This is a genomic window from Streptomyces sp. NPDC059009 (assembly GCF_042740175.1).
Lineage (GTDB): Bacteria > Actinomycetota > Actinomycetes > Streptomycetales > Streptomycetaceae > Streptomyces.
On record NZ_JBHYJB010000020.1, the window covers coordinates 57,672 to 115,342 of the forward strand.

The 57,671-nt window shown below is 71.9% G+C and carries 40 protein-coding genes, 1 other RNA gene and 1 pseudogene (2 of these 42 cut by a window edge); 26 read left to right on the forward strand and 16 right to left on the reverse strand.

Annotated features, from left to right (window positions below):
- Positions 1 to 411, reverse strand: the beginning of a protein-coding gene (galE, locus tag ACFWYM_RS20870) for a UDP-glucose 4-epimerase GalE (protein ID WP_384838972.1). Its footprint begins 582 nt before the window's first position; the window shows 411 of its 993 coding nt (coding positions 1-411); the start codon lies at positions 409 to 411; its stop codon lies beyond the left edge, outside the window.
- Between the two features lie 118 nt (positions 412 to 529).
- Positions 530 to 2,182 carry a glycosyltransferase family 2 protein gene (locus tag ACFWYM_RS20875; protein WP_384838975.1) on the reverse strand — a complete coding sequence of 551 codons (1,653 nt, stop codon included), beginning with the start codon at positions 2,180 to 2,182 and terminating at the stop codon, positions 530 to 532.
- A 109-nt stretch (positions 2,183 to 2,291) separates the two neighbouring features.
- Here ACFWYM_RS20875 and ACFWYM_RS20880 point away from each other — a divergent pair, with 109 nt between their 5' ends.
- The gene (locus ACFWYM_RS20880) at positions 2,292 to 3,809 is read left to right on the forward strand and encodes a glycosyltransferase family 39 protein (protein WP_384838978.1); all 1,518 of its coding nucleotides are present in this window, start codon (positions 2,292 to 2,294) and stop codon (positions 3,807 to 3,809) included.
- Between the two features lie 9 nt (positions 3,810 to 3,818).
- Here ACFWYM_RS20880 and ACFWYM_RS20885 read toward each other — a convergent pair whose 3' ends face one another.
- Both ACFWYM_RS20885 and ACFWYM_RS20890 read right to left on the reverse strand, forming a co-directional pair.
- Positions 3,819 to 5,390 (reverse strand): hypothetical protein, encoded by a 1,572-nt coding sequence (locus tag ACFWYM_RS20885; RefSeq protein ID WP_384838981.1) that lies wholly within the window; start codon positions 5,388 to 5,390, stop codon positions 3,819 to 3,821.
- Positions 5,387 to 8,941, reverse strand: coding sequence for a CDP-glycerol glycerophosphotransferase family protein (locus tag ACFWYM_RS20890; protein WP_384838984.1), 3,555 nt, complete (start codon positions 8,939 to 8,941; stop codon positions 5,387 to 5,389). The genes ACFWYM_RS20885 and ACFWYM_RS20890 overlap by 4 nt, the downstream gene beginning before the upstream one ends.
- 148 nt (positions 8,942 to 9,089) lie before the next feature.
- On the opposite strand from ACFWYM_RS20890, the gene ACFWYM_RS20895 reads away from it, so the two are divergent.
- Positions 9,090 to 11,204: a CDP-glycerol glycerophosphotransferase family protein gene (locus ACFWYM_RS20895; RefSeq protein WP_384838987.1), complete on the forward strand. Its 2,115-nt coding sequence runs from the start codon at positions 9,090 to 9,092 to the stop codon at positions 11,202 to 11,204.
- Positions 11,205 to 11,206: 2 nt separating this feature from the next.
- Here the strand turns inward: ACFWYM_RS20895 and ACFWYM_RS20900 are convergent, their stop codons facing one another.
- The 10 genes from ACFWYM_RS20900 to ACFWYM_RS20945 form a co-directional block, all read right to left on the reverse strand.
- Entirely contained in the window at positions 11,207 to 12,091 is an 885-nt protein-coding gene (locus ACFWYM_RS20900; RefSeq protein WP_384838990.1) for a class I SAM-dependent methyltransferase, read from the reverse strand.
- 45 nt (positions 12,092 to 12,136) lie between these two features.
- Positions 12,137 to 13,876, reverse strand: a complete 1,740-nt coding sequence (locus ACFWYM_RS20905; protein ID WP_384838993.1) for a hypothetical protein — start codon at positions 13,874 to 13,876, stop codon at positions 12,137 to 12,139.
- A complete protein-coding gene (locus ACFWYM_RS20910) occupies positions 13,873 to 16,113 on the reverse strand; it encodes a CDP-glycerol glycerophosphotransferase family protein (RefSeq protein WP_384838996.1) in 2,241 nt (746 codons plus the stop codon). Before ACFWYM_RS20910 ends, ACFWYM_RS20905 begins: the two co-directional genes overlap by 4 nt.
- A gap of 47 nt (positions 16,114 to 16,160) precedes the next feature.
- Positions 16,161 to 17,924, reverse strand: a complete 1,764-nt coding sequence (locus ACFWYM_RS20915) for a hypothetical protein (RefSeq protein WP_384838999.1) — start codon at positions 17,922 to 17,924, stop codon at positions 16,161 to 16,163.
- A 43-nt stretch (positions 17,925 to 17,967) separates the two neighbouring features.
- Entirely contained in the window at positions 17,968 to 20,217 is a 2,250-nt protein-coding gene (locus ACFWYM_RS20920; protein ID WP_384839002.1) for a CDP-glycerol glycerophosphotransferase family protein, read from the reverse strand.
- A 22-nt stretch (positions 20,218 to 20,239) separates the two neighbouring features.
- The gene (locus ACFWYM_RS20925; RefSeq protein ID WP_384839005.1) at positions 20,240 to 22,531 is read right to left on the reverse strand and encodes a CDP-glycerol glycerophosphotransferase family protein; all 2,292 of its coding nucleotides are present in this window, start codon (positions 22,529 to 22,531) and stop codon (positions 20,240 to 20,242) included.
- 163 nt (positions 22,532 to 22,694) lie between these two features.
- Positions 22,695 to 23,576, reverse strand: a complete 882-nt coding sequence (locus tag ACFWYM_RS20930; RefSeq protein WP_384839008.1) for a carbohydrate ABC transporter permease — start codon at positions 23,574 to 23,576, stop codon at positions 22,695 to 22,697.
- On the reverse strand, positions 23,573 to 24,943 hold the full coding sequence (locus ACFWYM_RS20935; protein ID WP_384839011.1) for a carbohydrate ABC transporter permease: 1,371 nt from the start codon (positions 24,941 to 24,943) through the stop codon (positions 23,573 to 23,575). The genes ACFWYM_RS20930 and ACFWYM_RS20935 overlap by 4 nt, the downstream gene beginning before the upstream one ends.
- Before the next feature lie 7 nt (positions 24,944 to 24,950).
- Positions 24,951 to 26,357: an ABC transporter substrate-binding protein gene (locus ACFWYM_RS20940; RefSeq protein WP_384839014.1), complete on the reverse strand. Its 1,407-nt coding sequence runs from the start codon at positions 26,355 to 26,357 to the stop codon at positions 24,951 to 24,953.
- 215 nt (positions 26,358 to 26,572) lie between these two features.
- On the reverse strand, positions 26,573 to 29,917 hold the full coding sequence (locus ACFWYM_RS20945) for an FHA domain-containing protein (protein ID WP_384839017.1): 3,345 nt from the start codon (positions 29,915 to 29,917) through the stop codon (positions 26,573 to 26,575).
- 459 nt (positions 29,918 to 30,376) lie between these two features.
- Here ACFWYM_RS20945 and ACFWYM_RS20950 point away from each other — a divergent pair, with 459 nt between their 5' ends.
- The 4 genes from ACFWYM_RS20950 (at position 30,377) to ACFWYM_RS20965 (ending at position 35,648) form a co-directional block, all read left to right on the forward strand.
- Positions 30,377 to 32,008, forward strand: a complete 1,632-nt coding sequence (locus ACFWYM_RS20950; RefSeq protein ID WP_384839020.1) for a serine/threonine-protein kinase — start codon at positions 30,377 to 30,379, stop codon at positions 32,006 to 32,008.
- Positions 32,009 to 32,208: 200 nt separating this feature from the next.
- On the forward strand, positions 32,209 to 33,483 hold the full coding sequence (locus ACFWYM_RS20955; RefSeq protein WP_384839023.1) for a serine/threonine-protein kinase: 1,275 nt from the start codon (positions 32,209 to 32,211) through the stop codon (positions 33,481 to 33,483).
- 59 nt (positions 33,484 to 33,542) lie between these two features.
- Positions 33,543 to 34,649 carry a peptide chain release factor 2 gene (gene prfB, locus ACFWYM_RS20960; RefSeq protein WP_384839026.1) on the forward strand — a complete coding sequence of 369 codons (1,107 nt, stop codon included), beginning with the start codon at positions 33,543 to 33,545 and terminating at the stop codon, positions 34,647 to 34,649.
- A gap of 312 nt (positions 34,650 to 34,961) precedes the next feature.
- Positions 34,962 to 35,648, forward strand: a complete 687-nt coding sequence (locus tag ACFWYM_RS20965; protein WP_384839029.1) for a hypothetical protein — start codon at positions 34,962 to 34,964, stop codon at positions 35,646 to 35,648.
- A gap of 152 nt (positions 35,649 to 35,800) precedes the next feature.
- Here the strand turns inward: ACFWYM_RS20965 and ACFWYM_RS20970 are convergent, their stop codons facing one another.
- Positions 35,801 to 35,992: a hypothetical protein gene (locus tag ACFWYM_RS20970; RefSeq protein ID WP_384839032.1), complete on the reverse strand. Its 192-nt coding sequence runs from the start codon at positions 35,990 to 35,992 to the stop codon at positions 35,801 to 35,803.
- A gap of 276 nt (positions 35,993 to 36,268) precedes the next feature.
- Here ACFWYM_RS20970 and ftsE point away from each other — a divergent pair, with 276 nt between their 5' ends.
- The 8 genes from ftsE to dacB all read left to right on the forward strand — a co-directional run bounded on the left by ftsE (position 36,269) and on the right by dacB (position 43,256).
- Positions 36,269 to 36,958, forward strand: coding sequence for a cell division ATP-binding protein FtsE (gene ftsE, locus ACFWYM_RS20975; protein WP_384839035.1), 690 nt, complete (start codon positions 36,269 to 36,271; stop codon positions 36,956 to 36,958).
- Positions 36,959 to 37,002: 44 nt separating this feature from the next.
- Positions 37,003 to 37,920, forward strand: coding sequence for a permease-like cell division protein FtsX (ftsX, locus tag ACFWYM_RS20980; RefSeq protein WP_384839038.1), 918 nt, complete (start codon positions 37,003 to 37,005; stop codon positions 37,918 to 37,920).
- 78 nt (positions 37,921 to 37,998) lie between these two features.
- Positions 37,999 to 39,186: a S41 family peptidase gene (locus tag ACFWYM_RS20985; RefSeq protein ID WP_384839041.1), complete on the forward strand. Its 1,188-nt coding sequence runs from the start codon at positions 37,999 to 38,001 to the stop codon at positions 39,184 to 39,186.
- Between the two features lie 18 nt (positions 39,187 to 39,204).
- Positions 39,205 to 39,726 carry an SsrA-binding protein SmpB gene (gene smpB / locus ACFWYM_RS20990; protein ID WP_384839044.1) on the forward strand — a complete coding sequence of 174 codons (522 nt, stop codon included), beginning with the start codon at positions 39,205 to 39,207 and terminating at the stop codon, positions 39,724 to 39,726.
- 106 nt (positions 39,727 to 39,832) lie between these two features.
- Positions 39,833 to 40,203: a transfer-messenger RNA gene (gene ssrA / locus ACFWYM_RS20995) on the forward strand.
- Between the two features lie 222 nt (positions 40,204 to 40,425).
- Entirely contained in the window at positions 40,426 to 40,698 is a 273-nt protein-coding gene (locus ACFWYM_RS21000; RefSeq protein ID WP_384839046.1) for a hypothetical protein, read from the forward strand.
- Positions 40,695 to 41,498 (forward strand): collagen-like protein, encoded by an 804-nt coding sequence (locus ACFWYM_RS21005; protein WP_384839049.1) that lies wholly within the window; start codon positions 40,695 to 40,697, stop codon positions 41,496 to 41,498. The genes ACFWYM_RS21000 and ACFWYM_RS21005 overlap by 4 nt, the downstream gene beginning before the upstream one ends.
- A gap of 162 nt (positions 41,499 to 41,660) precedes the next feature.
- Complete coding sequence (gene dacB / locus ACFWYM_RS21010; RefSeq protein ID WP_384839052.1) at positions 41,661 to 43,256, forward strand: D-alanyl-D-alanine carboxypeptidase/D-alanyl-D-alanine-endopeptidase; 1,596 nt, start codon at positions 41,661 to 41,663, stop codon at positions 43,254 to 43,256.
- Here the strand turns inward: dacB and ACFWYM_RS21015 are convergent.
- Positions 43,237 to 44,631 carry an MFS transporter gene (locus ACFWYM_RS21015; RefSeq protein ID WP_384839055.1) on the reverse strand — a complete coding sequence of 465 codons (1,395 nt, stop codon included), beginning with the start codon at positions 44,629 to 44,631 and terminating at the stop codon, positions 43,237 to 43,239. The genes dacB and ACFWYM_RS21015 overlap by 20 nt on opposite strands.
- A gap of 93 nt (positions 44,632 to 44,724) precedes the next feature.
- On the opposite strand from ACFWYM_RS21015, the pseudogene ACFWYM_RS21020 reads away from it, so the two are divergent.
- From ACFWYM_RS21020 to ACFWYM_RS21075, 12 genes and pseudogenes are all read left to right on the forward strand, one after another.
- Positions 44,725 to 45,720, forward strand: a pseudogene (locus ACFWYM_RS21020) (LysR family transcriptional regulator).
- 159 nt (positions 45,721 to 45,879) lie between these two features.
- A complete protein-coding gene (locus ACFWYM_RS21025; protein ID WP_384839058.1) occupies positions 45,880 to 46,656 on the forward strand; it encodes a hypothetical protein in 777 nt (258 codons plus the stop codon).
- A gap of 158 nt (positions 46,657 to 46,814) precedes the next feature.
- On the forward strand, positions 46,815 to 48,941 hold the full coding sequence (locus tag ACFWYM_RS21030; RefSeq protein ID WP_384839061.1) for a glycosyltransferase: 2,127 nt from the start codon (positions 46,815 to 46,817) through the stop codon (positions 48,939 to 48,941).
- Entirely contained in the window at positions 48,938 to 50,272 is a 1,335-nt protein-coding gene (locus ACFWYM_RS21035) for an acyltransferase (protein WP_384839064.1), read from the forward strand. The genes ACFWYM_RS21030 and ACFWYM_RS21035 overlap by 4 nt, the downstream gene beginning before the upstream one ends.
- A 216-nt stretch (positions 50,273 to 50,488) precedes the next feature.
- The gene (locus ACFWYM_RS21040) at positions 50,489 to 51,232 is read left to right on the forward strand and encodes a hypothetical protein (protein WP_384839217.1); all 744 of its coding nucleotides are present in this window, start codon (positions 50,489 to 50,491) and stop codon (positions 51,230 to 51,232) included.
- The gene (locus ACFWYM_RS21045) at positions 51,232 to 52,272 is read left to right on the forward strand and encodes a hypothetical protein (RefSeq protein WP_384839067.1); all 1,041 of its coding nucleotides are present in this window, start codon (positions 51,232 to 51,234) and stop codon (positions 52,270 to 52,272) included. The genes ACFWYM_RS21040 and ACFWYM_RS21045 overlap by 1 nt, the downstream gene beginning before the upstream one ends.
- Before the next feature lie 71 nt (positions 52,273 to 52,343).
- Positions 52,344 to 52,649 (forward strand): hypothetical protein, encoded by a 306-nt coding sequence (locus ACFWYM_RS21050; protein ID WP_384839070.1) that lies wholly within the window; start codon positions 52,344 to 52,346, stop codon positions 52,647 to 52,649.
- Positions 52,646 to 54,016, forward strand: a complete 1,371-nt coding sequence (locus ACFWYM_RS21055) for a putative T7SS-secreted protein (RefSeq protein ID WP_384839073.1) — start codon at positions 52,646 to 52,648, stop codon at positions 54,014 to 54,016. Before ACFWYM_RS21050 ends, ACFWYM_RS21055 begins: the two co-directional genes overlap by 4 nt.
- A gap of 20 nt (positions 54,017 to 54,036) precedes the next feature.
- Positions 54,037 to 54,729 (forward strand): hypothetical protein, encoded by a 693-nt coding sequence (locus tag ACFWYM_RS21060; RefSeq protein WP_384839076.1) that lies wholly within the window; start codon positions 54,037 to 54,039, stop codon positions 54,727 to 54,729.
- 26 nt (positions 54,730 to 54,755) lie between these two features.
- The gene (locus ACFWYM_RS21065) at positions 54,756 to 55,442 is read left to right on the forward strand and encodes a hypothetical protein (RefSeq protein ID WP_384839079.1); all 687 of its coding nucleotides are present in this window, start codon (positions 54,756 to 54,758) and stop codon (positions 55,440 to 55,442) included.
- A gap of 176 nt (positions 55,443 to 55,618) precedes the next feature.
- A complete protein-coding gene (locus tag ACFWYM_RS21070; RefSeq protein WP_384839082.1) occupies positions 55,619 to 56,962 on the forward strand; it encodes a nitrate/nitrite transporter in 1,344 nt (447 codons plus the stop codon).
- An 87-nt stretch (positions 56,963 to 57,049) separates the two neighbouring features.
- Positions 57,050 to 57,671 carry the 5' portion of a uroporphyrinogen-III synthase gene (locus tag ACFWYM_RS21075; RefSeq protein WP_384839085.1) on the forward strand. The gene runs 578 nt beyond the window's last position, so only the first 622 of its 1,200 coding nucleotides appear in the window; it begins with the start codon at positions 57,050 to 57,052; the stop codon falls past the right edge of the window.

Genomic DNA, 57,671 nt, shown 5'->3' on the forward strand with positions numbered 1-57,671 from the left:
GGGCGTCTCCTCCGTCACCAGGCCCGAGACCCCGGCATCCGGCATGCCGTACACCGAGGCGGAGGAGGAGAAGACGAAGGACTCGACGCCCGCGGTGACCACGGCGTCCAGGAGGACCCGCAGGCCCTCCACGTTCTCGTGGTAGTAGTGCAGCGGCCGCTCCACGGACTCGCCGACCTGCTTCTTGCCCGCGAGGTGCACGACCCCGGTGACCGCGTGTTCCTTGAGCACCTGCGCGAGCGTCTCGCCGTCGAGGACCGAGCCGACGGCCAGCGGCACGCCGTCCGGGACGCGCTCCGCGATGCCGGTGGACAGGTCGTCGTACACGACCGCCTGCTCGCCCGCCTCCGTCATGGCGCGGACGACATGGGCCCCGATGTATCCGGCGCCGCCGGTGATCAGCCAGGTCATGGTCAGCTTGTCCTGTCTTGTCGGTTTTGCTCGTCCAGCGCGTCCAGTGTCGCAGAGGGCCCCACGGCACCTGCCCGGCGGCCCCCGGTCGGCGGTCCCGCCCAGTTGGGCCCCCGGCTCAGCGGCCCGCTCCCGACGCCTTCTTCAGGAGCCGGGCGAGCCGCCCCCGCGCGATCCCCGCGACTCCGCGCACCCCGGGGGCGACGCGCACCGCGAGATTGCCCGCCTGTGTCGCGTACGGATGCGTGAGCAGCACCCCGCGGCGACGGCTCGGCACCACGGCGCGCCGCAGCAGCCCCGGCCCGGCGACGGCGCGGGCCGTCGAGTCGCGCGCCGTGCCGTCCGCGAAGAGCAGCCGCAGCCGCACGTCCCACACTCCGCGCCCCGGCAGCGTCCCGAGGTCGACCAGGACCTGCGCCGTCCACAGGTCGGGCCCGTCCGGCCGGAAGACCGCCGTGCGCCGCAGCGTGGGCCCGCGGCCCGAGCGGTCGGCCAGCTCCACGTCGACCGACTCGGGGCCCGCGTCCGCGACCCGCCCGTACAGCTCGTGCAGCCGCAGCGTGAGCGTCGATCCGCCCGCACGGGGCCGCAGTTCACCGTCGACGGCGAGCGGCAGCAGCCGCATCGGACGGACCAGGAGGTGCTCCAGGGTGACCTGCGGCAGCTCGTCCGACCAGACCGGAGTGCCCGCCCGGTCCTTCACATACGGGGGGACGAGGCGCGCCGGGCGCGCCGCGACCTGCTTCAGCCGGGTCAGGTCGCGCGGCTGCTCGGAGGCGAGGACGACCCGGGCGATCACCCGGCCGGGCGCGGGCGCCGCCTCCAGGTCGGCGGTGTCGAACTCCGCGAGGTACGCGCGCGTGAGCGCCCACCACTCGCGCTGGTACTCCGGCCCGCGCGCGGCCAGTTCGCGCGTGTACATGCGCAGGCTGTGCTCGATGAACTTGGCGCGGGCCGCCCGCGCGAGCTGCTTGCCCCCGGAGCCGCTCGACTCGCGCAGGATCTCCACGGACTGGCGGTGCGCCTCCAGGCGGGCCTGCCAGTTGGCGATGCCGGAGCGGTCGAGGGAGATCGACAGCTTGGCGGCGGCGCGGCGCACATGCCAGATGTAGACGGTGTCGGTGATCAGCGCGATGCGCGGCCCGGCGGCGAGCACGCGCGCGGTGAAGACGAAGTCCTCGTAGATGAAGGGGCCTTCGGGGAACCGGATCGCGTGCGCGCGCAGGAAGTCCGTGCGGTAGAGCTTGTTGACGCAGAGCGTGTCGTGCACGAGGCGCGGGCGCAGCTCGGGCCGCGCCACGAAGCGCGCCTTCTTGTAGAGCACCGGCTGCCAGGGCACCTCGCGCCCCGAGGGCAGCTCGCGGCGCATGCACAGGCCGGAGACGACCTCGGCGTCCTGGGCGGCGGCCGCCGCGAGGAGCGCGTCGACGGCGCCCGGCGGGAGCACGTCGTCGCTGTCGAGGAACATCAGGTACGGGGCCGTGGCGGCGTCGATCCCGTCGTTGCGCGGTGTGCCGCAGCCGCCGCTGTTGGTCGCGCGGCGCACGACCTGGAGACGGGGCTCGGCCGCGGCGAGGGAGCGCAGCAGGCTCTCGCTGTCGTCCGTGGAGCAGTCGTCGACGGCGATGACCTCGCGCACGGCGGGGCCCTGGGCGAGGGCGGAGCGCACCGCGTCGGCGACGTGCGCTGCGTCGTTGTAGCCGATCACAACGACGCAGACCTGGTCGGTGGCCAGGTCTGCGGTGGGCTCTTGGGGCGCTGTGCGTTCCACGGGAGGAATCTTAGGGCTTGCTGATAATTATCCGATAAAGGCTGTTTGGTCGGAGCCGACGTGGCGTCAATGCGCAGCAAAAGTGAGTAAATAGCACAAACTCGGCTTCATGCAGGTCACGGAAGCCCTCACGTCCCGGCGGACGCGCACCGCCGTCGTGCCCGTCGTCGTGCCCGTCGCCGTGATGACCGCCCTCGGCCTCTGGGGCCTGGACCGGGGCACCATATGGCGCGACGAGGGGGCCACGTTCCAGGTCGCGCGGCGCTCGCTGCCGGAGATCTGGTGGCTGCTGCACCACGTCGACGCGGTGCACGGCCTCTACTACCTCCTCATGCACCCGGTGCTCGCGCTGCACCCGGGCGAGGTCATGCTGCGCCTGCCGTCCGTGGCCGCGGCCGCCGCGGCCACCGGGCTCGTCGCCGCGCTCGGCGCCCGCCTGGTCCGCCCCCGCGTCGGCCTGTGGGCCGGGCTCCTGTACGCGATCACGCCGGTCGCCGGGCACTACGCGCAGGAGGGCCGCTCCTACGCCGCCGTCGCCGCCGGGGCCGTGGGCGCGACGCTCCTTCTCCTGCGGGCCGTCGAGCGCACCGGCACCGGGGGGCGCGCCTGGTGGGCGTACGGGGCGGCCGTCACCGGGACCGCGCTGCTGCACGAACTCGCCGCGCTGCTGCTGCTCGCGCACGCCGTGACGCTGCTTCTCTCACGGGTGCCGCGCGCCGTGTGGCGGGCCTGGGGCGCCGCGGCGGGCGGGTGCGCGCTCGCGCTGCTGCCGCTGCTGCTCGTCTCGCGGGGGCAGGCCGGGCAGGTGGCGTGGCTGCGGGCGCCCGACGGACGGGAGGCGGACCGGCTGCTGCACTCGTTCCTCGGGTATCCCGAGCCGCTGTTCGTGGCGCAGCTGCTGCTCGCCCTCTGCGCGGTGGCCGCGCCGTGGCCGCGCCGGGGCCGCCTCTCGGCGGTCACGGTGGCGCTGCCGCTGCTCCTGGTCCCGCCCGTGGTGCTGTTCGCCGTGTCGCAGCGGGCGCCGCTCTACCACGAGCGGTATGTGCTGTTCGCGCTCGCGGGCGCGCCGTTGCTGGTCGCGGCGGGGGCGGACCGGGTCGCGGGGGCGGCGGGGGCGGTGCTGCGGCGGAGCGGGGCGGTGGTGCGGCCGGGGGCCGCGGTCGTCGCGGGGGTGGTGGGGGTCGCGGGGGTCTTCTGGTGGCAGCTGCCGGTGCTGCGGCAGGACAGGGCGGCCGGGCACGGGAGCGAGCGGCACGCGGCGATCTCGGCCGTCGCCGCCCGCGAACTGCGCGCCGGGGACCGGGTCCTGTACCTGCCCTCGGTCGCCCGGCGGGTCGCCCTCGTCTACCCGAAGGCGTTCCGGGGCACGAGGGACCTCGCGCTGCGCGAGTCCGCCGCGGCCTCCGGCACCCTCTACGGCGAGGAGCTCACCCCCACCGCCCTGGCCCGCCGGCTCGCGGCCGTGGACCGGGTGTGGGTCCTCGCCGACCCGCCGGCGCTGCGGGCACAGCCGCCGCGGGAAGCGGCGGCGGAGCGGGTCAAAGTCGCCGTACTGGAAAGGCAGTTCAGGGTGCGGGCCGGGTACCGGCAGCCGGGGGCGGAGCTGCGGCTGTACGTGCGCCGCTGAGCCGCCGCCTCACCGGCGGGCCTGCTCCTGGGTCCGGGGACCCCCGCCGCCCACGCGCGCGAGTACCTCGCCCGTGTGCGGGCCCCACGCCACCACGACGGCCTCCTTCGGCACCCGCTGGTCGGGTTCGAGGAGGAGCCAGCGGACGTGGTAGCGGCGGACGATGGCCTGGCGCTCGGGGCGGGTGGAGCCGGGGGAGAGGTAGGTGCGCACGTCCTTCAGGCGGCGGCCCCGCACGGTCTCGTCGAGGGAGGGGTCCGGCCAGGCGGGCGCGACGAGGTTGGCGCCGTAGCCGGGGACCGAACGGGTGGGCCGGTAGCCGTCGGTGAGGACCACGTCGCCCGCGCGCATGTGGTCGGTGGCCCAGGTGTAGTCGGGCCAGCGCGGCGGCTGGTCGAAGCCGACCGGGTCGAGGGCGCGCGGCACGACGGCGCCCGCCTGGAGCTGGAGGAACCCGACGCAGGCGCCGAGCGCGGTGGCCCCCGCGAGCGCGCCGCGCCGCCAGCCCCACGGCAGCGGCGCCGCGAGCTCGACGGCGAGCGCGAACTGGAGCGGGACGAGGGTGAGTCCGAGGATGCGGCCGTAGGTGTAGTGGCCGGAGAACCAGCCGTACGCGACGACCGCGAGCTCCAGGGCGAACATCAGGACCAGGGGGTCGCGGCGGTCCCTGCGCCACCGCAGCCAGAGGGCCGGCAGGCCGAGCAGGGCGAGCCAGAAGCGCTGGGGCATCTCGGTGTAGAGCTGGCGGTGGATCGCGTCGACACTGGGGTCTCCGACCAGGGAGAAGACGCTGTAGTACGGCCAGCACAGGGCCACGGCGACGGCGGTGGCCGCGGCGAGCGCGCACCGGGTCAGGGCCCGCCGCGGGCGGCCGCCGAGCGAGCGCCACAGCCGCGGCAGGAACGCCACGAGCCCGATCACCGCCGCCACCGAGGAGATCGGGTGGACCAGCAGGATCACGCCGCACAGGGCGCCCAGGCCCGCGTACGGCCACAGCCCCCGGGGTGCACGGGACAGGGAGCCCGCCCAGGCCCAGGCCCAGAAGGCGAGGCCGATGCCGAAGGTCGACGGGTAGCCGAGGTTGCCCGTCATCGACATCAGGCCGAGGTAGCCGCTCCACCAGGCCATCCGGGTGCCCCAGAGTAGGACCATCGCGAACAGGGCCAGCACGGCGGCCCATTGACGGTCCGTCAGGGTGCGGACGAAGCGGTTGACGCCCGTCAGGAGCACCAGCAGGTTCACGGGGCCGGAGAGCTTCACGACCTCCCAGCCCGCGAGGCCCGTCGCCTTGGCGAACAGGGCCTGCGCCACCGCGTACGGCGAGTAGTAGGCGCTGCCGTCGCCCGGCAGGTCGGCCATGGGGTGGGCCGGGTGGAGGAGGTTCTCCTTGAGGCGCTCCACGACGGCGGCGTGCTGGCCGAAGTCGCAGCACATCGGCACCCGCCAGAAGGCCAGCGACATCACCACCCAGAACAGCCCGCCGAAGACGAAGTAGGGGGTGGGGCGCCAGCGGCGGCCGAGCCCGGTGGCGGTCGCGCCGTGGGCGGTGCGCCGCCGCACGAGCGTCGTGCCCGCGCTCACCGCAGCAGCCTCTCGGCGACCCGGGCCGCCGCATGGCCGTCGTCGAGGTCGCAGTACGCCTCACGGAAGGAGGCGTACGACTCGGCGTGCCGGGCCGCGATGGCATCCAGGTCGCGCAGCGCCTCGACGACCTCCCCGGTGGAGGCGAGCAGCGGGCCGGGGGCGCGGGTCTCGAAGTCGAGGTAGAAGCCGCGCACCGTGTCCCGGTAGTGCTCCAGGTCGTAGGTGTGGAAGAGCATCGGGCGCCCGGTGTGCGCGAAGTCGAACATCAGGGACGAGTAGTCGGTCACCAACACGTCGGAGACCAGGAGGAGTTCGGCCGTGCGGGGGTGGGTGGTGACGTCCCGTACGAAGGGGGCGCGGGCGCCCGGGAGACGGCCGGAGGTCAGCGGGTGCTTGCGCACCAGCAGGACGTGGTCGTCGCCGAGGACGCGCTCGGCGGCGCGGAAGTCCAGGGCGGGCTCGTAGCGGAACCGGCCGGGGGAGTACGCCAGGTGGTCCCGGTAGGTCGGCGCGTACAGGACGACCCGCTTGTCGGGTGCGATGCCCAGCTCGCGCCGCACCCGCTCGGCGACCTTGCGCCGGTCGTCGGCGAAGAGCAGGTCGTTGCGGGGCGAGCCGGCCTCCAGGATCTCGCCGTCGTAGACGAGGGCCCGCCCCAGGTGGGGAGTCGAGTGCCGGTTCGGGGAGACCAGGACGTCCCATTGGCGCGACAGCTGCGGCAGCACGTCCAGGTGGCCGTGGTCCGCGTACAGGGTGTCGGTGAGGTCGGTGCCGATGCGCTTGAGCGGGGCGCCGTTCCAGGTCTGGACGACGGTCTGGCCCGCGCGGCGCTCGAAGAAGTCCGGCAGATGGCCCGCGGTGACGATGCGGCGGCAGCGGGCCAGGGCCTCGTACCAGGCGGCGCTGTGCTCCTCGACGCCCGTGGCCCCGGCGGGCACGCGGGTCTGCTGGTCCCGCGTCACCCAGAGGTGCTCGACGCCGGCGCCGCGCCGGACCAGCTCCTCGTGGACGGCGCGCGGGGAGTCCCCGTCGAAGTACAGGACGGCGTCGCGCAGCGGCCGGGTGCGCCGGTGCGGGTAGTGCTCGGTGCGCAGCCGGTGGCGGCGGTAGGCGCCGCGCTCGGTGCGGGCGAGCACCGACCCGGCCTCGATGAGCAGCCGGTCGCCGAAGCGCCGGTCGACGGTGAACTCCCGTCCCTGGACGGCCCGGTGGAGCGGCAGCGCGGCAGAGACGGCGGCAAGGAGCCGCACGGGCACACCGTCGTGGTCCGCCCGCCCGGCCGCCCCCTCCGTGCCGCCCGTCTCGCGCAGGAACGCGTACCACCGCCCCTCCCGCAGCACCCCGCCCCCCGGCGCGAGCACGGCGCTGAAGCGGTCGCCCTCGCGGGTCACGGGGACGGCCACCTCGTCGTCGCGCCCGCTGTGCCGGAGCACCAGCTCGGCCTCGCCCCAGCTCGCCCCGGCCGCCGTGCCCTCGATGGTGAGGGTGCCGTCGGCGTCGAAGGCCACCTGGTCGGCGACCGGCTGCCGGGTCAGCTCGACCACCAGCTGGCCCCGGTCGTTGGCGGAGGCGCACAGCTCGGCGCCCGGGCGCGCGGGGTAGCGGCCGGGGGGCAGGGTGAGCGCGGCGGCGAGGGACTTCAGCTTGCCGTCCGGCAGTACGAGGTTGGCCTGCCAGCGGTCGCCGTGCGGGGGCTCGACCTCCTTGGGGGCCAGGTGCGGGGTGGGCGGGACGGACGCCAGGTCGACCGGCGACACGCGGACTTGGAAGCGGTCGCCGGCCAGCGTCACCGGGTAGTCGAACTCGGTCTCGGAGTGCGGGTGCGTCAGGCGCAGGGCGGTCGGGCGGGCGGAGCCCTCCCGTCTCCCACCGCCACCCTGCTCGACGTGCTGCGCACGGCCCCCCATATGCGGGAGGCTCCCGTCGAGGACGACGTCGTCGCCGTCGCCGTGGTGGGACTCGACCCGGGCCGCGTACTCCTGGACGCGCAGCACGAGTCGGCCCTTGCTGAAGCCGAGGACGAGCCGGAGCCCGTCGCCCAGCTCCCGTACGACGGACTGCGCGGCCGAGCCGTCCAGGGCCCGCACCGCCGCCCGCCGCACCGAGCCGTGGCCCGCGACGACCACGCCGAGCAGCCAGTTGCCGGGCCGCCACCGGCCGCCGGTCTTCAGCTGCTCGGGGTCGATGACCATCTCGAAGCCCGACAGGTCGTAGCAGTGCAGCCGCTGCCGGGAGTGCTCGGTGGCCTCGGCCGCCGCGACGGTCCGCGTCGGCACCCGTCTGAACTGCCCCTTGTGGTGCACCGACTTGAGCAGCCCGGCCTTGATGGAGTGGCCGGGCCGGGTCGCCTCCAGGTTCCGTACATACGCGTAGCCGCTGATCCGGAGCAGCCCGTCGGCGCCCCAGGAGGACTCGCGGACCCGTGCCACGACGGGCAGTTCGCGCCGCCCGAGCCGGGTGAGCTTCTCGGGCACCGGGCGCACCCCCGGATACACGGCCCGCCGCCGCACCGTGCCGCGCACCTGGAAGGCCGCGCCGCCGAGCCGCTCGAAGGACAGCAGCTCGATCAGCTCGGCGGTGCGGCCCTCCCGTACGAGATGCCACTTCACGCGCAGGTCGACGGGGAGCGCCTCGATCACCGAGGGGTCGGCGCGGCGCAGGAACGCGGCGGTGTCGGCCATGAACGCGGCCCGGTACTCGGGCCCGCCCATCGGCAGCCCTTCGAGGAAGTACACGAAGTCGTCGCGCAGGCAGGAGATGTCGTACGTCTTCTTGTGCTCCGGCGCCTGCTCGGCGAGGAACGCGCTGACGTGCGCACAGGCCGAGATCCGGTCGCGCACGCCCTTCACGTCGGTGCGCCGCCGCGTGATCGAGCCCTCGCGCACCCGCCAGTAGTAGACGTGGTCGCTCAGCACGTCCACCGATGTGGCGAGGAAGTGCGCGGGGATCATGACGGGCGTGTCCTCGTACAGCTTCCCCTCGGGGAAGGTGAACGCGTGCCGGTCCCAGAACGACCGCCGGAACACCTTGTTCCAGGCGACCCGGTCGGCGAGCAGCTGGAGGTCGCGGGAGATGTGGGTGCGGGTGCGCGGCCCGGTCAGCCACTTGTACTGCCACGCCTGCTGGCGCCCGCGCTCGTTGAGCCGCCAGACGTTGCCGCTCGCGAAGTCGGAGCCGGTCGCGTCGAGGCTCGCCACCATCCGCGCGTACGCGTCGTGGGGCACGATGTCGTCGCTGTCGACGAAGGTGAGGAACTCGGCGGTGGGCGAGGCGTGCCGGACCCCGGTGTTGCGGGCGGCGCTGAGCCCGGCGTTGGGCTGGCGCACGTACACGAAGCGGGGGTCGCGGGCGGCGAACTCGCGGGCGATGCGGGAGCTGCCGTCGGTGGATCCGTCGTCGACGAGGATGACTTCGAGCGCGCTGTGTGCGCTGTGAGCGCTGCAGCCGTCGGGTCCGGCCAGCGTCTGCACGGCGATGGACTCAAGGCACTCCGGCAGAAACTCCTCGACGTTGTAGATGGGCACGACGACGCTGAGACGGGGCTGCACGGCGACCGGCCTTTCATGGGCGTACGGGGGTGTTCATCCCCTTTGCCCGGCCGCGCGCCCCCCGCGTCAACTTCTCGCTTCTCAACCACCCCAATGAGTGACAAATGGTCTTCGACAGGCGGTGTCGCGCTGGCTACGGTCGGTGCCCATGACGCGCTTCTCGGTTGTCGTGCCCGCCCATCGCGTCCAGGGCTACCTGCGGGAATGCCTGGACTCCGTGCTGGAACAGTCCTTCGCCGACGTCGAGCTGATCGTCGTCGACGACGCGTCGCCGGACGCCTCCGCCGCGATCGCCGCGGAGTATGCGGAGCGCGACCCGCGCACGCAACTCGTCCGCCTCCCCGAGCACCGCGGCACCGGCGGCGCGCGCAACGCGGGCGCCGAGCGCGCCACCGGCGACTGGCTGCTCTTCCTCGACGGCGACGACGTGCTCCGCCCCGGCGCGCTCGGCGCCCTCGACGCGGCCCTCACCGAGGCACCGGACACCGGCGCTGTCGATCTCCTCCTCTTCGCACACGACCGGGTCGACTGGTGGGAGAACGTCCGCGCGGGCGGCGACGACCTGACCGGCGATCCCCTGGCCGTCACCCCGGCCGCCTGGAACCGCCTCTTCCGGCGCGCCTTCTGGACCGCGCAGCACCTCGCCTTCTCGGACGGCCCGTACGAGGACGTGGAGCCGGTGCGGCGCGCGGCCCTCGCGGCGGACGGGCGGACCGCGACCCTCGACCGGGTCTGCGTGCGCTGGCGCGAGCGGCGCGGCGGCAGCTTCTCCAAGACGCCCGGCGAAGACCACTTCGCCGTCCTGAGGCGGTACGAGGAGCTGCTCGCCGGGCTCGGCGGGACGGACCGCGCACGGCTCTTCCCGCACCTGGTCACGCACCTCCTCGCGGTCCTCGACGACCCGGGCCGGATCCGCGCCGCCGACCGGCGCCGCTTCTTCCGCGAGACGGCCCGCCTGTACGCGGCCCACGCGCCCGCCGGTGCCGAGCCCCGCTCCGGCGAGGAGAAGGCGCTCGCCGCCGCCTCGTACCCGGCCTTCGAGGGGCTGCGCAAGGCGGAGAGCAGGCGCCGCCGCGCCACCCGCAGACTCAAGCAGCAGAAGAAGAAGCTGCGCGCCCGCGCGATGCGCGTCAGCTACCGCGCCGACCGCCGCCGCGCTCTCGACCCCGACTTGGCCGTGTACGGCGCCTATTGGAACCGGGGCGTCTCCTGCAACCCGGCCGCCATCCACGCCAAGGCCCGCGAACTCGCCCCGCACATCAAGGGCGTCTGGGTGGTCTCCAGCCGCAACAAGCACCGCGTGCCGCCCGGCGTCGACTATGTCATCGAGGGCTCGCGCCGCTACTGGCGGGCGATGGCCCGCGCCACCTATCTGATCAACAACTCCAGCTTCCCCGGGGGCTTCACCAAGCGCCCCGGCCAGGTCTACCTCCAGACCCACCACGGCACGCCCCTGAAGAAGATGGGCCTCGACCAGCGCCGCTACCCGGCGGGCACGCACGGCATCAGCTTCCAGAAGGTCCTCGACCACACCGACCAGTGGGACCTCAGCCTCTCCTCGAACCCGCACTCCACGGAGATCTGGGAGCGCGTCTACCCCTCGGTCTCCTACCAGGCCCTGGAGGCGGGCTACCCGCGCAACGACGTCTACTTCACCACCGGGCCGGACGAAGTCGCCCGCATCCGCGCGGAGTTGGGCATCCCGGAAGACCGGACCGCCCTCCTCTACGCCCCCACCCACCGCGACTACCAGAAGGGCTTCCTGCCCCGCCTGGACCTCGCCCGCTTCGTGCGCGCGCTCGGCCCGTCGTACGTCGTGCTGGTGCGCGCCCACTACTTCTACGGCTCGGACGCGGGCCTCTCCGACCTCGCCGGGCACCCCCAGCTCATCGACGTCACCGGGCACGCGCGCGTCGAGGACCTCTGCCTCGCCGCCGACGCACTCGTCACGGACTACTCGTCCCTGATGTTCGACTACGCCTGCCTGGACCGCCCCATCGTCAGCTACGCCCCCGACTGGCAGGCGTACCGACTGGCCCGCGGCACCTACTTCGACCTGCTCTCCGGCCGCCCCGGCGAGACGCCCGGCGCGGTGGCCACGTCCGAGGAGGAGCTCATCGAGCTGTTCCGGACGGGGAGTTGGGACACCCACGGGACGACGAAGCTGCGCGGCGCGTTCCGGCGGCGGTTCTGCCCTTACGACGACGGAGGCGCCGCAGAGCGAGTCGTGCGGCGCCTCTTCCTGGAGGCCGGGGTGGTGTGACCTCAGCGGCGGCGCAGCGCCTTCGTCACGATGGGCGGCAGGACGTTGACCGCCACCCTGCGGGCCAGGGAGCGCTTCGCCGGGGCGGGGGACGCCGTCGCGGCCGGCTGGGCGGGGATGCGGGCGCCCGGCTTCTTGGCGGCGGGCTTGGCCGGCTTCTTGATGGAGAGGCGCAGCACCGGGTCGCCGTCGATGAGGTTCTCGCTCACCACGCAGCCCGGCACCGTCGGCGCCCACTCCCGCAGCCGCTCCTGGAGGGGCTCCGGGTCGCCCCACGTCGCGTACATCTTCGAGCCCGAGACGCAGACGGGCCGCATGCCCTTGGTGAAGACGGCCTCCCACACGGCCGCCGAGACGCCCGGCGTGTGCTCGGTGCGGTAGTCGTCGAGGGAGACGACGCCGTGGCCCTTGAGGATCTCGCGGGTCGTGTCGATGTCGACGCTCACGTCCTCGTACATGTGCGAGGCGTCGATGTGCACGAAGCGGCAGCTGTCCGCCGGGACCGTGTCGGCGAGGACCGTCGTGCGGGCCTGCACGATCTCGGGCAGCTCGTCGTGGAAGGCGAGGTAGTTGGTCTCGAAGGCCCGCAGGGAGAGGGTCTTCTGGTAGAAGTCCCGGGTCTCGGTGCGGCTGTAGGCGCCCTGCGACTCCTCGCCGAACAGGTCGCACACCGTGAAGGTCTCGCCCTGCTGGAGGTGGCGGCCCATCACGATGGTGGACTTGCCGAGGTAACAGCCCATCTCCAGGAGGTTCCCGCCGCGCTCGGCGGTGGCCTCCAGGAAGAAGGCGAACAGCTGCTGGTCGAGCCGCTGGAACCAGCCCGGCACGTCGTCCAGCTTGGCCGGCTTCTTCAGCTCGGGCTCGGTGGTGGTGTCGGTGGCGCTCATGAGTAACTCCTCGATGGGGATGGGGTGGTGATGTTCAAGGGGGCGTCAGGAATTCGGCAGTCGCCGGCCGGGGCGGAGCACGTCGCCGCAGCCGCCGCGGCGGCCCGCTTCCTGTGCCCGCAGCTGCCGGGTGACTTCCTTCTTCGCCCAACGCTGGGTCGCGGCAAGCCTCTTGGGGTCCTGCACGGCGTCCGCGCGCACCCAGTCGCCGCCGTCGCCCTTGGCGGACTTCTCCTCGTACAACGGCAGATAGCCCTCGGCGGTCATGCGCTTCGGGGTGAGGCCGGGGTAGGACGCCCAGTAGCCGTGGGCGTGCACGAGGGTCGGCCGGAGCTTCTGGAAGACGTAGCGGCGCAGGCCGGGCATGTCGTGGGCGGCGAACGCGTCGGCGATCGTCGGCTCGGTGAGGCCCGCGAGGTCGTACACCTTCAGGTCACTGGTCAACAGCGTGCCGCCGAGGTTGTTGATGAGGTACGTCGGGTGCTCGAGGGCGAGCCGGTCCGCGTACTCGTTGAAGACCGGGCCGTAGCGGTCGGAGACCACGCACATGGGCAGCGTGGGGTGGGCACGGAACTCGGCCGCCCGCTCCCGCTGTCCGCCCCAGGCGAGCAGCAGCGCCCCGCAGACGGCGGTGGCCGTGAGCGCACGGGCCCGCACCGTGCCGCGCTGCAGGACCCCGGCGAGGGCCACGCTCACCGCGAAGGACGCGAGCGCCCACACCGGCGTCGCGAAGCGGTACATGCCCATCCAGTCGGGCTTGAGGACGCCGAAGGACGTGAGGGTGAGGGCCAGGGGGAGGAGGACCGGGGCCAGGCCGGAGCGCAGGCGCCCGGGGCGGCTGAGCGCGAGGCCCACCACCCCCGCGCCCGCGAGCACCGCCGTCCAGCCCGCGAAGGCCAGCAAGTCGCCCGTCCCGGCGAAGAGTTCGAGGGTCGGGGTCTCCTGCGCCTTCGCCACCGCCGTGTTCGGCACGAGCCGCCCGAACTCCGCGTACCGCCAGCCGAGGAACGCCCCGTACGGGAGGAGGAACGCGCCGCAGCTCAGTGCCGCCGCGCGCACGGACGCCGTGAGCCGGGGCCGGGTGACGTGGAGGAGCAGCAGCAGGGGGTGGACCGCCGCCAGGACCGCGCCGTCCGGGCGGGTCAGGGCGGCGGCGAGGGCGAGCAGCCCGGCGAGGACCGCCGGGCGGCGCTCCAGGAGGGTGCCGTCGACGGATGCTCGGGCGAGGACGGCGGCGAGGACGGTCGCCGCGAGGGCGTAGAGCGGGTTCTCCAGGCCGGAGAACATCCACGCGGTGAAGGAGACGTTCGCGGCGAGCAGCACGCCCGTGAGCGCGACCACCGCCCACGCGTGCCGCACCATGGAGCGCGCCGCCCACCCCACCGCGAGCAGGATGCCGAGCGCGCACAGCAGGCCAAGGAGCTTCGGGTAGAGCACCAGGTCGGGCACCCCGAACCAGGCGCGGTGGTCGAAGAGTCCGAGCCGCCGCCCGACCAGCAGGAGCAGCAGCCACAGCGGGTTCGAATAGCCCTCGACGGGCGGTGAGCCGGCCTGCTGGACGGGGCCGAGGCCCTCGTCGATGCTGCGCGCGTACGCGAAGGTGATCGCGGCGTCGTCGACGATCCACTGCCCGAGCCGGGCGCCCTGGGAGCCGATGAGCGCGGTGCCCGCGAGGGCGGCGCCGAGGACGGGCATGTGCGGGCGCCAACGGCTGGTCTTCTGGGGTGGGTCGGCGTCCTCGGGCGCCGTGCCGGGGCGGGGGATGGTGGGGGTGGTCTGGGTCATGCGTGGTTCCTGATCTGGAGGGGGGCCTCGGCGGCGGCCTGGGTGGAGCTCTGCGCCGGGATGTCCGTCGGCGGCTGCTGGCCGAGCATGAGGCGGCTCACCACGCGGGCGGCGGCGTGCCCGTCGTCGTACTGGCAGAAGCGCGCACGGAACGCGGCCCGCAGCCGGGCGGACTCCGCGTCCCGCCAGCGGCCGTCGCGCAGCAGACCCGCCAACTCCTCGGTGGAGCGGGTGACATGGCCGGGCGGCTGGGCGGGCAGGTCGAGGTAGGTGCCGCGGTTGGCCTGGTAGGTCTCCCAGTCATCGGCGTGCACGACGATGGGGCGGTCCAGGTGGGCGTAGTCGAACATGAGGGCCGAGTAGTCCGTGACGAGGGCGTCCGAGGCGAGCATGAGGTCCTCGGCCGAGGGCTCGTCCGTGACGTCGAGGATCAGCCCGCGCCGCGCCAGGTCCGCCAGCTCCAGGCCGCGCACCGGGTGGCGGGAGAGCGAGTAGTGGAGGCGGACCAGGACGGTGTGGCCCGGGCCGAGCCCGCGGGTGAGGCGGTCGAGGTCGACGCGCTGCACGAAGCCCGTGGAGTGGTGGTCGCGGCGCGTCGGCGCGTACAGGACGACGGTGTCGTCGGCCGGGATGCCGAGGCGGCGGCGGACGGCGGCGCCGTGCCCCGGGTCGGCCGTGAACAGGATGTCGTTGCGCGGGCTGCCGGTCCGCTCCGACGTGTAGTGGCAGGGGTAGGCGCGGTCCCAGACCCGCTCCGAGTGCTGGTTGGCGACCAGGCTGTGGTCCCAGCGGTCGCAGCGCCGCAGCATGCCCCGGACGTTCAGGCGGTGGGTGGCCGCCGGGTGCCCGAGCAGATCGAGGCCCATGTGCTTGAGCGGGGTGCCCTGGTGGGTGTGGATGTGCACGGAGCCCTCGCGCTTGACCAGCTCGTGCGCCCAGTTGACGTTGTTCACGAAGTACTTGGCGCGGGCCACCGTCTTCCAGTAGCGCAGCGAGTTCGGCAGCACGTGGTCGGTGCCGGGCGGCAGCGCCTCCACCGCGTCGGGGCGCACCACCCACACGCCCCGGATGTGCGGGGCGAGTTGGCGGGCGCGGGCGTGGATCGCGGCTGGGTCGCCGAGGACGCCGCGGTGGTGGAAGGCCGAGTAGACCGCGAGGTTCGGGTCGAGGGGGCGCAGCGAAAGGGCCTTGTGCAGCAGCAGCTTGACCCGGTTCGCGGTGCGCTTGCGCCAGCGCTGCCTGCGCTTCTTCAGGGCGGCGAGCAGGGCGCGGCCGCGGCGGTGCAGGGCGAACGTCCCGTACGGGGCGCGGGACAGGAGGCGCAGCGCCGTGCGGTGGCCGCCGTCCGGGAGCCGGAAGCCGGCGGGCCGGTAGCGGCGGAACCTCCCGGCGGCGAGCCGGTAGAACTCGGGCTTGTCGCGGGTGGGAAGGCGGTTGTTCTTGTCGAGGATCTCCAGGCAGTGCTCGGCCATGCGGCGGTGCAGATACGGGCGCCAACTCGACAGCTCCGGGCGGGAGTCGAGGAACGCGAAGACCCGGTCGTACTGGTCCAGGATGTCGAAGTGCTTACGGCTCGTGGTGCGCAGGATGTTGCCCTGGCGGCGCTGCCGGTACAGCAGACAGACCCGGTCGAGGACGGCGATGCGGGCCGCGGACATCATCACCGGGAACGTCCACGGGGTGTCCTCGTAGTAGCCCGGCGGGAAGCTGAAGCCGTACTCCTCGACGAAGTCCCTGCGGTACGCCTTGTTCCACACCACCATGATCAGGTCGAGGAACTCGGGCCGCTCGGCCGCGGTGAACACACTGTCCCCGGCCTCGGCGAAGATCTTGTGCATGATGTTGCGCTGGAACCCGCCCCACCAGTGCGTGCGCGCGTAGTCGAAGATCAGCACGTCCGGGTCGCCGGAGGCGTCGAGCCGCTCGGTGAGGGCGGTGAGGGTGCCCGGCGTGTAGGTGTCGTCGCTGTCCAGGAACAGCAGATAGTCGCCGCTCGCGTGCGGCATCCCCGCGTTGCGGGCGCGGCCGAGCCCCACGTTCTCCTCGAGGTGGACCGCCGTGACCCGGGTGTCGCGCGCCGCGTACTCGTCGATGATCGCGCCGCAGCCGTCCGGTGAGCAGTCGTTGACGGCGATCACCTCGAAGTCCGTGAAGGACTGGGCGAGAACCGAGTCGAGGCACTCGCGCAGGAAGCCCTGGACCTGGTAGGCGGGGACGATGATGCTGAAACGGGGCACGGACACTTCCACGGGTCGTGAGCGGGTGGGGACGGGGCGGGGCGGGTTCAGGGGCCGCGGCAGAGGGCGGCCTCGGCGGCCACGGGGTCGGCCGGGTAGCGCAGCGTCGTGCGGGCGTAGGACCCGGTGAGGTTCTGCCAGAAGCGGGCGGGCGTCAGGGGCCGGCGCACGGAGTCCTGGAGCTCCCGCAGCGGGCCGCAGCGCAGGGCGTGGCGGGCCGCCGCGACGCCGCGCGGGTCGATGCCGGGCGGCAGCGGGGCGGCCGGGTCGGCGAGGTCGGCGGCCATCCACTCCAGCGCGACCGGCTTCTCGTGCCCGGCGCGCGCGGTCCTGGAGCGCTCCATGTGGGCGCCGAGCGGATAGGCGAGGCTCAGCGGGTCGACGGCGAGCCCGTCCAGCGGGACGGCGACTCCGCCGTATCCGAGGAACTCGATGGCCCCGGCGACCGGCACGCCCCGCTCTCCCCGCTCGTGCGCGGCCAGCGGAAGTCGCAGATAGCGGCGGTTGTACTCGACCTCAAGGGCCAGCTGGGGCACGGGAGTTCGCCGTGCGGCCGCGATCTCTTTCCGGAACTTCGTGGGCCGGGCGGCGTGCTCGCGCTGGCCGACCGGATGCAGGTGGCGGGTGGCCTGCTGGTAGCCGACGTGGGTGTCCCAGATCTCCCCGCGCGCCGAGACCAGCGGCGGCCGCCACAGCGCGAGACAGCACCCGGCCCAGACGGCGACGACGGCGCAGGCGGCCCCGGCGGCCCGGCTCCACGGCACCGCCCACAGCGGCAGGACAAGGAGGAACAGGCCGGGCAGCAGCATCCGCCCGTGCATGAAGTCACCGCCGACGCGGGTGACATAGAGCAGCGACAGAGCACCGGACAGCAGCGGCGCGGTCACCAGTGGCGCCGCCGCACGCCGCCGTACGACGAAGAAGGCGGCGAACACCGCGAGCGCGCCCAGCGGCAGCCACAGCCGGTACGGCAGCACGAAGTTCTCCGCGTACCAGAGCCCGCGCCCCCAGTTGGCGTTCGACGCCTCCTTGGTGAGGCCCGGCAGCGGCACCAGGACCCCGTAGTAGCCCGCGCGGAAGATCTCGTACGCGAGGGGGAGCGCGCAGGCCGCGGCGGTGAGCCCGGCGAGGGCGCGGGGCCGGGGCCGCAGCAGCGCGCACCAGGTGCCGAGGAAGACGACGCTGACCAGGGCCAGGTCCGGCCGGATCAGCGGACCGAGCCCCAACACCACGGCCACCAACGGGAGTTGGCGATCACGCCGGGCGACGAGGAGCCACCAGCACAGGGCGAGCCACGCCGTGCTGAGCCCGCTCTCCAGGCCCGACGTCGCGTAGTCCCACACGGCGGCGACCGGCACCAGGACCAGCACGCCGAGGGGCAGCAGCCGCCGCCCGCCGTGCAGCCGCCGGGCCGCGTCCCCGGCGAGCAGGAAGCCCACCGCCGTGCAGACCAGGCCGAGCGCCACCGCCACCAGGGCCGGGTCGGCCCGGCTCACCAGCGAGACGAGGGCGACCAGCCACTGCCACAGGGTGCCCGTCGAGGTCTCGGCGCGCTCTCCCGCGTTGTAGACCGGACCGTTCCCGGCGAGGATCTGCCGGACGGCCCGGGTGTAGATCAACGCGTCGTCGCCGAGCCAGCGGTGGTGGTATCCGAGCGCCGTGACGGCCGCGGCGGGCAGCACGACGACGAGCCCGTTCCAGCCCCGTGGACCGCGCGGCCGCGGCAGCCGGGGCACCCGCCCCCGCGCGGTCTGGGCCGGGACCGCCGCCACCGGAGCCGCGGCGGCGGGGGTACGGGGCGACGGGGGCAAGGGGAGCTCCAGGTTCGGATGGGTCGGGGGCGAGGGCGGACCCTCAGTGCACCGGCTGCCGCGCCGCGGCGGGGGCCGGCACCCGGTCCGCCAGGGGCACCGGGGGCCGGATCGCCGCCGGGTCCTCGCCGAGCAGCACGCGCCGCACCACCCGCTCCGCCGCGTGCCCGTCGTCGAACGCGCAGAAGCGCTCCCGGAACTGAGCCCGCAGCCGCCGCGAGCGCTCGCCGCGCCAGTCGCCGCCCCGGAAGATCCGCACCAGCTCGTCGTGGGTGCGCGCCACCGGGCCCGGCGCCTGGCCGGGCAGGTCGAAGTAGACGCCGCGCGAGTCGCGGTAGACGTCCCAGTCGTCGGCGTACACGACGACGGGCCGGTCCAGGTTGGCGTAGTCGAACATGATCGACGAGTAGTCCGTGATCAGCGCGTCCGAGGCGAGAGAGACCTCCTCGGGGGAGCGGTGCCCGGTGACGTCGATCAACTTGCCGGACGCCACGGCCTGTTCGAGCCCGGCCGAGCCCTCGTAGAAGTGGTGGGCGCGCAGGAGGACCACGAAGCCCTCGTCGAGCGCGTCGCAGAACGCGCCCAGGTCGAGCTGGGGCGTGAAGCCCTGCCGGTAGTCGCGGTGCGTCGGCGCGTACAGGAGCGCCACCTTGCCCTCGGGGACGCCGAGTTCACGCCGCACCCGGCGCACGTCGTCGGCCGTCGCCGCGTAGTAGGCGTCGTTGCGCGGATAGCCGTACTCCAGCTGCTCGAAGCCGCTGGGGAAGGCCCGCTCCCAGACCTCCGTGGAGTGCCGGTTGGAGGAGAGGTTGAAGTCCCAGCGGTCGGTGCGGGTCAGCATCTTCCCGAAGGGGCCGAGCCCGGCGGCCGCGGCCGGGTACTCGGCCTGGTCGACGCCCATGTGCTTGAGGGGCGTGCCGTGCTGCGTCTGGACGTGCACGGTGCCGGGGCGCTTGACGACCCGGCCCTCGAAGTTGACGTTGTTGAAGGTGTACTTGGCCGTCGCCATGACCTCCCAGTAGCGCGGCGAGCCCGTCACCACCCACTCCACGCCCTCCGGCATCTGGTCCGCGTTCTCCTCGGCGACCAGGAACACACAGCGGATGTGCGGGGCCAGCTCGCGGGCCTTCGCGTGGATCGCGGCCGGGTTGCAGGTGTAGCCGCGGCCCCAGTACGCGGAGAACACGGCGAGGTTCTCGTCGACGGGGCGGCGCAGCGCGCGCAGGTACGGGCGGTTGCCGCGCTGCCACGGCAGCTTCGCGGAGAGCCGCTTGACCGCCGCGAGCCCCGAAAGGGCCCTCTCCAGCAGGGACTTGAGGCCGCGCACCGCGCTGAACGCCGCGTACGAGCCGGACGCGAGGAGCGCGTGCTGGAGGCCGATGCTGCCGCCCGGGCGGCGGAACCCGGCGGGCCGGTGGAGGCGGTAGAGCCGCGCCGCCCGCCGGAAGTAGCGGCGCCGCATGCCCCGCGACGGCAGCCGCGCGGGCGTCGACGCCGTCTTCAGGACCTCGTGGGTCAGGCGCAGGAAGACCCGGGCGAGCACCGGCGCGGGCGGCTTCAGGGCGGCCGTCTCCGCCATCGCGAGCCCGAACTGGTCGAGCAGCTCCTGGTGATGGGCCCCCGGCAGCCGGTTCCGCATGCCCTGGCGCCGCTGCAGATGCCGTACGCAGACCCGGTCGAGCACGGCGATCCGCTCGGCCCGCAGGGCGACCAGGACGCTCCACACCACGTCGGTGAACATGCCCGGCGCGAACGAAAGACGGTGCTCGGTCACGAACCGCCGCCGGTACGCCGCCGAGAACGCGGGCACCAGCGGATCCGGCAGCGCCGCGTGCCGCTCCACGCTGAACACCCCCGTCGGCGCGCCCTCCCACAGCCGGGCAAGGGCCGGACCCTGCTCGCCCTCGAACCAGTGCACCCGCTCGTGGTCGAAGAGCAGCAGATCGGGGTCCCCGGTCTCGGCCAGGCGCGCGTCCAGGGCGTGCAGGGCGCCCGGCGCCATCGTGTCGTCCCCGTCGAGGAAGAGCAGGAACTGCCCGCCCGCCACCGCGGCGCCCGCGTTCCGCGCCCCCGGCAGACCCCCGGCGGGCGGCGCCACCACGGCCCGTACGCGCGGGTCGCGCGCCGCGTGCTCGGCCACGATCGCGGCGCTCGGGTCGGCGTCGGCGTCGGCCGTGGAGACGACCGCGATCAGCTCGAAGGCGTCGAAGGACTGCCCGAGCACCGAGGCGAGGCAGTCGGCGAGCCGCCCCGGTACGCCGTGGGTGGGAACGATGATGCTGAAGCGCGACAAGACAGCCTCTCTCGATGGTGGTTCACGCGTTGTCGTACGGCAGCAGCCCGAAGGAACGGGTCCGCTCGCGGGGCGCAGGGGCGGTCCCTGCCGTCGCCGGGGCGAAGTCCGTGCCGGCCGCCGCGGGCGCCGGGTGCCGCTCCGCGAGGGGCACGACCGAGGGCAGGCCCGCGGTCTCGCCGAGCACCACGTGCCGTACGACCCGCTCGGCCGCCCGCCCGTCGTCGTGGGCGCAGAACCGGGTGCGGAACGCCCGCCGCAGCTGCGCCGAGCGCGAGCCGCACCAGTGGCCGGTAGCGAAGATGTCCGTCAGCTCGTCCTCGCTGCGCGCGACGGCGCCCGGCGGGAAGGCGCGCACGTCGAAGTAGGTGCCGCGGGCGGCCTCGTAGGCGTCCCAGTCGTCGGCGTGCAGGACGATGGGGCGGTCCAGGTTGGCGTAGTCGAACATGATCGACGAGTAGTCGGTGACCAGCGCGTCCGAGGCCAGGCAGAGCGACTCGACGCTGGGGTGGCCGGACACGTCGATGATGCGGTCCGTGAGGCCGGCGGCCATGAGCGGGGCCTCGTACGTGTGGTGGGCGCGGGTCAGGATCACGAAGCGCGGGCCGAGTGTGTGCAGCATCCGCTCCAGGTCGAGGGTGCGGCGCTGGGTCACGCGGTAGTCGCGGTGGGTGGGGGCGTAGAGGATCGCGACGGCTCCGGCGGGGATGCCGAGGGACTCGCGGATGCGGGCCACGTCGTGCGAAGTCGCCCGCTGGTACACGTCGTTGCGGGGGTAGCCGTACTCGAGCGTCGTGTAGCCGGAGGGGAAGACGCGCTCCCAGACCAGGGACGAGTGCCGGTTGGCCGACAGGACGTAGTCCCACTTGTCGGTGTTGCGCAGGAGCGCCGCGAAGTCGGTGGAGCGGGCAGCGGCAGGGCGGTCCTGGAGGTCGAGGCCCATGTGCTTCAGGGGCGTGCCGTGCTGCGTCTGGATCAGCACCTGGCCGGGGCGCTTCACCAGCCTGCGGTCGAAGTTGACGTTGTTCACCAGGTACTTGGAGCGGGCCAGGGCCGTCCAGTACGCGGCCGTGCCGGGGCGCAGCCTGCGGGTCGCCGTGGGGACGGTGTGGTGGTGCTCGGGCGCGGCGATCCACGCGGTGCGGATGTGCGGGGCGTGCTCGCGGAACGCGGCCTCCAGGGCGCCCGGGTTGCAGCCGTAGCCGCGCCCCCAGTACGCGGAGAACACCGCGCGGTCCGCCCGCACCGGCAGGCGCAGCTGGATCCGGTAGTGCGCCTGGAGGGCGGCGCCCTTGAGCTTCTGGCGGGCCGAGGCCGCGTACCGGCGAAGGCGCGACGTGAGGCGCAGGGCCGCCCAGATGCCCCGGTAGGTGCGGTGCGAGCCGAGCCGCACCAGGGCGTGCCGCAGCCGGGTGCGGGGGCGCACGCGGGCGCCGGGGACGCGGTAACGGCGGTAGTGGGAGCGGGCCTTGCGCAGGAACTCGGCGCGGCTGCCGCGCGGCAGCCGGTCCCGCTTGGTGAAGATCGTCGCCAGGTGGTCGACCATGCGCCGGAACAGCACGCCGCGCCAGGCCCGGGACAGCTTGGGCCGCTCGTCGAGGAACGCGAACACCCGGTCGTACTGGTCGAAGATGTCGAAGTGCTTGCGGCTGCGGGTGCCGAGGATGTTGCCCTGGCGGCGCTGGCGGTAGTGGACGCAGACCCGGTCGAGGGTGGTGATGGAGCCGGCCGCCGTCAGGAGCGGGTAGGTCCAGGGGGTGTCCTCGTAGTAGCCGGGCGGGAAGGTGAAGCCCTGGCGCTCGATGAACTCGCGGCGGTGCGCCTTGTTCCAGGCGACCATGAGGACCTTCAACAGGCCGGGCCGGTCGGCGAGTTGGAAGGACGCCGGGCCCTGCTCGGTGAGCTGCTCGGCGAACTGGTTGCGGACGGTCTCGCCGGACCAGTAGGTGCGCGCGTAGTCGTAGACGAGGACGTCCGGCTCGTCGGTCTCCTTGAGGCGGTCGGAGATCGCGTGCAGGGAGCCGGGGGTGAGCGAGTCGTCGCTGTCGAGGAAGATCAGGTAGTCGCCGGTGGCGTGCTCCATGCCGGCGTTGCGGGCGCGGCCGAGCCCGACGTTCTCGTCGAGGTGGACGGCCTTCACGCGCGGGTCGCGGGCGGCGAACTCGTCGATGAGCGCGCCGCTCGCATCCGGTGAGTGATCATCCACCGCGATGAGTTCGAAGTCCGTGAAGGATTGCTCCAGCACGGACTCGATGCATTCGTGCAGGTACGCCTGCACCTTGTATGCGGGGACGATGACACTGAACCGGGGCAAGGCACATCCATGGGTCGGCGCGGGCATACTGCCCGGAAACGCCTGAAGGGGTGAGTGAGTTACGCCGGTTGTGGCATACGGGGGATAGACGCAAGGAGACGGCCCGGTTAAGGGCCGTCTCCGTCACGGTACGTAAGTGCACGGGGCACAGGTCATGTTGGGATCACTTGACCGCCCCCGCCATCACACCGGACACGAACTGCCGCTGGAACGCGAAGAACACGGCCAGCGGAATCACCATCGAGATGAAGGCGCCGGGCGCCAGGACGTGCACGTTGTCGCCGAAGAACCGCACCTGTTGCTGGAGCGCGACCGTGATCGGCGGGTTCTCGGTGTCGGCGAAGATCAGCGCGATCAGCATGTCGTTCCAGACCCACAGGAACTGGAAGATGCCGAGCGAGGCGATCGCGGGCGCGCCGAGCGGCATGACGACCCGGAAGAACAGCCGGAGTTCACCCGCCCCGTCGAGCCGCGCGGCCTCCAGGAGTTCCCGCGGAATCTCCGCGAAGAAATTCCGCAGCAGGAAGATCGCGAACGGCAGGCCGAAGGCCACATGAAAGATGATCACGCCGAGCGTGGTCCCGAAGATGCCGATCTCACCGAAGATCTTCGACACCGGGAGCAGCGCGACCTGCACGGGCACCACGAGCAGCCCGACCACGCCGAGGAACCACCAGTCGCGCCCCGGGAAGTCCATCCACGCGAAGGCGTATCCGGCGAGCGAGCCGATGATGACCACGAGCAGCGTCGCGGGCACGGTGATCGTGATGCTGGACAGGATCGAGTCGGTGATCGTCTCGTCCTTGAGGAGGTTCGAGTAGTTCTCGAACGTCAGCTGCGAGGGCGTGCTGAAGACCTTCCACCAGCCGCTCTCGCTCATGTCCTCCGGCGTCCGCAGCGAGCCGAGCAGCAGCCCGATGGTCGGCACCAGCCAGAACAGGCCGACCAGGACGAGGAAGACGCGCAGCGCGGTCCCGCTCACGAAGGCGGCCACGCGCCCGCCCAGGGACTGCTTGGCCTTGACGATCTCGGTCTGTGTCGTCATCGCCGACTCTCCCGTCGCAGTCGGCGGATGTTGAAGATCATCACGGGAATCACCAGCAGGAACAGGAGCACCGCGATCGCGCTCGACACTCCGTAGTCGTTGTCGGTGAAGGCCGAGTTGTAGAGCTGGATGGCCAGCACGTTCGCATCGTCCTTGGAGGAGCCCGGAGAGATCACGAAGACCAGGTCGAAGATCTTCAGCACGTTGATGATGAGCGTGACCAGGACGACCGCGAGCACCGGCGCGAGCAGCGGCACCGTCACACGACGGAACACCTGCCACTCGTTGGCGCCGTCCACCCGCGCCGCCTCCAGGAGTTCCCGCGGCACGCTCGCGAGCCCGGCCGCGATCAGGACCATCGCGAAGCCGGCCCACATCCACACGTACGAGCCGATGATCGAGGGCGTGACGAGCGCGGGGCCGAGCCACTCGATCCCGTTGTAGGGCTCGCGGAAGTTCGAGGCGGGGAACTTGAGTTGGGCCCCGTCGGCCTCCTTGGGCAGGGCGAAGGTGCCGTCGCCGGCGGCCGTGGTGGAGGCCACCACCTTGCCGTCCTTGACCGCCTCGATCCTGATGCCGGAGTAGCCGAGCTCCGACGCGTCGACGCCGCCCCGCTTGCCGGCGCCCTTGCCGCGGGTGAAGTCCTGCCAGGTGGTGCCGGTGACGGTGCCGTCCTCCGCCTTCGCCTCGACGGCCTTCGCCGCGCTGTCCGGCATCTGGTCGGGCGCGACACCGAGCAGCGGCAGCATGACCGGGGTCCCGGCGCGCACCGGCTGCTTGGTGATGAAGCTGCCGCCGCCCCCGGACTTCAGTGGTGACTCGGGCCCCGGGTGGGCCTGCGGGAACGCCGAGGACTCCTTGAAGGTGTCGTGCACGCTCACCGCGACCGCGTTGGCCACGCCCCGGTCCGGGTCGGACTCGTACACGAGGCGGAAGATGATGCCGGCGGCGAGCATCGAGATCGCCATCGGCATGAAGATGATGAGCTTGAACGCGGTTCCCCAGCGCACCCGTTCGGTGAGCACGGCGAAGATCAGCCCGAGCGCCGTGGCGACGCTCGGCGCGAACACGACCCAGATCGCGTTGTTCTTGATCGCGGTCCGGATGGCGTCGTCCGTGAACATCGTCTTGTAGTTGCCGAACGCCGTGAAGTCGCCCGACTTGTCGAAGAAGCTGCGGAAGACGGAGTACCCGATCGGGTACAGGACGAGCGCGCCGAGCAGCACCAGGGCGGGCAGCAGGAACAGCGCCGCCACGGTCTTGCGGGTGCCGGTCACGCTTCTGCGCGGGCGCCCCCCGCCGGCCGGGGCCGGGGAGGGCTGTCCCGGGGGCACCTTCGCGGTGCCCCCGGCGTCTGCGGTCGTCATCGCCGCGTCAGCTCTTCTTGTACGCCTTGGCGGCCGCGCTCTCGAGCGCCTGCGCGGTGCCGTCGACGTCCTTGGGGTTCTTCAGGAAGTCCTGGAGGATCTTCCACTCGCCCTTGCCCGGGGTGCCGCCGAAGGACTGCGGGGCCTGGTCGGACATGTCGAAGCGGATGTCGTCGCCGGCCGCGATGAGGGCCTTGGCGATCTTCCGCTGGACGTCGTTCGGGTACGCCGCCAGGTCGAGGTTCTTGTTCGGCGAGACGAAGCCGCCCGCCTCGGCCCAGATCTTGGCGGCGTCCGGCGAGGCGAGGAAGGTCAGCAGCGCCTGTGCGCCCTTGCTGTCCTTCAGGGCGACGGCGGCGTCACCGCCCACCACGGCGGGGGAGTCGGCGCCCACGGCCGGGAAGGGGAACACCTTCGCGTCCGTGCCGATCTCCGCCTTGGTCTCCGAGATCGGCAGCGAGACCATGTCGCCCTCGAAGACCATGCCCGCCTTGGGCTGATCGCCGCCGGTGAAGACCTGCTTCACCGAGCGCGGGAAGTCGGTCTGCAGCGCGGCGTCGGCGCCGCCCGCGACCATGCCCTTCTTGCCCCAGAGGGCGCCGAGCGTGGTGAGGGCCTTCTTCACCGACGGATCGGTCCACTTGATCTTGTGCTTGGCCAGCTGGTCGTACTTCTCGGGGCCCGCCTGGGAGAGGTAGACGTTCTCGAACCAGTCGGTGAGGGTCCATGCGTCGGAGCCCGCGACGGACACGGCCTCCACGCCCGAGTCGTAGACCAGCTGCGCGGACTTGGTGAACTCGTCCCAGGTCTTCGACTCCTTGGTGGCCGCGCCCTCGAAGACCTGGGTGTTGTACCAGATCAGCGACTTGTTGGCGGCCTTGAAGTACACGCCGTACTGCTTGCCGCCCACCGCTCCGAGGTCCTTCCACCCCTGGGAGTAGTTCTTGTCGAGCTCGGCCTGGGCCTCGGCCCCGACGGGCTTGGCCCACTTGTTCTGGACGGCCTGCTCGATGGCGCCGACCTGGGGGAGCATCGCGACGTCCGGCGGCTGCCCGCCCGCGACCTTCGACTCCAGGAAGCTGATGATCGGGTCCTGCGCGGGCACGAAGGACACCTCGGCCCCGGTCCGCTTCTCGAACTCGTCGAGGACCTTGAGGAAGACTTTCCGCTCCGCGCCGCCCCACACGGCGGCGACGGACACCTTCTGCCCGTCCAGCTTGGGCAGTTGAACGGTGGCCCCGGTCTTGGAGCCGCTCTCCTTCCCGCCGTCGTCCTTGTCGTCGTCGCTGCCACCGCACGCGGCGGCGCCGAGAACGAGCGACCCGGCGACCAGGACAGCGGCTGCGCCCCTGCCCCGTCGGCTGCTTCGGTTCCGTCGGCCTTGCGGTGCCCTGCGTGTACGAAGAGTGCGCATCACAGCCCCGTTCCCTCCCCGGCGAGTCCCGTGCGCTCTGGTCTACGCCCGCCCATGGAGGCCCGGCAAGAGCGCCAACGGCGTCAACCAGGTGATCGTGATGGCGTTGTGACGTGGTGTCATGCCTTCTGTCGGAGGTGCTTCGCCGCCCTCGGCGCGGGGTGGGGCAACCCGGCTGCGGGGCGGCGCCGCCTACGGGAGCGGCGCGACCTCCGCTACAGGAGCGGCGCGACCTCCGCGACGGCGACCGACCCCGCGGCCCGCTCCAGCGCACTGGCGAGCAACGCCAAGTCCGTTGGCCCATTGCCCAGTTCGCGCACCGGCCGCCGCGCGGGCGGGTCGCCCATCCGCTCCCACTCCAGCGGAACGACGGTCGGCCGCAGCGTCGCCGTACGCGGAATCCGCCCCGTCACCCGCCCCGCCTGGAACGGTGTGACCCGCCCCTCCGCCACCCGCACGAGCTCTCCCCGCCCGGGAGCGGGGTCCTCCGGCCCGGCAGCGGGCGCGTCCAGCGCCACCCGCAGCCCCGCCCCGCGCGCGAGCTCCGTCTCGGCGGCCCGCCCGCCGGGGCCCACCGCCGCGACGAGGTGCACCCCGAGCCGCTCCCCGTCCCGCGCGACCGACTCCAGGGCGCGGACCACGGATCCGGCCGCCGGTCGGCCCGGTGAGCCGAGCGCGGGGGACAGCAGCGCGTCGAAGTCGTCCACCAGGACGACGAGTCGGGGCAGCGGGGGCCCCGGCTCGGGCCGCGCCCGCCCTCCGGGACGCAGCCGCAGCGTGGCGCTGGGCGGCGCCTCGATGTCGGCTCCGGAGGGACCGGGGACGGCCGGGCCGGGCACGGAGGGCGTGCGCCCGGACGGGGCGGATACGGACGGGGTGCGTCCGGACGGTGCGGGTACGGACGGAGTGCGCCCGGACGGAGAGAGCGGGCCCGCGTCCCCCGCCCCGTCCCCGCCGGCCCGCTGCGCCACCATCCGCCCCGAGACCTCGCGCCGCGTGTGCCACTCGCCGAAGCCGAGCCGCCCGAGCAGCTCCGCGCGCCGCTTCAGCTCGGCGGTCAGGGACTGGGCGAACTCCCGCATCCGTACGGGGTCGTTGGCGTTCAGATGCGTCGTGACATGGGGCAGGTCCGTGCAGACCCGCAGCCCCTCCGCGCCCCGCTCGATCCCGCCGTTGCCTCCGCTCGTGCCGCTGCCGCTGTCCCGGCCGTCGATGAGGACGAGACCGAGCCGGTCGGGCCGCTCGGCGGCGGCGAGGGACGCGGCGACGGAGCGCAGCAGCTCCGTGCGCCCACTGCCCGTCGGCCCCTCGATCAGCAGATGCGGCCCCTCGGTCGCGAGGTCCACGGCGACGGGGCCGCGCGGCCCGGCGCCCAGGACCGGCCAGGCCCGCCCGCCCAGCGCCTCCGGGTCGTCCGCGGCCGCCGCCCAGCGCGCCATCAGGGACGCCGGGGTGGCCCGGGCGAGCCCCAACTCGTCGAGCAGGCGGGCGGATTGAGGCAGCGGTGCGGACACGCGCGCGTGCCCCTCGCCGGGCACACCGTCCGGGCGCAGCGGGGCGAGGGAGCGGGCGAACCGCTCGGCCCAGGCCGCCGAGACCGCGTCCAGCGCCGCAACCGTGCCGTGCCCCGCGGGGTGGCCGTCCGCGGTGCGCAGCAGCCGCAGCGCCGTCGCCACGTCCCCGCTGAGCAGCGCGACGGCGCCGCACGCGCGGAAGGCGGGCGTCACCGAGCACGCCGCCTCGTACGTCGAGGGGACCGGCGAGGCGGGGGAGGCGGCCGGGGTCTCGGCGAGGCACACGACGTGGATCCCGGCACGCGCCCCGTCCCGGGCGAGCCGCACGGTGGCCTCGCGCAGCCCCGCCGAGCCCGGGTCCCCGTCCACGACGAGCACGGTGAAGGGCCCGTCACCGGCCGGGCTCCGCCTGCCCGAGAAGCCCGCGGGCGCCCAACTCCCGTTTCTGCCCCCGGAGTTGCCCTCAATATGGTCGTCGAGGCGGCGCAGCAGCTCGCCGGTGCGCGCCGCCGCCTGCTCCCTGTCGTACGCGAGGAGGAGGCGGCAGTCCTGGCCGTGTGCCGGACGCAGATGCGGGAGCCAGCCGAGCCAGCCCCACGCGGCGGTGCGCTCCTGAAGAGGGCGGGCGCGGTCCGTGCTCAGCAGCACGATCTCCAGGCTGTCCGGGGAGTGCAGCGCGGCGAGCTGGGCGACGACGGCGCGGCCCAGCCCCGAGAGCCGCTCCCTGGGCCCGGCGAGGCCGAGGGCCCCGGCCTCCCGCAGGCTGACCGTGACAGGCACGGCGGGCAGCAGGGGGCCCGGTCCGCCGGACCCCGGGGCGGCCCGGTCGACCGTGCCGAGCCGGACCGCGAGGGTCTCCGGGTGAGCTGGGCCGCGCTCCCAGAGGCGGGGGCCCGGGCCGAGCGCGGTGAGCAGCAGGGCCGCCGGGTCGGGCCAGGACTCCGGGGTGCGGGCGGCGGCGGCCACGGCGGGGTCTTCGGGGGTGGCGGGGTCGTGCTGGTCGTGGGGCGGGGGGTCGCCCTGCGGCCCGTACCCCGCTTCGTACGCCGGCTCTTCCCTGGTCTCGTCCCGGGAGCCGGTGAGCCGCCGGGCCCATGCCGAGAGGCCGCCGCGCTTGCGGGCTCCGCGCGGCACCGGTGTCCCGCGCACGGGGGTGCCCACGCGGGTGTGCTCGGCCTCGGGGGCGCCGCCCTGCTGGGGCACGAGCGGGGGCTCGGGCGTGCGGGGCCGGACGCCGTCGGGGGGTGTCCCTCCTACGGAGGAGCCCCAGTCCGCGGAACCGTACGCATGGTGGGTGGCCTGTGACGGCGGACCCTGCGGAGAAGAAGGAGAAGGGGAAGCCGGGGAAGCAGGGGAAGCAGGAGAAGGGGACGAAGGGGACTCGGGGGTCCCGGCGGTGCGCACGCGCACGTGCCCCTCGCCGTCCGCCGCCGTCGCCAGGGTGGCCTCCGCCTCGGTGCCCGCGGCCAGGCGCAGGGCGGACTCGCCGAGGCGCAGCAGGGAGCCGGGGGCGAGGCGGACCGGGCGGTCGGTGATCTCGGTGCCGTCCACCGATGTGCCGTTCGTCGAGCCGAGGTCCGTGACCGAGACCTGGCCGTCCGGGGCGAGCGTGACCGCGCAGTGCAGGCGGGAGACATCGGGGTCGTCGAGCGCCACGTCCGCCTCGGCGGAGCGGCCCACGCGGATCTGGCCGCCGTGCAGGAGGTGGACGCCGCCCGCGTCCGGGCCCGCCACCACGCGCAACTGGGCGGCGGCGCCCGCCAGTTCGGGACCCGGCTCGGCCGGGGCGCCGAGGCTCAGCACCGCGCCGTCGAGCAGCGGGGGCTCGCCGAGGGTGCTGCGCTGGGGGTCGAGGCGCTCCTGGCCCACGTACAGAACGGCCGGGCCGTCGCCGCCCGCCGCCGTGGCCAGGCCCGAGGCGATCGCCGCGAGCGCGGTCCCGGTGGGGGCGGTGACCAGCACGTCACAGGCGTGGGGTGGCGCGGGGCGGCCCTGGGGCTCGGTCTGGCCGCTGCGCGACCCGAGGACGGTCAGCCGGATCTGCATCGCGTCAGCGGTCCCTCCTGTGCTGGGCACCCGGCACGGGGACTCGCGCGACTCGCGCTGTGATTCCCCCCACCGCACACGGGCACGTCGGCCAGTAACAAGAAAGCATCCTCGCACCTGCCACTGACAACACGCCCGCCACCCACCCGTAAGTGATCTTGATTGGTCGGCTCTGCTCGGAAAAGTGCCTGCTTGGACCGGTGTGGAAAACGGCGGGGGTCACGGTGACGAAGGTCAATTCCCGCAGCCGTCGGCAACCAACGGAGCCGGGCGAGCGTCTATCCGGAGAACAAGAATCCGGGCAGGGTGAGGGCCGGGCGGAAGATGACCGGCCGGTGCCCCGTTCGGCGGCACTACAGTTGGGGCGGAACAGCATCCGGCGGCAGAGCCGGGCCCCCAGATCAGATCAGACCAGACCAGACCAGACCAGACCAGCGAGATCAGCAGGGAGCGCATGACGTGCGGCCGGTAGGCAGCAAGTACCTGCTCGAGGAGCCGCTCGGACGCGGCGCCACGGGCACCGTCTGGCGAGCCCGCCAGCGCGAGACCGCGGGCGCCGAGGCGGCCGTTCCCGGCCAGCCCGGCGAGACCGTCGCGATCAAGGTCCTCAAGGAAGAGCTCGCCAACGACGCGGACGTCGTGATGCGCTTCCTGAGAGAGCGCTCCGTCCTGCTGCGGCTCACGCACCCGAACATCGTGCGCACCCGTGACCTGGTCGTCGAGGGCGATCTGCTCGCCCTCGTCATGGACCTCGTCGACGGCCCCGACCTGCACCGCTACCTCCGCGAGAACGGCCCGTTCACCCCGGTCGCCGCCGCCCTGATGACCGCGCAGATCGCCGACGCCCTGGCCGCGAGCCACGCGGACGGCGTCGTGCACCGCGACCTGAAGCCGGCCAACGTCCTGCTCAAGCAGGAGGCGGACGGCGCGGACGGCGCCGGTGGCGCGCTGTACCCGATGCTCACCGACTTCGGCATCGCCCGTCTCGCCGACTCCCCGGGCCTGACCCGCACCCACGAGTTCGTCGGCACGCCCGCCTATGTCGCGCCGGAGTCCGCCGAGGGCCGTCCGCAGACGTCCGCGGTCGACATCTACGGCGCGGGCATCCTCCTGTACGAGCTGGTCACGGGGCAGCCGCCGTTCTCCGGCGGCTCCGCGCTCGAAGTCCTGCACCAGCACCTCAGCGCCGAGCCGCGCCGCCCCTCCACCGTCCCGGACCCGCTGTGGACGGTCATCGAGCGCTGCCTCAGCAAGGACCCCGACCGGCGCCCCAGCGCCGAGAACCTCGCCCGCGGCCTGCGCGCCGTCGCCGAGGGCGTCGGGGTGCACGCGAGCGCCGCGCAGATCGCCGCGGCGGAGGGCGTGGGCGCGCTCCTCATGCCCGACCCGTCGCCCGCCCAGGTCCCGGACACCCCCGGCGCCGCCGACCCCACCCAGGTCCTGCCGAGCAACGCCTCTTCGTACGACCCGAACGCGGCGACGAGCGTCATGCAGAACACCGGCGGCCCCGGCGGCGGACCCCACGCCGACCCGACCGCCGTGATGCCCCCGGTGCCCCCGGGCGCCCCCGGCGCGGGCGGCGGTCCGGACGACCCGCACCCCTGGCAGAACCAGATGCGCGCGGCCCGCGACCGCAACGAGCAGACGCAGGTTCAGTCGTACGTGGACCCGAACCAGGACCCGCTGCGCCGCCGCCCCCAGCGCCAGGTCGCCCGCAACCAGCCGCCGCAGCAGCGCCCCCAGCAGTACGCGCAGCCGCAGCAGCGCTACGCCCCGCAGCCCCAGCAGCAGCAACAGCCGCAGCAGTACTACGCCCCGCCGCAGCAGCAGCCCCCGCACCAGCCGCCGCCGGCCGCCCCGCAGCGCGAGCCCCGCCAGCGGCGCGAGCGCAGCCCGAACCGGACGAAGATCCCGGGCCTCGGCTGCCTCAAGGGCTGCCTCCTGGTGATCGTCGTGCTCTTCCTGGCCGGCTGGGCGGTGTGGGAGTTCAGCCCGCTGCAGGACTGGATCGGCACCACGAAGAGCTACTGGGGCCAGATCAAGGAGGTCTACAACACGGTGGGCGACTGGATGGGCAAGCTCGGCAACTGACGGCCGGGCGCGGTCCGCCCCGGTCTCCACCGGGCCAATTCCCGGACGACTCCGGGGATTTGTCGACACCTGCGGGGTGGTTTCCCGCGCGGATGTGATGGTTGGCGCTCCGGCCGCGTATTTTTGTCGGCCGGGGGCCAAGGGAGAGGTGCCTCTCCGGGTCGGCGGAGCGTCGCCGACACACATCCGTAGGAGCAGTCTTGGCACGGAAGATCGGCAGCCGGTACACGGCCCACCAGATCCTGGGGCGGGGCAGTGCCGGCACGGTGTGGCTGGGCGAGGGCCCCGAGGGACCCGTCGCCATCAAGCTGCTGCGCGAGGACCTGGCCTCGGACCAGGAGCTCGTCGGCCGCTTCGTCCAGGAGCGCACGGCCCTGCTGAGCCTCGACCACGCGCGCGTGGTGGGCGTCCACGACCTCGTGGTGGACGGCAACGACCTGGCCCTCGTCATGGACCTCGTGCGCGGCACGGACCTGCGCACCCGTCTGGACCGCGAGCGCCGCCTGGCCCCGGAGGCCGCGGTCGCCATCGTCGCGGACGTCGCCGACGCCCTGGCCGCCGCGCACGCCGCCGGGATCGTGCACCGCGACGTGAAGCCGGAGAACGTCCTCCTGGACATGCAGGGCCCCCTCGGCCCGGGCGGCGCGCACCCCGCCCTGCTCACCGACTTCGGCGTCGCCAAGCTCATCGACTCCCCGCGCCGCACCAAGGCGACGAAGATCATCGGCACCCCGGACTACCTGGCCCCCGAGATCATCGAGGGCCTGCCCCCGCGCGCGGCCGTCGACATCTACGCCCTGGCGACGGTCCTGTACGAGCTCCTCGCGGGCTTCACGCCCTTCGGCGGCGGCCACCCCGGCGCGGTGCTCCGCCGCCATGTCACGGAGACGGTGGTCCCGCTCCCGGGCATCCCGGAAGAGCTCTGGCAGCTCCTCGTGCAGTGCCTCGCGAAGGCCCCGGCGTCCCGGCTGCGCGCCTCGGAGCTCGGCTCCCGGCTGCGCGAGCAGCTCCCGCTCCTGGCGGGCCTGCCGCCCCTGGACGTCGACGAGCCGTACGCCGACGAGCAGGGGGCGTCCGAGGGGGCCGCCGACGAGGGCTCCGAGGAGCACGCGACCGCCGCCCCGCAGCCCGCCCCGGGCACCCCGCGCCGCGGCGCCGTCCCCCTGGTGCCCGGCTCGGCGCCCGCCGACTCGAACCGAGACACCCACACGTCGATGCGGGTACCGGGCCCGGACGAGCTCGCGGGCGGCGCCCGGGGCACCGCCCGTGTCCCGCGCGCGACGGGCGCCGCCCGGCCCGGCTCGGCCCGCCACCGCTCGGCCACGCGCCGCCGCCGCATCACGCTGGGTGCGGCCGCGGTCGTGCTGGTCGCGGCGGCCGGGGTGGGCACCTGGGCGGCGACCCAGGGCGACGACGCGGACGCGACCCCGCGGGACCAGCAGAACCCCGGGAACTCGGCCCCGCCGGCCCCGTAGCGGGCCCCGGACCGACCGCGGAGGGAAACGCCGCTTCCCCCAGCCGTTACGCTGGACCCGTGGCAGTCGTCGACGTATCCGAAGAGCTCAAGTCCCTCTCCTCGACCATGGAGTCGATCGAGGCCGTCCTGGACCTCGACAAGATGAGGGCAGACATCGCCGTGCTCGAGGAGCAGGCGGCCGCGCCGTCCCTGTGGGACGACCCGGACGAGGCACAGAAGATCACCAGCAAGCTGAGCCACCTCCAGGCGGAGGTGCGCAAGGCCGAGGCGCTGCGTGGCCGCATCGACGACCTCGGGGTGCTCTTCGAGATGGCCGAGGAGGAGGACGACCCGGACACCCGTGCCGAGGCCGAGTCCGAGCTCTCCGCCGTCAAGAAGGCGCTCGACGAGATGGAGGTGCGCACGCTCCTCTCCGGTGAGTACGACTCCCGGGAGGCCGTCGTCACCATCCGCGCGGAGGCCGGCGGCGTGGACGCCTCGGACTTCGCCGAGAAGCTCCAGCGCATGTACCTGCGCTGGGCCGAGCGGCACGGCTACAAGACGGAGCTGTACGAGACGTCGTACGCGGAAGAGGCGGGTATCAAGTCCACCACCTTCGCCGTCCAGGCCCCGTACGCCTACGGCACGCTCTCCGTCGAGCAGGGCACCCACCGCCTCGTGCGCATCTCGCCCTTCGACAACCAGGGCCGCCGCCAGACCTCCTTCGCGGGCGTCGAGATCCTCCCGGTGGTCGAGCAGACCGACCACATCGAGATCGACGAGTCCGAGCTGCGCGTCGACGTGTACCGCTCCTCGGGCCCCGGCGGCCAGGGCGTGAACACGACGGACTCCGCCGTCCGTCTGACCCACCTCCCCACCGGCATCGTGGTCTCCTGCCAGAACGAGCGCTCGCAGATCCAGAACAAGGCCACCGCGATGAACGTCCTCCAGGCGAAGCTCCTCGAGCGCCGCCGCCAGGAGGAGCAGGAGAAGATGAACGCCCTCAAGGGCGACGGCGGCAACTCCTGGGGCAACCAGATGCGTTCGTACGTCCTGCACCCGTACCAGATGGTCAAGGACCTGCGGACGGAGTTCGAAGTCGGTAACCCGGAGGCCGTGTTCAACGGTGAGATCGACGGCTTCCTCGAGGCCGGAATTCGCTGGCGCAAGCAGCAGGAGAAGTAGGCGCGGATATACGCGCAGCTCAGCAGCGCTTTGTCGACAAGGCAACTGCCCCCTTCCGGGCGGCAGTTGCCTTTGTTGTGTGCCCGGAGTGCCTCTTACGTCACAGTCACATCTCCGTACGCCGGTCAACCAACCGCATAACGGACATCGCGCACGCAACGACCTTGACGGTGGTCTGAAAAGTGGAAAGGCTAGCGGGCGGCATGCGTATATCTGGGGCGCGTGTGATCAGTGGGGGCCGATCGCGAGCCCCGGTGAATGCGGCCCCGGGCGCTGCCTCATTGACGATTAGCTACTGGGGGTAGCAGCCACATGACCAAGAAGACGCGGATCCGTGTCGCGCGGATAGCCGCCGGCGCGGTGATCGCCGCCGGTGCCTCGCTGTCCGCCGCCGGTGCCGCCTCGGCCCTGGACCTCGGCGTGGACCTCGGCGGCGCGGGCGTGAACGCCAGCGTGGACGAGAACGGCGTGGGTGTCGACGTGCACGGCCCGAAGGACGACGACCCGACCGGTGACCCCACGGTGATCCCGACGGACCCGACGGACCCGCCCACCGAGCCGACGGACCCGCCCACGGACCCGACGGACCCGCCGACCGAGCCGACGGACCCGCCCACCGACCCCACGGACCCGCCCACCGACCCCACGGACCCGCCGACCGACCCGACGGACCCGCCCACGGACCCGACGGACGACCCGACGGACCCCACGGACCAGCCGAGCGACCCGGGCAACCCCGGTGGCGGTGACCACGACGGCACCAACCCCGACGGCGGCTCCAAGCCCGTCGAGCAGGGCAAGGGCAAGGACGGCCTGAGCCAGACCGGCACCAAGCCGGTCGAGCAGGTCGGCGACAAGGGCAAGGACAAGGGCGAGCTCGCCGAGACGGGTGCCGCCGAGACCACGTTCCTGGTCATCGGTGCCGCCACGATGATCGCCGGCGGCATCGGCTTCCGTATCCTGCCGCGCCTCGTCGGCAACCGTGGCGCCGCCGCCTGATCCGGGCGACGCGCGACGCCTGAAGCGTCAAGAGAAGGGCCCCGGAGCCGACTGGCTCCGGGGCCCTTCTCGCGTACGTGGCTACGTGTCACGGATCCGTACGCCCAGTGATGCTCGGCTTGCCGATGCTCACCCTCTGTCGTGGCGCGTGCTCACACCGTCTGGTGCGCGAGCAGCGCGACCGCCGCGATCAGCACCACGAGAAGCCCTATCAGGGCCGCCGGGCTCAGGCCGCCGAAGGGGCCCTCCTGCTGCATGCGCTCACGGTTCGCCCGGCACACGGGGCAGCGGCCTTCACTGACAGGCGCCGCGCAGTTCGCGCACACCAACCGGTCATAGGTCATGCGCCACTCCTCCTCCGCAAGGCTCACCCTGCCCAACGCTAGGGGGAACTCAACCGTTCCCCCTACCACTGTGCCAGCTTCTGTGGATTTCGGCGCGCGTCGCCCGGTCGCACAGGAGCACGCTCGCCGGATCCGGGCTGGTTCCCACCGATCCGTTCCGCTTGGAATCGGGGCGTCATCCGCGACAAATCGCGCAACTCAGGACGCCGACTGCGCTCCCGTACCCGCTTCGCGTATGGTCACGCACACCTACCCCCGGCAACCCGTGGTGCATCCGTGATCCGATTCGACAACGTCTCCAAGGCTTACCCCAAGCAGACCCGACCCGCCCTCAGGGACGTCTCCCTCGAGATCGAGAAGGGCGAGTTCGTCTTCCTGGTGGGGTCCTCCGGCTCCGGAAAGTCCACCTTCCTGCGGCTGATCCTCCGCGAGGAGCGGACCAGCCACGGCCAGGTGCACGTCCTGGGCAAGGACCTCGCGCGCCTGTCCAACTGGAAGGTGCCGCACATGCGGCGCCAGTTGGGCACCGTCTTCCAGGACTTCCGCCTGCTGCCCAACAAGACCGTCGGCGAGAACGTCGCGTTCGCGCAGGAGGTCATCGGCAAGCCTCGCGGCGAGATCCGCAAGGCCGTGCCCCAAGTGCTCGACCTGGTGGGGCTCGGCGGCAAGGAGGACCGCATGCCGGGCGAGCTCTCCGGTGGTGAGCAGCAGCGCGTCGCGATCGCCCGCGCCTTCGTGAACCGGCCCAAGCTGCTGATCGCGGACGAGCCGACCGGCAACCTCGACCCGCAGACCTCCGTCGGGATCATGAAGCTCCTCGACCGCATCAACCGGACCGGCACCACCGTCGTGATGGCCACCCACGACCAGCAGATCGTGGACCAGATGCGCAAGCGAGTCATCGAGCTGGAGAAGGGCCGTCTCGTCCGCGACCAGTCGCGCGGCGTCTACGGCTACCAGCACTGAGGACCCGCTCCGCCCCACCGCTTCTGATCCACTGAAAGGACGCCATGCGCGCCCAGTTCGTCCTGTCGGAGATCGGCGTCGGTCTCCGCCGCAATCTCACGATGACCTTCGCGGTCATCGTCTCCGTGGCCCTGTCGCTCGCCCTCTTCGGCGGCTCGCTGCTCATGAACCAGCAAGTGAGCAACATGAAGGGCTACTGGTACGACAAGGTCAACGTCTCGATCTTCCTGTGCAACAAGGCCGACGCCCAGCAGGACCCCAAGTGCGCCAAGGGCGCCGTCACGGCCGAGCAGAAGAAGCTGATCCTCAGCGACCTGAAGAAGATGCCGGTCGTCGAGAAGGTCATGTACGAGTCGGCCGACCAGGCGTACAAGCACTACAAGGAGCAGTTCGGCGACTCCCCGCTGTCCAACTCCCTGACGCCGGACCAGATGCAGGAGTCGTACCGCGTCAAGCTCAAGGACCCGGAGAAGTACAAGGTGGTCGCGACCGCCTTCTCCGGGCGTGAGGGCGTGCAGTCCGTGCAGGACCAGAAGACCTACCTGGAGAACCTCTTCGGCCTCCTCAACGGCATGAAGTGGGCGGCGACCGCGGTGATGGCGCTGATGCTGAGCGTCGCGCTGATGCTGATCGTGAACACGGTGCGCGTATCGGCGTTCAGCCGCCGGCGCGAGACCGGCATCATGCGGCTCGTCGGCGCGTCCAGCATCTACATCCAGCTGCCGTTCATCATGGAGGCCGCCGTCGCCGGTCTCATCGGGGCCGGAGTCGCCTGCGGGATGATGATGGTCGGGCGGTACTTCATCGTCGACCACGGCCTCGCGCTCGCCGACAAGGTCAACCTGATCCAGTTCGTCGGCTGGGACGCGGTCCTGGCCAAGATGCCGCTGGTGCTCGCGATCGGGCTGCTGATGCCCGCGTTCGCCGCGTTCTTCGCGCTGCGCAAGTACCTCAAGGTGTGACGCGGGCCCCACGGGGCTTTGGGCGCCGTACGGTTCAACGAGCCGTACGGCGCCCTTCGTTGTCCTAGACTCACCGTCATGTCAGGTCTCGACCGGTCCTCCCGGCCCCGACGGATCCGCCGCGGGGCGACCCTGACATTGGTCTTCGCGAGCGTCCTCGCGACCGGCGCGGCCACCGGCTCATGGAGCGAGACGGTGCCCGAGGGCCGGAAATCCGCCACCCCCGTGGCCCGTTCGGCGCCGCTGCCCGAGCCGTCGTCCGCCCCCGACGACCCGGCTGCCGAGGCAGCGGACGCCGCCGCCGAGGCGATGGCCGACGGCAAGTCCCCCAAGAAGGCCGCCGAGGACGCCGTCAGCCGCAGCGGGGACCGCTGGGGATCGGTCTACTCCCAGGGCGAGTACCAGGAGTTCGAGCAGGCCCTCGACGGCGCGTACACGGGCGTGGGCCTGTGGGCCCGGCGCGCGGCCGACGGCGGCATCGAGGTCTCGCGCGTCCAGGAGGGCGGCCCCGCCGACCGCGCCGGGATCCGCGAGGGCGACCGGCTGAGCTCGATCGACGGCGAGCGCGTCACGGGCCGTCCCGTCACGGAGGTCGTCGCCCTGCTGCGCGGCGACCACGCGGGCACCCCGGTCGAGCTCCGCCTGGAGCGCGGCACGCGCGCGTGGAGCGAGACGGTGCACAGGGCGCGCCTGTCCACGGACTCGGTGGCCGTGACCCACCTCTCCGGAGGCGCCGTCCTGATCAAGGTCGCCGCCTTCACCAAGGGCTCCGGCGCACGTGTACGGGAAGCGGTCCGCGCCGCTCCCGAGGGCGCCGGGATCCTCCTGGACCTGCGCGGCAACTCCGGGGGCCTGGTCACGGAGGCGGTCACGGCCTCCTCCGCGCTCCTCGACGGCGGCCTGGTGGCCACGTACGACGTACGGGGCGAGCAGCGGGCCCTGCACGCGGAGCCGGGCGGGGACACGGCCAGACCCGTGGTCGTGCTCGTCGACGGCGGGACGATGAGCGCGGCCGAGCTGCTCACAGGCGCCCTCCAGGACCGCGGCCGCGCGGTCGTCGTGGGCTCCAGGACCTTCGGCAAGGGCTCGGTCCAGATGCCGAGCCGCCTCCCGGACGGCTCCGTGGCCGAGCTGACCGTGGGGCACTACCGCACTCCTTCGGGGCGCGCGGTCGACGGCCGGGGCATCACGCCCGACCTGGAGGTCGAGGATGGAGCCGAGGCCCGGGCGGAGACAGTATTGACTGGCCTCGGGCCCCCCTCCTAGTGCGAAAATGGCCGCACTATGGCGAAGGAAAAGGTAAAGCGCAAGGCCGCGAAGGCCGCCGAGAAGGCTCCCGCCCGCAAGATGATCGCGCAGAACAAGAAGGCGCGGCACGACTACCACATCCTGGACACGTACGAGTGCGGCCTGGTGCTCATGGGCACCGAGGTCAAGTCGCTGCGCATGGGCCGGGCGTCCCTGGTGGACGGCTTCGTGCACATCGACCACGGCGAGGCGTGGCTGCACAACATCCACGTCCCCGAGTACGTCCAGGGCACGTGGACCAACCACTCCGCGACGCGCAAGCGCAAGCTCCTGATGCACCGCGCGGAGATCGACAAGCTGGAGTCCAAGTCCCAGGAGACGGGTCACACGATCGTGCCCCTCGCGCTGTACTTCAAGGACAGCCGGGTCAAGGTCGAGATCGCGCTCGCCAAGGGCAAGAAGGAGTACGACAAGAGGCAGACGCTGCGAGAGAAGCAGGACACCCGCGAGACGAACCGCGCGATCTCGGCGGCCCGGCGGCGGCAGGGCATCGCCTAGCCGTCAGGAATACGGTGGCATCGTCGCGCGTTGGTCACGTACGATGGAGCACGTTCCGCTGGTGACGGGACACCGGGTCGCGAGACCCACTTTGAAAAATCAACATGGGGATGATCGGTTTCGACAGCGGATGTCGAAGCAGGGGAAGCGTGTCGAGGAAGCGGCAATGATCTCGTTAACCATATGTCGCAACCAATAATCGCCAACACCAAGCGCGATTCCTTCGCCCTCGCTGCCTAAGTAGCGACTTTGCGAAGTGTCAGCCCGGGGCTGTTCCCGACCCGGATCCTGGCATCAGCTAGGGAACTAAACTTCTAGACCCGGTCACGGGGTCTGGGAGGAAATCAAACAGTGACTGGGCCCGTCGGAGACTTGTTCGCGAGATCACCGGGGCCGAGAAAATCACAGCGAACTGCACACGGAGAAGCCCTGATTCCGCACCGTTGGACGCGGGTTCGATTCCCGCCATCTCCACTCATCCCATGTGAGGCGAAAGCCCTCCAGCCACCGGCCGGGGGGCTTTTTCCGTGCCCAGGGTTCGGGATCCGGGGCCTGGACGCCATCGAGTGTTCTGTCAACTCCCCTGTGCGGTAAGGCTGTTGGTCGAAGAATGGGCACATCCTCCAGGCATGTGACTCGTTACCGAGAGTGAGTGCAGTGCAGTGCAGTCGGTACGAGGCAAGAGCAGGAGGCAGCCGCTTGGATGCCAGCGTCACTCTCTTCGGCTCCCTCCTCGCCTGTCTGGGAGCTCTGGGTGCGGCCCTGGTGGCGTACCTCGGAAAGCGTGGCGAGAACGCGCTCAACGGCTACTCCAGCCTCACGGAGAAGCTCCAGAGCGAGCGGGACCGCCTGGAGCGGCAGGTCGCCGAACGCGACGCGAGACTCGCCGAGTTGAATGCCCTGCACGCCCATGACCAGACAGAGATCGCCCGGCTGCTGATCGACAACCAACGGCTCGGAGGCACGCGGTGACCCGGCTTGAGCAACTCCTGGCCCCCCGCTGGCGCCTCGCGTTCCTCGTCTGCGTCCTGCTCGCGCTCTCCGGTGTCTCGGCGATCCTCTGGGCCCGTATCGACGCCGGTGACCGCCGGGCCGACCGGCTCGCGGTGGAGGCGGACCGGCGCGGCGCGGCCGTGTCCACGCTCGCGCGTGACGTGCGGACGCTGCGTGCGCAGGTCAGGGCGCACGGCGACACCCCTGCCGCTCCGGACCCGGCCGACGCCGTCGACGACCTGCTCGCCCGGGTCCGGGTGCCCACGTCGACTCCCGGTTCGCGCGGGCCCGAGGGGAAGACGGGCGCGGGTGGAGCTCGTGGGGCCAGTGGGGAGCGAGGGTCGCAAGGCGAGAAGGGTATGCAGGGTGAGCGAGGGGGGCAGGGGGAGCCAGGAGAGCCAGGGGAGCCAGGGGATCCTGGGCCGACGGGTGTGGCAGGTGTGAAGGGGGCCGATGGTGTGGACGGCCTGGACGGGGCGCAGGGCCCTCAAGGGGCGGCCGGTCCGCCCGGTGCGGACGGTGCGGCGGGTGTGGACGGTGCGGCAGGTCCTGCCGGTCCCGCCGGTCCCGCCGGTCCAGCGGGCGAGCAGGGGCCCAAGGGTGACGACGGGCCTCCCGGCCCCAACTGCCCCGAGGGCTACAGCCTTCAGCCTCCGCCCGGAGACCCCGACGCCCTGGTCTGCCGCCGCGACGGCGAGTCCCCCTCGGCACCCGCACCGGTGCTCGGACTGCTGGCGGTGCTGCCGCCCCAGCGGCGCCGCACGTGGGGCCTGCCGTAGGACCTGGTGGTGGGGTCTGGTCGTGGGGGCTGTGGTGGGGCCTGCGGTGGGGTCTGGTGGGGCCTGTCGTGGAGGGCTTCTCGGAGTCGCCTCGGCGCCGTTGCCCGCAGTGGCCGTGCGCGCTCTTTTGCCGTGCCGTTTCATCCGGGATGCTCCAGGGTCATGAGTAGACCCGTGAGACGCGTCAACACCCGTATGCGCCACTGGATCTGGCCCGCCGTGCTCGCCGTCGCGGCGGCCTCCCTCTCGTTCAGCGCTCCGGCCGGGGCGGACTCCGACCGCAGTGGGCTGCCCGAGGCCATCGACGCCATCCTCGGCGATCCCCGCATGGAGGGCGGGGCGGCGAGCGTGGTGGTGGCCGATGCCGCCTCCGGAGACGTGCTGTACCAGCATCTGCCCAGCGGCAGGCTGATGCCCGCGTCCAACACCAAGCTCCTCACCTCGACGGCCGCCATGGAACTCCTCGGCCCCGACCACCGGTTCACCACCGATGTCCTCACCGACGGCGAGCGGCACGGGCCCGTGCTCAAGGGGAACCTGTATCTGCGCGGCACCGGAGACCCGACGACGCTCGCCAAGGACTATGACCAACTCGCCGCGAAGATCGCCGAGTCGGGGGTCAGGAGGGTGTCGGGGCGGCTCGTCGCGGACGACACCCGCTTCGACGCCCGGCGCATCGGGGACACCTGGGGCGGCGACGACGAGTCCTCGTACTACGCGGCACAGATCTCCGCGCTGAGCGTCGCGCCCGACACCGACTACGACACCGGGACGGTCATCGTCGAGGTCGCGCCCGGTGCGCAGGCGGGGGACGAGCCGCGCGTCACCGTGACCCCGAAGACCGACTACGTGGACATCGATCTGAAGGCCACGACCGTCGCCGCGGGTGGCGCTGACACCATCGCCGTCGAGCGGCAGCACGGGAAGAACACCATCACGGTGAGCGGCACCGTGCCCGTGGGCGGGGACACCACCAAGGAGTGGGCCACCGTCTGGGAGCCGACCGGGTACGCGGCGGCCGTCTTCCGGGACGCGCTCGCCGCGCACGGGGTGCGGGTGAGCGGCCCGACGAAGGCCGGTGTCGCCACTCCGAAGGGCGCGAAGCAGCTCGCCGCGCACGACTCCATGGCGCTGAAGGACCTGCTGGTCCCGTTCATGAAGCTGTCCAACAACATGCACGCGGAGAGCCTGACGAAGGCCATGGGGTACGAGGCGACCGGGCGGCCCGGCAGCTGGGACGACGGGCTCGCCGCGATCCACGGCTATCTGAAGACCACCGGCTTCGACCCGGGGCGGATCCGGCAGGTCGACGGGTCCGGCCTCTCGCGCAAGGACAACATCCCGGCGGGCCAGCTCATCACGCTGCTCCGGTCGGTCAAGTCCGCGCCCTGGTACGCGGATTGGTACCGCTCGCTGCCGGTGGCGTGCGAGCCGGACAAGTTCGTCGGCGGCACCCTGCGCTCGCGCATGTGCGGGACCCCGGCGGCGCACAACGTCCATGCGAAGACGGGGACACTGACGGGCGCCTCGGCCCTGTCCGGGTACGTGAAGGACGCGAACGGGCGCGAGCTCGTCTTCAGCATCGTCCTCAACAACTACCTGCCCGCGTCGGTGAAGGCCCTGGAGGACGCGATCGTCGTCACGCTGGCCCAGTCCACCGAGGACAAGGCCGTACCGGCGAAGGTGCGGGCGGAGCGCCGCGCGGCCGGGGGCGAGGGCGAGCTGGAGTGCTCGTGGGTCAAGCCCGCCCGCTGCTGAGTGGGCCGCGTGATCCGCGTGAGCCGTGTGAGCCGTGTGATCCGTGTGATCCGCTCGGTCCGAGCGGGGAGTTGAGCGGGGAGTTGAGCAGGGTGACGAGCAGCGCGGCGGCGGCGGCCGCGGCCGGGGCGCCGTAGGCCGCCGTGGCGCCCAGGTGCTCCACTGCGGCGCCGCCCGCCGCCGCGCCGCACGCGATGCCCCCGAGGAGGCCGGTCACGGCGAGGGTCATGCCCTCGTTGAGCTGCCCCTCGGGGGTGCGTCGCTGGACCAGCGTCATGCCGGTGACCATCGTCGGGGCCGTGCCCATCCCGGCGAGCAGGAGGGCCGGGGCGAGTGCCACGAGGGAGCCGGTGGTGGCGGCCGCGAGCAGGGGCAGGGTCATCAGGGCCGTCATCGCGGCGAGACAGCGGGCGTGGCGGCGGGGGAGCGGGCCGCGCGGCCGCAGGGACCCGTAGCGCAGGCCCGCCACGCAGGAACCGGCGGCCTGGAGGGCGAGGACCACGCCCGCGGCCGACTTGTGGCCGTTCTCGTCAGCGAAGGCGATCGTCACGACCTCCATCGAGCCGAAGACGGCGCCGGTGGCGAGGAACGCGGCGAGCAGAGCGGGCATCCCGCGCGCGTGGAGGGGTGATTTCACCTTCGTAGAGGCGTGTTCCGTCTGGAGCGGTGGCTCCGTGGCGCGTTGGGCGGCGAAGACCAGGACGCCGGTCAGGAGCAGGACCGCGCCTACCAGGGTGCCCGCCTGCGGGAAGAACGTGCCGCAGAGGAAGGCGGCGAGCACCGGGCCGAGCATGAAGCAGAGCTCGTCGGCGGCCTGTTCGAAGGAGTTGGCGGTGTGCACGGCGTCGGCGTCGCCCTTCAGGAGGTGCGCCCAGCGGGCCCGCGACATCCCTCCGGTGTTGGGCGTGGTCGCCGTCGCCGCGTACGCCGCGAACAGGGTCCAGTCCGGCGCCCCGTACCGCACGCAGAGCAGCAGCGCGAGCGAGCCGAGGGCGGCGAGGACGGTGGCGGGCACGGCGACGCGGGCCTGCCCGTGGCGGTCGACGAGCCGCGCCGTCCAGGGCGCGACGAGCGCCGTCGCGGCGAGGCCCGTCGCGGTGACGGCGCCCGCGAGGGCGTACGAGCCGCGGGCACCGGAGATCATGATGACGGCGCTCACGCTGAACATGCCCATGGGCAGGCGGGCGATGAGGTTGCCGATCGTGAAGGCGCGGGCTCCGGGGATGCGGAAGAGACGGGCGTACGGGCTGTCGCTCCGTCTGCGGAGGCGCTCGGGTTCCGCGCGCGGGCGGGGTGCCGCCACGAGGGTGTCGCCGACGACGGTGAACAGGGGGGTGGGGGAGGGGGGTTCGGGTTCGGGTTCGGCAGGGGGCATGCGCTCAGCCTCACCGGGGCGGGCGAGCCCGGTCCAACACCTTCTGAGGGCTGATTCACGCACCTGTGTTGTGAGTTCGCGTAGGTTCACGGGATGACCGCACCCGGCCGCACACCCCGTGACGTGGAGCCCCGGCTGCTCCGCGCCTTCGTCGCCACCGCCGAGGAACTGCACTTCACCCGGGCCGCCGCCCGGCTGTACGTCGCCCAGCAGGCGCTCAGCCGCGATGTCCGGCGCCTGGAGCGTGAGTTGGGTGCCGAGCTCTTCGTACGGACGACGCGGTAGGTCGTCATGACGGCCGCCGGGGAGCGGCTCCTTCCGTATGCGCGGCGGGTGTTGGAGGCGCAGGACGAGATGGTGGCCGCCTTCGGGAGGGGCGGGGAGCGCGCGGCGCGGCCGCTTCTGGTGGACCTCAACAGCCCCGGCCTGTTCTCCGGCCGGGTCCTGGAACGGGCCCGTGAACTCGCGCCGGACTGCGAGCTGATGGCCCGCTTCGAGAGCGGGCTCACCGGCGCGGCACAGGGGATCGTCGACGGGCGCCTCGACGCGTCGTTCGGGCGGTACGCGGGGCTCGGCGCCGCCCTGCGCGAGCGGCTCGCCCAGCAGCCGGTGCGGTACGAGCCGATGGCGGTGCTGCTGCCGCTCGGGCACCGCCTCGCCGGGCTCGACGCGGTGCCGCTCGGGGAGCTCGCGGGCGAGACCGTGTACGCGGGCGCGGGCAACGAGGGGACCCTGGAGTGGACCGATCTGGCCCGGCGGCTCTTCGCGGGGCGGGGCATCCGGGTCGCGCCGCCGGAGCCGCTCGCCGTGGGCGCCGAGGAGTTCGGGCGGATCATGGCGAAGAAGCGGAATCCGGCCCTCGCCGTGGCGGACTTTCCGGCCATGCCCGGCGCGGTGCTGCGGCCCCTCGTCGACCCCGTCCCGCTGTCGCCCGTGTCACTGGTGTGGAGAAAAGGGCAGATACATCCCGGTATTGAGGCTTTGCGGGCCGCCGCGGCCGAACTCGCCGTCGCCGAAGGGTGGCTGACCCGGCCCGGGAATGGGTGGGTTCCGGCCGTAGATGCACTCATCATGATGAGTCAGGACTGACTCAGAACCACCGCTGTCATCGGCGTGCGCTACATTCATGGTCCGGGCGCGGTGTGGTAGGGGGGCGCTTGGATCGGGTGGGGGCCCGGTCCGGACGGCAAGTGCCCGGGGAGTCGTGCGCGCCCGAAGTGAGAGCAGCCTGGGGGGTTGTGCGTACGCATGGAGAACTGGCGAGAGGATGCCCAGCGGGGGCATACCCACGATCCGAACGAGGTCACCGTTCAGATCGACGGGGTGGGACAACAGCTGGCGGACCTGTCCGCGCAGCGTGACCAAGAGCCGCCGGACGGACCGGTGTTCGTCGACGAGACGGGCCGCCGCAGCCGCAGATACCGCAGGATCGGCGTGATCGTCGGCCTGGCCTGCGCCGCCTACGCGGTGGTCATCGTCGCCACCCTGCTCTCGGGCAACTCCAGCGCGCCCTGGCTGCCCGTGCAGGGATCCAAGCCCGAGTCCGACAAGCCCGCGGGCAAGGTGGACACCTCCCAGCTCCCGGCCGACCCGGCGCGCCCGTCCACCACCCCCGGTGCCACCCCCGGGCCCAGCGCCTCGGGCACCGGCACCGCCGAGCCCGGACCGGGCGAGAGCTCCACCGCCGACCCCACCCCGAGCGACGGCGGGACCGGCAAGCCGGACCCCGGCACGTCCACGGGCGGCGGCAAGCCCGACCCCACCGGCAAGCCCACCAAGCCCGACCCGGACCCGACGGAGAAGCCGACCATCCCGGACCCGGACCCGACGAAGACCTCGGACCCGCCGGTCGACCCGCCCACCGAGTCCCCGGACCCGGGCACCGTCTCCGGCGGTGGCGAGGGCGGCGGCGAGGGCGGCGGCCCCGGCCCCGTCGCGGGCGGCCAGGCCACCGCCACCTACGCCAGCTCCAGCTACCACGCCCCCGAGGGCAGCGCGTCCGCCCCGGAGGTCGTCCAGCCATGAACTCCCGTTCCAACAGGGCCCGTTCGCGCCGGGCCCAGAACAGCCGCGCCCAGGGGAGCCGGGCTCAGGGGAGCCGGGCTCAGGGGAGCCGGGCTCAGGGGAGCCGCGGGCAGGGGAGCCGCAGAGCCCCGCGCGCACCGCGCCGCCGTCGGCTGCCCATGCGCTACCTGCTGGCCTCGCTCCTCCTGGTGGCGCTCCTCGCGATGCTGATGCTGCGCGGGTACGTGCACAGCGAGATCCTCGCCGACCACCGCGTGCGCCCGCCCGTGGCCACCGACCATGTCCCGGAGAAGGTCCTGGAGGGCGGCCCGGTCATCGACACGCGCGGCGGCCGGGAGGCGAGCCTGAGCGTCCCGGACCACAAGCTCGTGCTGACCTTCGACGACGGCCCCGACCCGGAGTGGACCCCCAAGGTCCTGGACGTCCTCAAGGAGCACCACGCCCACGGGGTCTTCTTCGTCACCGGGACGATGGCCTCGCGCTATCCGGACCTCGTCCAGCGCATGGTCGACGAGGGCCACGAGGTGGGCCTGCACACCTTCAACCACCCCGATCTCTCCTACCAGTCGAAGAGCCGCATCGACTGGGAGCTGTCCCAGAACCAGCTGGCGCTCGCGGGCGCGGCCGGCATCCGCACGTCCCTCTTCCGCCCCCCGTACTCCTCCTTCGCCGACGCCATGGACGACAAGTCCTGGCCGGTGACGCAGTACATCGGCGGCCGCGGCTACCTCACGGTCGTCAACAACACCGACAGCGAGGACTGGAAGCGCCCCGGGGTCGACGAGATCATCCGCCGTGCCACCCCCCACGGCGGCAAGGGCGCCGTCGTCCTCATGCACGACTCCGGCGGCGACCGCTCCCAGACCGTCGCGGCCCTCGACCGCTTCCTGCCCCAACTCCAGGGCGAGGGCTACACGTTCGCGAACCTCACCGAGGCCCTGGGCGCCCCCAGCGCGCACACGAAGGTGACCGGCGTGGAGCTCTGGAAGGGCAGGGCATGGGTCTTCCTGGTGTCCGCCTCCGAGCACATCACCGAGTGCCTGGTGGTCTGCCTGGCGGTCATCGGCTCCCTCGTCTTCCTGCGCTTCGCTCTGATGCTTCTCCTGTCCGCCATCCACGCACGCCGCGTGCGCCGCCGGAACTTCCACTGGGGCCGCCCGATCACGGAGCCGGTCTCGGTCCTGGTCCCCGCGTACAACGAAGCGAAATGCATCGAGAACACGGTCCGCTCCCTCATGGCGAGCGACCACCCCATCGAGGTCGTCGTCATCGACGACGGCTCCACGGACGGCACGGCCCGCCTGGTGGAGAGCCTCGCCCTGCCGAACGTCCGGGTGGTCCGCCAGCACAACGCGGGCAAGCCCGCCGCCCTCAACAGGGGCCTGGCGAACGCCCGTTTCGACATCGTCGTGATGATGGACGGCGACACGGTCTTCGAGCCGTCCACGGTCCGCGAGCTGGTGCAGCCCTTCGGCGACCCGCGCGTGGGCGCCGTGGCGGGCAACGCGAAGGTGGGCAACAAGGATTCTCTGATCGGCGCCTGGCAGCACATCGAGTACGTGATGGGCTTCAACCTCGACCGCCGCATGTACGACGTGCTGCGCTGCATGCCGACGATCCCGGGCGCGGTAGGCGCCTTCCGTCGCACCGCCCTCGAACGGGTCGGCGGCATGAGCGACGACACGCTCGCCGAGGACACCGACATCACCATGGCGATGCACCGCGACGGCTGGCGCGTCGTCTACGCGGAGAAGGCCCGCGCCTGGACGGAGGCGCCGGAGACGGTGCAGCAGCTCTGGTCGCAGCGCTACCGCTGGTCGTACGGGACGATGCAGGCGATCTGGAAGCACCGCCGCGCGATGGTGGAACGGGGCCCTTCGGGCCGCTTCGGCCGGGTCGGCCTGCCCCTGGTGTCCCTGTTCATGGTGCTGGCCCCGCTGCTTGCTCCTTTGATTGATGTGTTTCTCCTGTACGGCCTGGTCTTCGGCCCCACCCAGAAGACCGTGGCCGCGTGGCTGGGCGTGCTCGCGGTGCAGGCGATCTGCGCGGCGTACGCCTTCCGCCTGGACCGCGAACGCATGACCCATCTGATCTCGCTGCCCCTCCAGCAGATCCTCTACCGGCAGCTCATGTACGTGGTGCTGCTGCAGTCCTGGATCACCGCTCTCACCGGAGGCCGGCTGCGCTGGCAGAAGCTCCGGCGGACAGGGGTGGTGGAAGCGCCCGGTTCCATTCCGCGTCAGCGGACGACGGCGGGCAGCAATGATCGGAGGCCCGTCGGATGAGCCACAGCTATGTACCGGGCGGGTCCCTGGGCGAGACCAGCCCCTTGCCACAGTCCCCGCCTCACCAGTCCCCGCCTCACCAGTCCCCACCCCACCAGTCCCCACCCCACCAGTCCCCACCCCACCAGTCCCCGCCTCACCAGGTCCCGCCCACTGCTTCGGCGGCCCCCAAGAAGCCGGGCCGCGACCGCTACTTGGACCTGCTCCGCTCCCTGGCCCTGGTCCGGGTCGTCGTCTACCACCTCTTCGGCTGGGCGTGGCTGACGATCCTGTTCCCCTCCATGGGCGTGATGTTCGCGCTGGCGGGTTCCTTGATGGCGCGTTCGCTGAACCGCCCGGCGTGGGGCGTGATCAGGGGCCGCATACGCCGACTGCTCCCCCCGATGTGGATCTTCAGCGCAGCGGTCCTGACCTTGCTCTTCTGGGGCGGCTGGAACGTGAGCGAGGACCCGGACCACGGCGGCACCTGGGGCCTGGTCAGCATGATCAACTACATCTTCCCGGTGGGCGCTCCCCCCTTCCCCTGGCACCTCGGGGACAAGGCGGGCCTGCTGGAGGACACATGGCCGGCGCAGGCGGCGGGCCCGCTCTGGTACATCCGCGCGTACCTGTGGTTCGTGATCGCGTCACCGCTGCTGCTGTGGGCGTTCCGCCGCGTCCCGTGGGCGACGCTGGCCGCTCCGCTGGCGTTGACGGTGGTGCTGACGACGGGTGTGGTCACCATCCCCGGCGAAACGGGCAACGCCGTCTCGGACTTCGGGGTGTACGGCAGCTGCTGGGTCCTGGGCTTCGCGCACCAGGAGGGCGTGCTGGCCCGGATACCGCGCTACCTGGCGGTCTCCGTGTCGGCGATCGTGATGGCGTTCGGCCTGTGGTGGGCGTCGGGCCATCTCGGCCCGGACGGCTGGGACTTGAACGACATCCCGCTGGCCCAGGCGACCTGGTCGCTCGGCTTCGTGGTGATCCTGCTCCAGTACTCCCCGTCCTGGAAGGAGTTCCCCGGCCGCCTGGCGAAATGGGACAAGCTGGTCACGCTCTCCAACAATCGGGCGGTCACGATCTACTTGTGGCACAACCTCCTGATCATGGCGACGGTCCCGATCATCGACCAGGCGTACGACTTCCCGTTCATGGAGGACGAGCGCTGGAGCCATGCGCTGGACACGACGTACATGGTGTGGATGTTCGTGCTGGTGTGGCCGCTGATCGGGCTGATGGTGGTGGCTGTGGGGTGGGTCGAGGACCTGGCGGCGAAGCGGGGGCCGAGGTTGTGGCCGAACGGGGTGAAGTCCGGTGGGGCTGTGAGGAGGGGGCGGCGTCGGGCGGTGTGACGTCGTGCGGTGTTACGTCACGGTGTGACGTCACGGTGAGACGTCACGCGGTGTGACGTCGCGAGGTGTAACTGGGGGTGAACTTCGCGATGTTGAAGGGGCGGGCGGGTGAGAGGCTCGTGCCGCCCCGTGAGCGCTGCGTTGCGGCCCGTGTTGAGAATGCGTCAATGCTGTAACCGTGCGGGATGTATGTCCAGATATGCGGCTTGGGTGGCGATGCTCGCCGTGGCTTTCGTCTTGATCCCTTGGATAGCTTGGCTTCACTCAAGAGAACCCTTGTCTCGTCTGGAGCTGACCGTGAACCGCCGACCCGCCTTGCTCGCAGCGGCCACCCTGACTGCTGCGGCGGTCCTATCGCTCTCTGCCTGTGGCAGTGGCGGTGACTCGAAGGACAAGGACAGCGACAAGATCGCGGGCGCCGACAGTGGCAAGTCGAAGTCGGCTTCGCCTTCGGCGTCGGCTTCGGGTGATGGGGTGGATCGGCCTGCGATCAAGCTGCCCAAGGACGTGAAGAACGTCTACGAGGGTGGGAAGACGGGGGATCCGAAGAAGGACGCGATCCTGGCGGACAACGAGCGGTGGGTCGACTCACTGATCGAGGCGGTCACCGTCAAGGCGAAGGATCACCCGGCGCTGAAGTTCTACGCCTCGGGAGACGCGCTGCTGTCGTCGGCGCAGTACATCCAGGGGTTCCAGGAGAAGAACAAGAGCTTCGTCGGGACCATTCGGTACTACGACCGTGAGGTCACCCTTCTCAAGCCCGGCGTCGCCGCGGTGACGTACTGCAAGGACGGCACCAAGACGTACCCCAAGGATCTCAAGACGGGCAAGGTCGACAGGTCGATCAAGGGGTCCGCGGCGGACTACGCCTACTTCAACACCCGGGTGACGAAGAACGACAAGGGTGTTTGGCAGACGACGAGTGTGACCAGTACGGGAAGCGCGAAGCAGTGCATGTGATGAACGGCCGTTCTCTGAGCCGATGGGCGGTCCCCGCCCTCACGATGGTGATCGCCCTCGGGCCCGGTGTGGCCTACGCGGGCGGCGGCGACACCGTGGGCGGCGGAGACGTGGGGGGTCAACAGCAGTCCAAGGGCAAGGTGAAGGGCAACAACCTCAGCGTCGAGACCAAGGTCCAAACCACCGTCAACGGCGCCCCGCAGTCGTCCGCGAAGACCGGCACCCTCACCCCCGCCAACAGCAACTGGGACCCGCCGGCCTGTTGGTACGAGCCCGCCTATACCCCCAAGCAGATCGAGACCACGGTCAAGGCGATCCGGTCGATCCCGATCTTCGGGATCGGTGAGGTGGTCGGCACGGTCTTCGACAGCTACTACAAGGACGGCCACCCCTACAAGAACTACAACCTCGACAAGCAGGGCAAGGGGAAGTTCTGGGCGGCCGCGATCGCCAAGGGGCACGAGGACGACCCGGCGGCCAAGGCGTGCGACAAGCCGCCCTTCTGGGTCGACGACGGTGAGCCTCCCAAGGAGAAGCTCGCGGTCTCGCCCAAGATCCTTGCCGAGTACGCGTACGGGGAACTGCCCATTCCCGGCACCGAGGTCAAGCTCGCACCCAAGGGCGAGACGAAGGTCAACCTGCCGACCTGGGCCTGGCTGGACAAGGCCAAGTTCAAGAAGATCTCGGTGACCGCGAGCCTCCCGGGCACGGGCCTGTCCGCGACGACGACCGCCGAGCCGGTCTCCCTGAAGATCGACCCGGGTACGGGCGACGCCCAGACGTTCCCTGCCTCGGGGGTCTGCCCGATCGAGGGCGGCCGCATCGGCGAGCCGTACGCGAAGGGCAAGGCGAACCAGGACCCGCCGTGCGGCGTGAAGTACCTGCGCTCCTCCGACAACGGCTCGTACAAGCTCAAGGCGACCGTCACGTGGAAGGTCAGCTGGACGAGCACCACGGGCGAGGGGGACACCCTGCCCGACGGCGAGTTTGGCGCGGACCAGAACGTGGTCGTGAAGGAAGTGCAGTCCGTGAATCGCTGATCCCGTCGATGTCGCTGATCCCGCTGCTGCGCCGCGGCAGCGGGATCAGCTCCCCAAGGTGGCGATGCGAGATGGCCGACAAGCTGAAGGTGGACGGCGATGAGCTCGAGAAGTTCATGGAGAAGCTCAAGAACTCGCGGGATTCGCTCAAGGGGCTGCGGAAGGCGTTGAGCGACGCCTCCACCAACGGGCTGGGGACCGACGATCTCGATGCGGCGTGTGAGGCGTTCCAGGACGACTGGAAGTACGGCACGGAGCAGATCGGCGAGCAGACCGAGGACCTCGCGAAGATCATCGGTAAGAGCAAGGACAGCTACCGCGAGGTCGACGCGTCCTTGGAGGAGTGCCTGAGGGCGAAGGGCAAGAGACGGACGTGACGGGCGCGACGAACGGGGTGGGCGGCAACTACCAGTTGGGCCAGAAGGAGAACCCGTACCAGCCGATCCCTCAAGGGCTCCGCCCCGACGCGGACACTCCCAACCCCGACTGCCCGCACCTGGGCTTCAACCCGACGCCGGGTGACTGCGACACCGTACGGGCGCTGCACAAGAAGCTGGTGGGCTGCGCCAAGGTGCTCCGGGACACGCATGGTGTGGTCACCAAGCTGATGGACGGGGGCTACTGGAAGGGGGACGCGGCGGTCGCCTTCCGGGAGCAGATCGAGGACGGGCCCCTGCCGAAGAACCTGGAGAACGCGGCGACGTCGATCGGCCGGGCCGCGAGGCATCTGCATCGCTGGCATGACGAGCTCGCGGACTTCCAGGACCGTGCCAAGGGGTTGAACCGGGAAGCGAAGTCGGCGCGGGCTGCGCTGGACGCGGCGAGGGGGGACGCGGCGAGCGCGGGTGACGACCCGGACGTGAAGAAGAAGAGCGGGGCTTCATCCGGCAAGCATGAGGATGCGCTGCGGGAGCTGAAGCGGGCGCATGGGCGGGTGGACGAGGCCCAGGAGGAACTCGACCGGATCCTGCGGCGGGCGCGGAATCTTGCCTATGAGCATGAGCGGAAGGCGAATTACCGGGCGGAGAAGATCCGGGACGCTACGCATAAGTTGGCGCCGCATGAGCCGGGGTGGTTCGAGAAGGCCGTTGACTGGGTCGAGGAGAATCTGCCGGATATTTTGAGCGCGGTCGCAGCCGTCGTCGGGCTCGTGGCGATTATTTTTGCCGGGCCGTTGGGTGCGGCGATGGTGGCGGCGTTGTTGCTTGCTTCTTCGGCGTTGAGCGCGGGGGCGCTGGGCTTGCGTTTGCTCGGTGATCCCACACTCCGAGCCTCGCTGATGGACGGCTTTGCCAAAGGGGAGTTCGACATGGACTTCTGGAGCAACGTCGTCACTGTGGGTGGTGACTTTCTCGGTACGGTGCCTGGCCTCGGTGCCGCATGGAAGGGCGGTGCGGCTGCCCTTCGCGCCGGTGGAGAAGCGGGACAGGCGCCCACCCTTGGACAGCGACTGGCCCGATTTGGCGGTAGCACCATGGAACATGCGGGTGCGATCTCCACTTTGGACAATTCGCTGCTCAACTTCACGATCCGGGGAGCCCGCGCCGAGCAGGTCACCAGGACCGTCGAAGTCACCTCGGCTGTCACTGGTGTCGCTACTGCGGGTATCGGGCTGGTCTCGAAGGCCATGGATGCTGACGACGACGGAATCAAGGACGGCGCAGTGGCGGGTATTGACGGTGCGCGGCTCGGCCTCGATGGCGGAGGCGTCTTCGAGATCGCCCGGCACGTCTTCACGCACTAGAAACGAAGAGGTATTTGCCGATGCACCCCACCGACTACCCAACCGGCTGGGACCATCCAGCAACCCGTTCTGCCTGGATCCAGCACATGGGGATGATTGTCGGGAGACTGGCTGGTTGGAGCGCCGTCTGGTTCGGATCCCTCTTCCTCATCGTTGCCACACCTGTATGGATTGCTTGGATCTTCCTGCCGATCCTGGTGTACGCAGGCTTCCGTGCCCTTGTGCAAGTCTTCTACTTTCCCTGGTCGATGAACATCCAGCGCGTTCTTGCCCAGTACCCCTGGCAGCTCCTCTCGGACGTGCCCCATGGACGGGATAAGCATCCCCAGGCGGACAAGGACGAGATGTGGTTCGAGTTCTCCAACCCGGAGGAACCGAATGAACGGATCCCCTTGCTCTTCCTCAGCCAGATGCGCACCTACTGGTGGATGCGCCGCTTCGGCACCTCCCGCACCAAACCAGAGCTGAAAGCCGAGATCGAACCCCTCTGGTTCGCGGGCGACCCCCGCTTCTACTCCGTCATCGCGGCGCCCGGCCGCGGTGGCCAGGCACCCAAGCGACTGCACTTCCTCTACCAGCGTTCGGCCCGCCGTAGCTGGAAGGGCGACGTCATCACCTGGGACGCCAGCCCCGCGGCCCTGGAATGTGCCCGCCGCGCGGGCGCCCGCGTCCCCGACCGGACGGTGCCTCCGCAGCCGCGCCCCAACAGTTGACGTTCCCCTCCGGACAGGACGATGTGATGACGACCTCCGGCCCTCGCTTCACACTCGATGACTCCGCTGCCGATCCGGACGCGGACATCTGGTTCGCCGAACCCGCAGGTTTCACCGCGATCCCTCTCGCAGCGCTGCTGAACCCGGCCACCTCTCCGGCGGCCAACAGCCCCGTCCGCGAGGCCCTGGCCCCGCTCCTCGACGCCGCGCCGGACGACGTGGTGCGCCAGCAGTTCGTGGCCCGACTAGCAGCTGCCCACCAGCTGTTGACGTACCTTTGCGAGGCTGGCACCGTCCACTGCTCCATCGGCCTCCACCAGGACGACGCGACCGAAGACCGCACCCCCCGTCCCACCGCGCCCCTCCTCTCCCTCCTCACCCTCGCCTGGCGCCAAACAGCCACCGCCCCACCCGCGATCACCGCCGCCCGAGCCGTCACCGCTGCCGAGCACCACGACCGCATCGAGTACCTCGACCTGCCCTGCGGCCCCGTCACCCTCAGCGAGGCCGTCCGTACACCCACCCCCGGCAGCGGCCTTCCCCCGGACCCGCTCCTCCAGGTTCACGCCCACCTCCCGCACCCCGACGGCAAGCGGCTGGCCGTGCTCACTCTCAGCACGACGGCCGTCGAACGGCGCGACGACTATCGGAGGCTGCTTCACCAAGTCGCTGAACTCGTCAGCTTCGAGAACCCCGTGGCCGGGTCGGAGTGAGGACCCCGCCTCCCCGCCGCCCCCATACCCCCTCAATAGCCCCGCATAGGCTCCTCACCGCCCGCCCCACCCCCACGTGAGACCAACGTTCCCCGCCAGTCACTTCGCGGCACAGCCACGAAATCCGCCCTTCCTACCTTCGGGGGTGACAGCCACTACCCCTGGAGGCGTGTGACATGGCATGGATCGAGCGGTGGGACCCGGAAGACGAGGGGTTCTGGCGGGAGTCGGGGGAGCGGATCGCGCGGCGCAACCTCCTCTTCTCCGTCCTCTCCGAGCACATCGGCTTCTCGATCTGGACCCTGTGGTCCGTGATGGTTCTCTTCATGGGGCCCGAGTACGGCATCGATCCCGCCGGGAAGTTCTTCCTCGTGTCGATGGCGACCCTCGTCGGGGCGGTCGTCCGGGTCCCCTACACCTTTGCCGTCGCCCTCTTCGGGGGGCGGAACTGGACCGTCATCGCCGCGTCCCTCCTCCTGCTCCCCGCCGTCGCCGCCTTCGTCGTGATGGAGCCGGGGACGTCCTACACGACCTTCATGCTCTGCGCGCTGCTCACCGGCGTCGGCGGGGGCAACTTCGCCTCCTCCATGACCAACATCAACTCCTTCTTCCCGTTGAGGAAGAAGGGGTGGGCCCTTGGGCTCAATGCCGGTGGGGGCAACATCGGGGTTCCTGTCATCCAGCTCGTCGCCCTCGCCGTCATCGGGCTGAACGGTGGGCCCCGGCTGCTCCTCGGGATCTACATCCCGCTCATCCTCGTCTCCGCCGTCTGCGCCGCCCTGTTCATGGACAACCTCGCCTCCGTCAAGAACGACGCCGGTGCCGCGAAGGAGGCCGTCCGGGACGCGCACACGTGGATCATGGCCTTCTTGTACGTGGGGACGTTCGGGTCGTTCATCGGGTACAGCTTCGCCTTCGGGCTCGTGCTGCAGACCCAGTTCGGGCGCACCCCCCTCGAAGCCGCCTCCGTCACCTTCATCGGGCCGCTCCTCGGCTCGCTCATCCGGCCCGTGGGCGGGCGGTTCGCCGACCGGTTCGGCGGGGCGCGCATCACCTTGTGGAACTTCGTCGCCATGGCCGTCGCCACGGGTGTGGTCGTCGTCGCCTCCGAGCGGACATCGCTGCCGCTGTTCACCTGCGCCTTCATCGCGCTCTTCGTGCTGTCCGGGCTCGGCAACGGGTCCACGTACAAGATGATCCCGGGGATCTTCCAGGCGAAGGCCGTCGCGCGGGGGCTGGCGGGGGAGGAGGCCGCGGCCTACGGGCGGCGGATGTCGGGGGCCGCCATGGGGCTGATCGGGGCCGTGGGCGCGCTCGGCGGGCTCGGGATCAACCTGGCCTTCCGGCAGTCCTTCGACAGCGCCGGGACCGGGACCGGGGCCTTTGTCGCCTTCCTCGTCTTCTACGCCGCCTGCTTCCTCGTCACCTACGCCGTATACCTTCGACGTACGGCGCCCGCGCCGCGGGCCGAAGAGTCCGCCGCCGACACAGAGCCCCAGTTGTCGTACGCCGAGGTGTGACGCGGGACGCGGCGCCGGCGACGCACGTAACACGGACGACATCCCGGTGAACCGGGACCGACACGGCCCCTTGGCAGGCTCCCTCTCATGTACGACCCCCAGCAGGAACCCCAGCAGGAACCCCAGCAGGACTCCCGGCGGGAGCCGCAGCAGGAGCCGCAGCACGGGCCCCTCGCCGGGTTCACCGTCGGTGTCACCGCCGCCCGGCGCGCCGACGAGCTCGGCGCGCTGCTCCAGCGCCGTGGCGCCGGGGTCCTGCACGCCCCGGCCCTGCGCATCGTTCCGCTCGCGGACGACGGTGAACTCCTCGCCGCCACCAAGGAGTTGATCGACCATGTGCCGGACGTGGTCGTCGCCACGACCGCCATCGGGTTCCGGGGGTGGCTGGCCGCCGCCGACGGGTGGGGGTTCGGGGAGACGCTGCTCGAGCGGCTGCGGGGGGTGCAGCTGCTCGCGCGCGGGCCCAAGGTGAAGGGCGCCGTACGGGCCGCCGGGCTCACCGAGGAGTGGTCGCCGTCGTCCGAGTCCATGGCGGAGGTCCTGGAGCGGCTGCTCGGCGAGGGGGTCGAGGGGCGGCGCATCGCGCTGCAGCTGCACGGGGAGCCGCTGCCCGGGTTCGTGGAGGCGCTGCGGGCCGGGGGCGCGGACGTCGTGGGCGTGCCCGTCTACCGGTGGCTGCCGCCCGAGGACCTCGCCCCCGTCGACCGGC

Bases quoted from the DNA above. Each gene is read 5' to 3' on its own strand.
- dacB (WP_384839052.1), top strand. From the start codon at position 41,661: ATGAGTAGACCCGTGAGACGCGTCAACACCCGTATGCGCCACTGGATC.
- ACFWYM_RS21040 (WP_384839217.1), top strand. From the start codon at position 50,489: ATGCTCGCCGTGGCTTTCGTCTTGATCCCTTGGATAGCTTGGCTTCAC.
- ACFWYM_RS20965 (WP_384839029.1), top strand. From the start codon at position 34,962: ATGACCAAGAAGACGCGGATCCGTGTCGCGCGGATAGCCGCCGGCGCG.
- ACFWYM_RS21035 (WP_384839064.1), top strand. From the start codon at position 48,938: ATGAGCCACAGCTATGTACCGGGCGGGTCCCTGGGCGAGACCAGCCCC.
- ACFWYM_RS21025 (WP_384839058.1), top strand. From the start codon at position 45,880: ATGGAGAACTGGCGAGAGGATGCCCAGCGGGGGCATACCCACGATCCG.
- ACFWYM_RS21015 (WP_384839055.1), bottom strand. From the start codon at position 44,631: ATGCCCCCTGCCGAACCCGAACCCGAACCCCCCTCCCCCACCCCCCTG.
- ACFWYM_RS21045 (WP_384839067.1), top strand. From the start codon at position 51,232: ATGAACGGCCGTTCTCTGAGCCGATGGGCGGTCCCCGCCCTCACGATG.
- ACFWYM_RS21050 (WP_384839070.1), top strand. From the start codon at position 52,344: ATGGCCGACAAGCTGAAGGTGGACGGCGATGAGCTCGAGAAGTTCATG.
- ftsX (WP_384839038.1), top strand. From the start codon at position 37,003: ATGCGCGCCCAGTTCGTCCTGTCGGAGATCGGCGTCGGTCTCCGCCGC.
- ACFWYM_RS21070 (WP_384839082.1), top strand. From the start codon at position 55,619: ATGGCATGGATCGAGCGGTGGGACCCGGAAGACGAGGGGTTCTGGCGG.
- ACFWYM_RS20900 (WP_384838990.1), bottom strand. From the start codon at position 12,091: ATGAGCGCCACCGACACCACCACCGAGCCCGAGCTGAAGAAGCCGGCC.
- ACFWYM_RS21065 (WP_384839079.1), top strand. From the start codon at position 54,756: ATGACGACCTCCGGCCCTCGCTTCACACTCGATGACTCCGCTGCCGAT.
- ACFWYM_RS20895 (WP_384838987.1), top strand. From the start codon at position 9,090: ATGACGCGCTTCTCGGTTGTCGTGCCCGCCCATCGCGTCCAGGGCTAC.
- ACFWYM_RS20905 (WP_384838993.1), bottom strand. From the start codon at position 13,876: ATGACCCAGACCACCCCCACCATCCCCCGCCCCGGCACGGCGCCCGAG.
- ACFWYM_RS21030 (WP_384839061.1), top strand. From the start codon at position 46,815: ATGCGCTACCTGCTGGCCTCGCTCCTCCTGGTGGCGCTCCTCGCGATG.
- ACFWYM_RS20945 (WP_384839017.1), bottom strand. From the start codon at position 29,917: ATGCAGATCCGGCTGACCGTCCTCGGGTCGCGCAGCGGCCAGACCGAG.
- ACFWYM_RS20935 (WP_384839011.1), bottom strand. From the start codon at position 24,943: ATGACGACCGCAGACGCCGGGGGCACCGCGAAGGTGCCCCCGGGACAG.
- ACFWYM_RS20930 (WP_384839008.1), bottom strand. From the start codon at position 23,576: ATGACGACACAGACCGAGATCGTCAAGGCCAAGCAGTCCCTGGGCGGG.
- ACFWYM_RS21060 (WP_384839076.1), top strand. From the start codon at position 54,037: ATGCACCCCACCGACTACCCAACCGGCTGGGACCATCCAGCAACCCGT.
- ACFWYM_RS20970 (WP_384839032.1), bottom strand. From the start codon at position 35,992: ATGACCTATGACCGGTTGGTGTGCGCGAACTGCGCGGCGCCTGTCAGT.
- ACFWYM_RS20940 (WP_384839014.1), bottom strand. From the start codon at position 26,357: ATGCGCACTCTTCGTACACGCAGGGCACCGCAAGGCCGACGGAACCGA.
- ACFWYM_RS20880 (WP_384838978.1), top strand. From the start codon at position 2,292: ATGCAGGTCACGGAAGCCCTCACGTCCCGGCGGACGCGCACCGCCGTC.
- smpB (WP_384839044.1), top strand. From the start codon at position 39,205: ATGGCGAAGGAAAAGGTAAAGCGCAAGGCCGCGAAGGCCGCCGAGAAG.
- ACFWYM_RS20985 (WP_384839041.1), top strand. From the start codon at position 37,999: ATGTCAGGTCTCGACCGGTCCTCCCGGCCCCGACGGATCCGCCGCGGG.